Origin of the sequence: Streptomyces sp. P13-3-3 (assembly GCF_050571355.1) — a bacterium.
Lineage (GTDB): Bacteria > Actinomycetota > Actinomycetes > Streptomycetales > Streptomycetaceae > Streptomyces > Streptomyces althioticus.
On sequence record NZ_CP192228.1, the window covers coordinates 2833339 to 2890876 of the forward strand.

Here is a 57538-nt window from a genome sequence, read left to right on the forward strand (position 1 = left end):
TCCGGGGCGGGCGTCCCGTCCTCGGCGCCTCCCTCGACGACGCTCACCTCGCTCATTTCCTCAGCAGCCTTCCCGCGCGCTCACGCAGCACCTTGACGGCGTCGGTGGCGGCCTTCTCGGCCCGCACGCCCGCCTTGTCCGCCGTGCCGCCCGCCCAGGCCCCCGCATGCACGGCGACGGCCTTCTTCCGCACCGTGCGCTCCACGGCCAACGGCTGGAGCAGGAACCGGCCGGCGTCCCAGCGCAGCAGACCGAGACAAGCGGCGGACGAGGCCACGGCGTCCGCGGTCAGCGGCCCGGCGGCGGGCATCCGGCCGGTGTCGACGGCCAGACGCTCGCCGGCGACCCGGAAGGCGAGCCCTTCAGCCTCGTCCTCCACGGCGTACCCCTCGAGCAGCACCGGTACGGCGATCCGCGCCGGATGCCGGTCCACCGGCGTCACGGGGGCGGAGACGGCGGTCCGCATTGCCACCCGGGCGGTGGTGAAGAGCTCGGCGGGCTCGCCCTGCGTGGCGCGGGCGTCGTCCCAGATCAGGTCGCCCTCGGCAGTGACCGGCATGGCGTCGAGCTCCATGGCACGCCCCTCACTGACGGCGGCCAGCAGTGACATGTGCGGCCGCAGGAGCTGCCACAGCCCCGCGCCGACGACGGTGTCGGGCTTGGGCGCGGACACACCGGCCCGCACCAGGCGGGGCGTCCCGCCGTCCGCCGGCTCGAACACCGCGTGCACCTGAGCCTGCACCGCCGTCGCGTGCTCGTGCAGGTCGACGCCGAGCGGCAGCAGACGACCGGTGGCCTCTCCGACGGCCGTCGCCCGGTCCGCGCCAGGGAGTGTCAGCAGCATCGCCCGCGACCACAGGTCCGCCCACCGCCGTACCGGAATCCGCTCCAGCGTGGCGCCGGGGCAGGACGCGGCGAGCTCCGCGGCGAAGCCGTCGAGCAGCGTGGCGAGCCGCCGCAGTCCCGGCTCGGGCAGCATCGCGGTCACCACGGGGGCCGCGCCGCCGATCAGCTCGTGGTCGATCCCCTGCCAGCCGGCTCGCGCCAGGTCGCACAGCCAGCCGCGCACCGCCACCAGCAGGTTCACCGGACGCTCGGCGCCGTCGGCCGCGGCGGCCGGCCCCTCGGCGCGGGGCCGCCCGACCGCCTCCTCGACCCGCTCGACGAGCGCGTCGTGCACGGAACCCAGCAGCCCCGAGCGTGCGGCGGCCAGCGCCATGTAGTGGTCCTCGTCCGCGGCTCCCGCCGCGGTCTTCTCCGCCGCCTCGGCGACCCGCCCGGCCAGCGGCGACCCGGCGACGGCGTCCGCCAGCCCGGCCAGTCCGACCGCCTGCGCCGGCTGCGGACGCAGCAGCCCGCCCACGAGCACCTGGTCGAACCCGTCCACGGCGGCCAGCGCATCGTCCAGCCCTTCGACGGGGTCGGTCAGCAGATCCGCTCGCATCACGCCACCGCCCCGGTCGTCGGGAACCAGTGCATCTCCGGCACCGGCGCCGTCGTCGGCGCGAACTCCAGGTAGGCCAGATGGCGCAGGAACCGGCTGAACACCTGGGCCGCGGCCGACCTGTCCCCCTGGGCGGGATGCGTCGACGTCATGGCCGAAGTCAGGCCGAGCGCGTCCGCCTGCTCACCGAACACGTCCACCTTCAGGTAGCGGGCGACGCGCTCCGCGCCGTACTGGAGCACGGCCTCACCGATCAGCGCCCGTATGTGGTTGCAGAAGGCACCGTGCGCACCGCCGCACGGCCGGTTGTTGTTGGTGCTGCACGAGAACGCGTACGTCCCCGCCTCCACCGACGACACGTACACCCGGCCGATGTCGGAGCCGCTGGACACGACACCCTGCACACGCCCGTCCGCCAGCTCCACGAACGGCACCTTGGCGAGCTTCCGCGGCCGCGCGGACGGCACCACCCGCACCGTGCTCGACCTCTCCCAATCCGACAACGCACCTCTCCCATGCATACGAAAGGGGGATGTCCTCGCCGGACCGGCGGGACGCGAAAAAATCTATCGGCGGCCACTGACAACGGGGCTGGCCTGTGGACAACCCTGGGCGCGCGGCCATGGGCGTCACCTGATGGTGTGATGCGGCGCCCACACGGACACCGGAGCGGGTTGCCGCGCCTCGTGACTGACAGGCCGTCACGCCTTCTTGACGCACGTTCCCACAGGTCGATACTTGTCCAGCGTGCGTTAAGTGACTGTTCGTGACGCCGTCAGCACAAGGCGAGAAAGTGATGCATGTTCCCAACCGGGGCTTCGCTCCACGAGTGACGCGGGCAGGCTCGACGCGCGAGAGGGCGGTCAACGATGAAGAAGAGAAGACTCGGCGGGGCGGCGGTCGCCCTCGGTGTCGTCCTGGCGGTGACCGGCCTTCCGGCCCAGGCGTCCGCCGACGTCCGCACGACCGACACACGCGCCACCGGCACACGCACCACCGACGCCCGCGCGGCTCTCCCGCTGGGCGCGGCCGGCCTCGCCGAAACCCGCACCACACAGACGCTGCAGCCCGGACTCACCCTCACCCGCATCGTGCGCGGCACCGTGGACCCGGCACACCACTGGACGGTCGAGGCGACCATCCCCGGCGGCGACACCTCACCCGACCCCGACGCACCGCCGACCACCCTCAAGGACAAGGAGAGCGCCGAAGAACTCGCCGCCGATCTGCGCGGCGACGGCTTCGACGCGCGTGCCGAACAGGTGACGACACCGAGCACGGCGGACTACGCGGGCGGAACGCTCGGCTGGCGCGTCCGCATCGGCAGCTTCGCCTCCCAGTCCGCGGCGGCGACGGAACGCATCCGCGTGATCAACGCCGGCCACAGCGGCTCGGTCACCTACACCGGCTGGGACGGCGAGGTCACCGACCGCGGCCCCTGGCGCCTCGACGTCCTCACCATCGACCCGCGCACCTTCCGCGGCACCCTGGACGCCACCCACGGTCCCGACATCGAGAACCGCGAGACCGTCAGCGCCCTCGCCACCGACGCCGGTGCCGTCGCAGCGGTCAACGCCGGCTTCTTCGTCCTCGACCCGCGCTCCGGGGCACCCGGCGACCCGGCGGGCGTCGGCGTGTACGACGGGCGCCTGTTGAGCGAACCGGTCGAGGGACGCCCCGGCCTCGTCGTCCACGACGGCGGCCGCAGCGCCCAGGTCACCCGCCTCACCTGGGAAGGTCGTGTCACCGCGCGCGGCACCACCCTGACCCTCAACGGCGTCAACCGCGTGCCGGGCCTGATCCGCAACTGCGGCGGCAGCGAGGACGACAGCCCCACTTCGCTGCCCCTGCACGACGTGACGTGCACCAACCCCGACCAACTCGTCGCCTTCACGCAGGAGTACGGCGCGAGCACCCCGCAGGGCGAGGGCGCGGAAGCCGTCCTGGACAGCCGGGGCCGCGTGCTGGAGCTGCGCTCCGTGCGTGGCGGTCCGCTTCCGTCCGGCGGCAGCTCGATCCAGGCGACCGGCCGGCACGTGGCAGCGCTGACGGCTCTGGCCCGCCCGGGCGAGCGCCTGCGCGTCGAGACGACCCTCCGCGACGACCGGGGCCGCCGCGTGACGCCGTCGCCGGGGACCGACATCGTCAACGCGGGCCCCGAACTGGTCCGCGACGGACGCCTTCACGTCACCCCCGCCACCGACGGGATGGTGCACCCGGACGACCCCAGCTGGTACTACGGCTGGGTCCACAAGCGCAATCCCCGCACCCTCGCCGGCACGGACGCGGCCGGCCGCACCGTTCTGGTCACCGCCGACGGCCGCAGCACGGACGCCCTCGGGCTGAGCATCACCGAGAGCGCGAAGGTCGCCCGTGCCCTCGGCCTGCGGGACGCCGTCAACCTCGACGGCGGCGGATCGACGACGATGGTGGCGAACGGCCAGGTGATCAACGACCCGTCGGATGCGGCCGGTGAACGGCCGGTCGGGGACGCGCTGTTGCTACTGCCACGCAGGAACTGAGAAGAGCCCCAGGTTCACACCCGGCTCACTCCACGAGCGTCCACGCGGGCGATCCGGGCGCCGGGACGGGCCGCACCACGAACTCCTCGGTCGACCGGGCGACGGCTCGTTCACGCTCGCCGCGTACAGGCCGACCGTGGTCTGTCGCCGATCGCCTCATGTGGTGGATGCTGCCTCAGGGCACATCCACTGTTCGCCCCGCCCGCCCACCGCAGCGACGAACCGCACCGCAGGGAGCCGCCGTGACCACCGCCGTCACCTTCCGAGCACGTGTACGTCTCGTCCTCGCCGTCCTGATCCTCGCCCTCGTACCGACCGCACCGACGCTCGTCGCCCCGACCCCCGCGGATGCCGCCGATACGCGCTCGCCGCACGGTGAGACGGGGCGACGCGGCGCCGAGGTGGTGGCGGTCACGCAGGTCGCGGAGCGCCAGGTGGACCTGTCGGTCCGCTCGACGGCGCTCGGCGGCCGCACCGTCAAGGTCCGCCTGCTGACTCCCGACGGCTGGAACCCCGCCGACCGAAGCCGGCACTGGCCCACCTTCTGGCTGTTGCACGGCTGCTGCGGCGACTACACGTCCTGGACCGCCATGACCGACGTCGCCGAGACCGAAAGCCTGCGCGACGTGCTCGTCGTCATGCCGGAGGCGGGCTGGAACGGCTGGTACAGCGACTGGTGGAACTACGGCGAGGGCGGTGACCCCGCCTGGGAGACCTTCCACACGGTCGAACTACGTCACCTGCTCGAACGTGACTGGGGCGCCGGCCCCAACCGCGTCGTCGCCGGACTGTCCATGGGCGGACAGGGTGCCCTGCTGTACGCCGCCCGGCACCCCGGAATGTTCAAGGCGACCGCCGCGTACTCGGGTTCGGCACACCCACTGCTCAACGACGAGTCCGTCAACCGCATCCTGGGCCTGTTCGCCGGCCAGGGCAACGACCCCCTCCGGCAGTGGGGCGACCCGGTCGCGCAGCGCCGCATCTGGGAGGCCCACGACCCGTTCCACCTGGCCAAGCGCCTCAAGTACCTGCCCGTCTACCTGTCCTGCGGCGACGGCACGGCGGGCCCGCTGGACACCCCGGGCGCGTCGAGCGCTCTCGAGGCGGACTTCAACCGCCAGAACCACGCACTCGCGGCCGAGTTGAGGCGCGTGGGTGCCAAGCACCTCACCACCCACTTCTACGGCGCCGGCACGCACACCTGGCGCTACTGGGAACGGGAACTGCACGCCTCACTGCCGATGCTGCTGGGCGCGTTGGGTGTGAAGAGCTAACCAAGCCCCGGGGGGAGCGCTATGCGCGCTCACGCAGATAGGAGTCCAACGCGGCGGCCCCGTGGAGCATCGCCCGTCCGCGGTCGGACAGCCGGCCGTGCCAGTCACGCAGAGCACCTTCGAGGGGCTCGACGCCGCCGGCTGTCCGCACCTGGGTGATCAGCGGGGCGATCTGCTCGAGCAGGTAGCCGCCACGCCTGAGCTGATGCACCAGGTGCGCGTCCCGTACGTCGGCCGGGTCGTACACCCGATACCCGGTCAGGGGGTCGCGCCGCGGACGTACGAGTCCGGCGTCCTCCCACTTCCGCAACGTCGCCGGGCGGACGCCCAACTCCTGTGCCAGCGGACCGATGAACGTTCGCCTGAAGGAAGTCGAGTCGGCGGAGGCGGAGTCGGCGGTGAGCCCGTGCAGGGCGTCCTCCACGGCTCGCAGTGTGCGCCGGTCGTGCAGCAGCCGGACGTGACTCTCGTCGATGAGCTGGAGGGCCTCGTCGACGGCGTCACGGTTCACGGCCTGCATGACAGCCGTCGCCGTCGCATGCCCGTGCCCCGGCACGAGGGCGAGGAACGCGGCCAGCGCCCGCTCGTGCAGAGGGGTGTACACGCGATAGCCGGAGGACGTCCGGTGCGCTGTCGGCAGGATGCCGGCCTCTTCGTAGTTCCTCACCGCCTGGGTGGACAGACCGTGCCCACGCGCGAGGTCGACCGGCCTCAGCTTCCCACTCGTTTGGAGGTTCCGACCCACGTACCGGACCATACAGCGGACAAACCCTCAACCGTAAGTTCAACGATACCGTTGAAGGCATGGAAACCGGCATCAAGGACTTCGCCCGCCCTGTCGAAGCGTCGGCCGTCATGGAACTGCTGCCGACCCGCCCCCGCGTCCTCGCCCTCGGCGAACCCACGCACGGCGAGGACACTCTCCTCGACCTGCGTAACCGCCTCTTCCGGCAACTGGTGGAAGAGCAGGGCTATCGGACCATCGCGCTGGAGAGTGACTGCCTGAGGGCACTGACCGTGGACGCGTACGTCACCTCGGGTGAGGGGGCACTCGACGACGTGACGGAGCGCGGCTTCAGCCACGACTGGGGCGGCTCGCGCGCGAACCGGGAACTGGTCGGCTGGATGCGGGACTTCAATGCGGGCCGTCCTACGCACGACCACGTCAGGTTCGCGGGAATGGACGGCCCGCTGGAGATCACAGGCGCCGAGAGCCCGTGCCAGGCCCTCACCTCACTGCACGACTACCTAGCGGCCCACGTCGACGCGGAGCTGCTGCCCTGCACGGCCGACAGGCTCGACGACCTGCTCGGTCCCGACGCGCCCTGGACCGATCAGGCGGCTATGACGGACCCGTCCCAGTCGATCGGCCGCACACCGGAAGCACGTGAACTGCGACTGCTGGCGGACGACATGGTGACCCTGCTGGAGACGCAGGCACCGCACCTCGCAGCGGTGTCCTCGTTGGACGACCGCGAACGAGCGCATCTGTACGGCCGCACCGCCGTCGGCCTGCTGCGCTACCACTCCTGGATGGCGGACACGTCACCGTCCCGCATGGCCCGCCTGCTCGCCACCCGGGACGAGATGATGGCCGGCAACCTCCTCGCCCTCGCCGCCCGAGGCCCGGTGCTGGTCCACGCCCACAACAGCCACCTGCAGCGGGACAAGAGCGCGATGAGCATGTGGGGTCACCCGAAGGTGGAGTGGTGGAGCGCCGGAGCGTTGGTGAGCACGCGGCTGGGGGACCGGTACGCGCACCTGGCGATTGCTCTCGGCACGATGAAGCACCAGGGCCTGGACGCCCCGCCCCCGAACACGGTGGAGGGCATCCTGCACGCGCTGCCCGAGCCGCAGTATGTGATCGACGCGGCTCAACTCGACACCACAGTGCGGCACATGGCCGCTGTCCCCCGAGTGTCCCCGTACTTCGGCTATGCCCCGCTGGACCCGGCCCACCTGCCCCACATCGACGGGGTCGTGTACGTGAGCGACGTCCCCCACGGCTAGAGTCGGCGCGACGGCGAGCGCACGACGGTCTCGCCCCGTCCGGAGGGGAGGCGGCGCAACCGTTGCTCGCACTGTTGGGATTCGCGCTGTCCCTGGTCTGTGCCGTCGCGGTACTCATCTCCGCGGCACGGGCCGCCGCGGTGGCGCTCCCCGGCCGGCCTCAGCCTTGGCCCGACCACCTGCTGCGCCGGACGGCGGCAACGCTCGGCTGGGCCGCGGGCGCTGTGTACGCCCTGGGCCTGGCCGGTGTCGCGTGGTCGGAGGCGGAGGTCGGCGACGGCGCCGACTCGACTCCCGCGCCGGCCTGCCGCGAGGGCTTCGCCCCGGAGACGATCGAGGGCCTGACTCACCACCGCGCCTCCTACCTCCCCCTCCGCTTCGACTGTGTACGGGAGGACGGAAGCGTCTACGTCAGCGATCCGGACCTGGTGTCGATGAATTGGGCGTGGGCCGCACTCGCTCTGACAGCGGCCCTGCTCTTCCTCGGCATGCACTACCGGACGGAGGTGCGGGCGCGGAGGGCGGCGGTGCGTTGAATCCGGCGGGCGCGGGTGTTCCTGCGCCTCAGAAGCCCCAAGGGTCGGGATGCGGAACTGCCGTCGGATCCCCGGACCAGCACACACGCGCTTCGATCTGGTCCCCGGTGAATTCGACCAGCCGGTCGGCCGCCCAGCCGTTCCACTGCACAGCGCCGGGAAATTGTGGCAGGCGGAATGCCGGGAGGTGTGTGGGGAGGGCGTCCGCGCGGTACACCGCGTTCTTGACTTCGCCGTTCAGCTTCTTGGGTTTGGAGGACCTTCGCAGGTCCAGGCAGTCGACCACCTGCTCGACGAGGAGAAGGTGATACTCGTCCCCCTTCGCGTCCTCGATGTCGACAGGCAGCAGATTGCCGGCTGCTCGTAGCGCATCGGCTCCGAACTGGTCGATGAGGCGTCGGCTGAGGACGGGCGCTCCCGGATAGCCCGACGGGAAACCCCCTTTGGGCCCGTTCCGCTCTCCGGCCCATTCGGCTCGGAATCGGACGGGCCGGTCCTCTTCCGCTCCCAGTCGTTGCCAGCGCAGGAGCTGACGCAGGTCCCAGCTGTTCGGGGTGAGCTGCTGGTATTCCGCCAGCTTCGGCAGGAGCCGGTACACCGCCGGGCTCTTCTCCGGCGTCTCGGTCATTTCGCGTCACCATTCATGTTCGTCGTCGTGCCGGGAGCAGCCTGTTCCTCTACGCCGTCCACACCGCTCCGGATCCTGGCTGTCCTCCTCCCAGTTCCCGTTCGACCTGTTGCCCGATGGGGCCGGCGACCCACCATCCCGCAACCCCCGTTACGCGCGCATCATCAACACCCGTATGCACACGTGAACTTACACAGCACGACTGTGCGAGGAAAGTTCCTACGAGCCTTCCAGGTCCTCGAGTGGACGGCATCCCCGCAGCGTGGCGTCGGCGAAATTCAACACCTCGTCGAGGCTGAGCCCTCGCCGCTCTTTTTCAGCAACGCGCAGCACCCAACCCTGGTCCCAGGAGACCCGCCACACCTTCCCGGTGCGGTTCTCCCCTTCGACGAAACCGCCGGGGGTTCCCTCCAGATGAGGGATCTCCTGGCGCAGCATCCGGGGGTGGGCCAGTGCCCGCCCGGGGTTGGTGCTTCCGCCGCCCGTGCGCGGGTTGTCGAAGCGCATCTTCAGGAACGGCACCGCTTCCCGGTCGATCTCGGCGGGGCTCAGCATCTTGCGGTAGCGGGCCTGTGCCTCCTCCAGGGACTCCCGCCCGGACACCTCCGTGTCGAAGGCGGGGAACACGATGTACGTGACGGCGGTGAGGTCAGGGTTCTGCGTCCTGTGGTGGCCGTGGACCTCAGGCGCCGTGGCCGCCACCGCGTCGAAGTCGTAGCCGGCTGCTGAGAAGCCCCCTACCGCCGCGATGGGCCGGCCCTCTCCGAGCAGCGACCCCTCGTGCTGACGCGCGAACGCGAGCACAGCCCGTGCGAGCTCCTCGTCATGCCTGCCGCGCTGGTTCGTCTGCAGCAGCCGGCGTCCGTCGGCCGTCACCGCGCCCGCGAAGTGCAGGACCGGGCCTTGTGACCACGTCAATGCCCGCTCGAGGCCGGCGAGCGGGGCGACGTTCGGGAAGTGGGCGAGTGTGGTGAGTAGGTCCATGGTCCGTGTTCCTGTACCGGGGGCCAGTCGTGGGCGTGACCCTATCCCCGTCCCCGGCGTCCGAAGCGATGGGGACCGGCCCTCAGGGCCGGTCCCCACCAGCAGCTCACAGACACACTCAGGTGTACGGAATCACCACCACGGACTTGTCCGTCCCCGTCTGCAGCTTCGACGCTCCGTTGCCGATGGCGCTCCACACCTCCAGGCGCACCGTGCCGCCCCTGAGGTTGCTCAGGGAGCCCGTGGCGGACTTGAGGCCTCGGGCCTGGGTGTACTCCTCCCAGCCCGTCACCGGGTCGGTCGCGAAGTAGTGGTACGTCTCCGTCCGGTCGAACGTGCCGTCGCCCGTGAAGTCGTAGCTCACCCGCGCCTGCTGTCCGAGGCCGACCGACGTGCCCGCGTCGACCTGGAGGCGGAAGGAGGTCTGGCCGCCCGAGGTCAGGGTGCCGTTGACGCCGCGCACCTCGTAGACGAGGGGCTGGTACGGCGTGCCGTCGTGGTTGGCGCCGTTCGCCGACGGGACCGTGTCGCTGCCCGTCGTGCCGCCGGTCGCCGTCGTGAGGACGCCGCCGGCGCGCAGCTGGAAGGTGTTGCCGGTGGGCGGCTCGGGCTCCGGGTCGGGGTCCGGGTCCGTGGATCCGCTGCCCGTGCTCGTCGCCGTGGAACGGGCCGGCACCGACAGTGTCTTGCCGTCCGAGAAGGTCACCGTCCTGGCCGAGGAACCGTGGTTGTGGGCCACGTAGGTCCGGGTCGTGCCCTTGGTGAACACCGCCGAGGTCGGGATGTCACCCGTCACCGTGGCGTCCGGGGCGCCGACCGCGGCCAGCGTGTTGAGCCAGTGGTAGGTGTGCGCCTTCGACTCACCCTCCTCCGGGGTGTAGTTGCCGTTGCTCGCGTCCCACTTGGCCTTCGCCGAGGCCGGGTCGGCGAACGACTCGAACTCCCAGAGCAGGTCGCGCCATTCGACGGCCGGGCCGCCGTTCTCCCGTTCCATCTCGGCGAGGTTGCGCCGGATCGCCGCCTTCTCACCGCCGAGGTGCAGCGAACCGCCGGTCACCGGCAGGACGTTGATGCCGTGGATCTCCTCCGGGTTCGCCGTCCACCACGTGGAGTACGCGGCGCCGCTGCCCCACACCATGCCGGCCGTGTCGTGACCGAACGACGACGGGAAGACCTGCTCGTCCGCGTCGAACCAGTACTGGGCGATCGACTCCGACTCCGTGGTCAGCAGGAAGGCGCCCAGGTCGCGCAGCGAGGTGTCACCGGTCGCGGAGCCCCACAGGACGAGCGCCGCGCTGAGGTTGGTCGACTCCGACGACGACTCCTGGTTGTTGCCCGCGGCGAAGCCCTGGTGGCCGGAGGCCCAGCCGTGGCCGGCGTAGACGTCGAAGCCGCGCAGGAACGGGTACGCCGAGTCGGTACGGCTCGGGTTCGCGGTGTCCCGCACGAGGGTCTTCACCATGCCGCCCCACGCCGAGTCCGCGGCCCACGACGGGTCGTACTGCGCGATGACCGCCGCCGCGTAGACGTAGTAGCCGTAGTGGAAGTGGTGGTCGTTCAGCTCGGTGTCACTGCCGTACGAGGCGGGGTAGCCGGTGAGCGTCTTCCAGGCCTGGTCGTAGCTGAACTCGTTCGCGCCGCCCGCCGTGAACCAGTCCTGCAGCCTGCCCTTCATCAGGTTCAGCATCCGGTCGCGGATTCCGGTCTCGCCGATCTGGTCGGCCACGGGCACCAGTTGGGCGAGGCGGCCGAGCGCCTTGCCGGTCCAGTAGGTGTCGACCGCGCCGGAGAAGGGGTCGGAGGCGTTCACGACGTCGTTCAGGTAGCCGCGCAGTCGGGCCGTGTCCACGCCGCCCGACTTGGGCAGCGCGGGCAGGACCGCCGCGGACTTCTGGGTGGTCGAGAAGGACGCCGCCTCGCGCACCTTCATGGTGCCGCGCGGCGAGACGTACGTGTACGAGGTCAGCGCGTCCGTGGTGTGCAGCCACTGGTGGCGGTAGAGGGCCTGGAGCGTGCCGCGCTCGCTGCCCTCCTTCGCCTCCGTGGTGAGCGTGTACGTCGCCCGTACGGTGCCGCCGCTGTAGCTCCAGGTCACCTTGGAGTCGGTGACGAAGCTGTAGGCGTACTTCTTGAACGTCGCCAGCGCGCCCGTGGACGGCAGCACGGCGACGGAGAAGTAGTCCTTGCCACCGAGCCCCGCCGTGACGGTGGAACCGGAGACGTTCCAGTCGCTGCCGGTCGGGGCGAAGAGGGCGTAGTGGTGTCCGGCGACGGTGATGCCGAGGACGTTGCCCTGGTCGGCGAAGACGGTGGGCGCGCCCGCGGTGGTGATCTGGGCGTTGCCGCCGGAGCCCTTGGCGTAGACGAACGGCGAGCCGTGACCGATGGTGGTGCGGAGGGCCCGGGTTCCGTCGGACCAGTAGGGGGTGACCGTCCAGTCGGACCAGTCGTCGGCCTTGGTGTCGGGGGAGTTGAGGCCGGTCAGTCCGATGGTGAGGTCGCGCTTGTGGGCGAACTCGTACTGGCGGCCGTCACCGGTGATCACGGGGGTCGTCGGGTACCCGACGTCGAGTCCGCCGGCGGTGGCCTGGTAGGTGAGGGGGTGCCCGTACATGGGGGTCGAGTACGGGTTGTCGCCGTAGCGCTGGAACGCGAGGGAGGACCACCAGTCGTTGGTGGGCACCGGACGGTTCCGGGCGGCGGAGGTCACCTTGGGGGTGACCGGCGTGCCCGTGTTGGTCGTGGGGCCGGACGTTCCGGCAGGCCGGGTGTCGGAGTAACTGCCCGCTCCGACGGGGATGGTGGCGGCCGCCGCGGGCGCGGCCGCCGGGCCCAGGCCGACGACGGCGAGGGCCGACGCCAGCAGCAGAACGGTTGCCGGTCTGGTGCGTGGGGATGGCATGAGTCACCTCAAGTTGTGACTGGGGGAGGCTCTGAGAGCGCTCTCAGATGGCCGGAACGTAAAGCCGGTGTAATTCACGTGTCAATAGTTTGAACACGGATGGCCTGCACGGGACTTGGGAGTCGTCAGGACTTCGACACCGGTACGGGGCACGGGAACGGCGCTCCGGGTCACCCGGGAGTGGGGCGAGAGCGGTGGTCCTACGGCCGCGGCGGTGCGCCCGGTACGTCCGGGCCGCGCCGCCGCAGCCATATCCTCCGAGGCCTCAGAGCGTCCGTACGCCCGCGACCGCCCGGTCCCGCCAGAGGCAGTACACGGCGGCCGGGTCGTCGTAGTACCGCCAGGGGAGGGCGTTCACATAGCCGTCGACCAGCCGGAACTGCTGCAGCGCCTCCGCGCACCGGTTCTGCCGGGTCAGGAAGTAGGCCAGCAGATGACGTACGGCCGGGACGTCCGGGTGGTCCGGCGGCGCGGCGGACACGTCCGTCAGAGCGGCGTCGACCATGTCGAACACGTACGGCTCGCGGAAGTCGTCCCCCTTCGCCGCGCTGTCACGGTGCTCGTACCACGCGATCAGCGGCAGCGCGGCGAGCAGCCTGCCGGCAGGCGCCTTGGCGGCGGCCTCCCGGGCGAAGGACGCGGCCAGGTTCTCCGAACCGTGCCACTTGGCGCACCAGTACTGGAGGGCCGCCGAGTGCGCGCCGAAGTGGTGGGGGTCCCGGGCGGTGACCTCCTCCCAGATGCGGTGCATCCTCTCGTGCGGGTGGTTGAGGCCGAGCGCGGTCCAGATCTCGCTGATGTACGGGGAGGGGTCGCCGTCCGGGTTGACCTTCAGCGCGTGAGCGTTCAGCCGCGGTGCCTGGGTCAGCGTGCCGATGAACCCGGAGACCTGCTCACGGCTGGTGTCCTTGGCCCAGCCGCCGCCCCGCAGATGCCAGGCCAGGGACACCGTCGCCCGGGCCCGGACCAGCGCCGCGTCCGGATCGTCGGGGCCGGCCGACTTCTCCCAGTCGTCCAGCCAGCTGCCGGGCTGCGCGGCCCGGTGCGTGCCGAGCACGTTGGCGTAGTGGGAACGGCGTGCCCAGTCGCGCTGCTCCCTGGTCCGGGCCAGCAGACGGGCGGCCGGTTCCCAGCTTCCCCGGGCCGCGGCTGCCCTGGCCGCCTGCTCCAACTCGGCGTCGGACGCGGAATACAGCGTGTTCTGGGCGGACTGGGGCAGGAAGCCCAGGGCCTCGGCCCTGCGGGCAGATTTCCGGGGCGAGGAGGGTCCTCCCGCGACACGGCGGTAGTAGACGACGGACACGGCCACGACCAGTCCGACGACGATGAGGCGGGCGATCTCCACGGTCACGCACCGCCCTGGTGAGCTGTGACCGTCATGAGGAGCTGTGAACGAACGGATACACCCATGGGGGCGAGTACTCCTGAGCTGGGAAGGCAGCGGGGAACGGCGTGGTGGGAGGGGGAGTATGACCTGCCGTCATCACGCATCGCAAATGTGTTCACATGGCTCTCGGGGCGCGGCCGAGCCCGTGTGTTCCGTAGGGACGGCGGCTGCGGCGAGGTGTGGGGCGTGAGGGGAGGCAAGGTGGCGCGCAGCCGGACGGCGAAGGTGGCCGTGGCGGTACTCGTGATCGGCGGCGCGTTCGTCGCGGGCTGCGCCCAGCAGGGCGGGCCGCCTTCGGTGACGACGGGCGAGCCCCGCTCCACGGCGTCAGCAGTCCGGAATGACCGCCCCGCCATTGTCCCGCGCCTCGTCGTTCCCCCACCGCGACAAGTAGTACGCGGACACATACGCCCCGCGCCCGTTCTTGCCCGCGTACGTGACGTCGAGGTCGGTCTTCAGCCACCAGTGGTTGTACGTGCCGTTCGCGCCGCGGATCTCCTGGCCCCAGACCTTGCAGTACACGTAGTTGGTGCCCGCGTTGAGGACGCCCTGCGCGTCGGCGGTGTTCGGCTGGGCGTAGCCCGTGGCGTCGGCGAAGGTGTCCACCCAGTAACGGCCGCCTGAGCCGCAGCCGTTGTCGCTGGTGAGGTGGTAACCACCGTACGACCCGGGGTAGGCGAGGGCGGTGCCGTTGATGGTGATGCGCTGGCCGACGCCGTTGAGGAGCTGCTCGTAGTGGATGTGGGCGCCGGAGCTGTTGCCGGTGCTGCCCGTCGTGCCGATCTGCTGTCCCTGGCCGACGTAGGCGCCGTTGGCGACGGAGAAGGCGTTGATGTGGAAGTAGTAGGTCTTCCAGCCGCCGCCGTGGTCGATCACGACGTAGTTGCCGGCGCCGTTGGCCTCGTAGTGCCGGGTGGCGGTGCCGGCCGCGGAGGCGAGGACGGGCGCACCGCCGGTGGCGCCGCCGTCGCTGCGGACGAAGTCGAGCGCCTGCCGGACCTCGGCCGAGTGGTGGCTGTACGTCCACTTCTGGCCGCAGGCGAAGGGCGCCTTGAACACGGGCGCCGCCTGCGCGGGTGCCGCCACGAGCAGACTGCCCACCAGGGCCATGAGGCCGGCCAGGTCGATGCGTATCGAGCGCAAGGCTGTCTCCGAACTGCGACGTGCGTCGCGCGGCGATGTCAGCGGACACGGACGGCGACCAGCATGCCGTAGTTGATGAGTTCACGACAGACCGCGACCGCCGCGGCTCGCGAGCGCCCTTACCGTTCGTCGGCGACCTTCTCCGCGATGCGGCCGAGCATCGCCAGCTCCTCCGCATCGAGCCGGTCGACGAAGTGCCGTCGGACGGAGTCGAGATGGGTCGGAGCGGCCTCCCGCAGCGTGTCCCAGCCCGTCTCGGTCAGGACCAGCAGGCAGCCCCTGCCGTCCGTCGGGTCGGGTGCGCGGCGGATGAGGTCGCGCGCCTCCATGCGGGTCGCGTGCCGGGACAGGCGACTCCGTGACCAGCCCATCTTCGCGGCCTGCTCGTGCAGCGTCCTGGATCCGTCGGGGTGTTCGGACAGCGTGCTGAGCACTTCGTAGTCCGGCTCGGACAGGCCGTGGGCCGCGAGGTCCTGCACCGTACGGGTCTGCACCGCGATCACCATGCGGCGGTAGGCCCTCCAGGCGCGCTCCTCCTCGACCGTGAGCCAGCGGACCTCGTCTTGGCGCTCGTTCGTTGACATGGAACCAATCTAGCGGCTAATTTCATTTACATGACAACGAAAAGCCTCCGCGTCCTCGTCCTGACGTGCAGCACCCGGCCCGGCGCGCTCGGCCCCGCCGTCGGCGGATGGCTGACCGACACCCTCGCCCCGGTCACCAAGGAACTCGACGTGGACCTCGTGCCGCTGGCCGTCGGCGACCTGGACCTGCCCTTCCTCGACGAGGAGGAGCACCCGGCGACCGGCGTGCACCGGCACGAGCACACCCGCAGGTGGAGCCGGATCGTCGCCGAGGCGGACGGCTTCGTCTTCGTCACGCCGGAGTACAACTACGGCATGCCGGCCACCCTGAAGAACGCGCTCGACTACCTCGGCCCCGAATGGGCCTGGAAGCCCGCCGGTTTCGTCAGCTACGGCCACACCTCCGCCGGTACCCGCGCGGTCCAGCACGCCAAGCAGGTGGTGACCACCCTGCGTCTGATCCCGCTGGGCTCGACCGTCGCGATACGGATCACCGACGCGATGCGGGACGACCGCTTCACTCCTGACGCGCGTCACGCCGAGGCGGCCGAAGGACTGCTGGCGGAACTGGTACGGGTCGCCCACGCCCTCACCCCCATGCGCGAGCCCCGACACGCCGACGCGATGCCCGGCCCGCTCCCCGGTTCCTACGTCCGGCCTCTCGGTCCCGACGACGCCGCCGAGGTGACCGTGCTGCAGCGCTGCTGCTGGCTGGAGGAAGCGCTGGTCAACGACACCCTCGGCATCCCGGCGCTCCACGAGACCCTGGAAGACGTGCGCGCCTGGCTGGCGGAGTGGGACGTCATGGGGCTGTGGCGCGACGGGCGGCTGCTCGGCATGGTTCGCACCCGTCGGGACGGCGACGACCTGCACGTCGGACGTCTTGCCGTCGTACCCGACCTGCGCGGACTCGGCGTGGGCCGGTGGCTGCTCGCTCTCGCCGAGTCCGCCGCCGAAGGGTGCCGCCGTGTCCTCCTCACCACCGGGGCCGCCAGCCACCGTAACCTCGCCCTCTACCAGCGGCAGGGGTACGCCGTGCTGCCCGACCCGCGGGACGACGGGGCGGTGGACCTGGCCAAGGTGGTCACCCCCTGAACCTGAGCACCGTGACCGCGTGCCTGAGCCTCTCGGCCGCGGCCTGCTCACCTCACTTGATCGAGCACTGCTTCACGTCCAGCGGCTTGCTCACCCCCGCCGGCCTGCTGCACAGCACCTCCGCCTGCGACAGCCCCTGCGGTGTCCTGCGGACACGGGCGAGGACGATGCTGTGGCCGTGGCGCTCGCCGAACAGCGGCGCGTCCGTGAAGTCGATCGTGCCGGTGGCCATGCCCTCCAGCTTGACGACCCTGAGGTTGACCCAGGTCGCCGCGCGGCTCTGGCGCACGTCGCCGAGGCTCGCCGCCCAGTACAGCGCGCGTGTGGCGTCGTGAGAGAGGGCCGTCTGGCCGCTGGCGAAGCCGGGGGAGTCGTAGGTCGCCTCGCCCGGCCCGAGCCACGGGAGGTGCTGGGAGGCGTCCTGGTAGAAGGCGGTGCCGGACGCCGCCTCCCGCAGTTCGGCCAGCGCCGCGTGGTAGAGCGTGATACGCGGGGCCACGCCGTCCCGCCCGCCCACGCCGGAGAACTTGGCCTTGCTCAGGTCGTCCCCGGTGAGAATCGAGATCTCCCGGCTCGCGCACCCCGGTTCGACACCCAGTTGCGTCATCAGCGGACCGATGTCCTCGACGCGTCCCGCGAAGTAGATGACCGACGGGACGTCCTCACCCCGGCAGATGCTCTCCGCGTGCAGCCGGAGTTCGGGCTTGCCGTTCGCCACCTGGTAGGTCCGCGAGGGCAGCAGCCGGAAGCCCTTCTCACGCAGCATCTCCCCGCCGTAGTACGCCTGTTCACTGGTGTACCGGTCCTGCGACGCCTTGGTGTCGCGGGCCAGGACGAGCGCGTGCGGGGCCTCGCCGTTGCCGCGCAGCTGCTGCGCGACCAGGCCGAGCGCCTGCGCCTGGTGTTCGTCGGGGGCCGCGAGGCTGATCCAGTTGGAGAAGTCCTTCGGCAGATACGTCGCCGAGTTGGTGCCCGAGACCATGGGCAGGCCCGCCTCCTGGAGCCGTCGGGTCACGGCGGGGCTGCTCTGCAGGTCGCGGCCGAACCCGACGACACCGACGACCGTCGGATCGCGGTCGGCGTACCGGACGATCGCGTCGGCCGTGAAGCGCTGGTGACCCATGTCCGCGCCGCCGTTGGCGAGCAACACGCGTAGCTTGACGCGGTAGTTCTCGTTCACCACGCGCTGCGCGAGGTAGACGCCCGCCAGTTCCTCCGCGCCCTTGACCAGGGACGGGTCCACCGTGGCCGAGCTCAGCGGACCCGCGTAGACCACGGTGACGTAGGCGCGGGGATTCTCGCGCAGCACCTTGGCGTTCTCGGCGTGCACCAGCTTCTCCAGCTCGCGCAGCCGCCCGCCCTCCGAGTCGGATCCGCCCTTGAGGTGGGAGCCGAACCGCACGTCGCCCGTCGCTATGCCGACGCACTCCGTGCCGCCGCCCGGCGCGGGGCGCAGCTCGGTGTCGCGGTCGGCGGTCAGCAGACCCGCCGAGCAGTAGGTGCGGTGCAGGTCACGGGCGTGCACGACGCCGACGGTGGCGGCCAGCGCGAGGACCAGCGCCAGGCTGTACGCCGACCACACGATCCGCGCGACCGGCGGCCGGTTCCGGGCCCGCACGCACCGCCAGTCCGCCTGCCGCAGTTGGCTCAGTTCCTCGTGGGGGAGGGCTATGCGCAGGACCCAGGGCAGGGCGTTGGTCCGGCTCGGGGACTGGTCGGCGCGCAGGTTCCCGGCCCATTCGTCGTACCAGTGCCGCAGGCGTTGCTGGAGCCGGGCCGGGCGGGAGAGCAGCTGAGAACGGGAGTTGACGCCGTTCGGGGGTGTGCCGGTGTCGGTGCCCCGGTCGAGCAGCGGCGCGTCGTCCGCCGCCACGCCCGCGACGATCAGCAGGGGGTCCAGTTCGCTGCGCCGGCTGCGGACGTCGCTGACCGCCCTGATCAGCTCGATGCCGCCGTTCTCCCGGCTCACCTGACGCAGGATCAGCACGGGCGGACGGGTCCGCTTGAGGCCGCGCAGGTCCCAGCTGGCGCGTCGGTGGTTGTCCCGCAGATCTTCGAAGAGGGCCAGCACGTGCAGCTGGAGGGGGAAGACGCCACCCTCACGCATGGCCTCGGCGACATCGTAGGCGCGGGCCGCGATGGCGCGCCAGGAGCGGACCGGCCGTAACAGCCGCACGCTGGTCGACTGCCGGCGGGCGGCCGACTGGAGGAACGTCGTGGTCAGGAACCAGCGGCTTTCCCTGCGCAGCCACAGGAAGAGGGGTGCGCGCCCGGGCACGTGGTTCAGTGCGGCCAGCAGGATCATCAGACCGATGCCGGCGAGGACGGCGACGTACCACTCGGGGCGGGTCAGCAGGGAGGTGAGCGCGCCGAGGACGCCCGCGGGGAGGAACTGCTGCACGTCGTTGAGCAGCGCCTGCCGGTTGCGGCGCTCGGGCCGGCCGGGGCGCCAGCGCTGCCGGGCGAGGACGCGGAGCAGCTGCGTCTGGGCCTGCTCGCGCTGGGCGTTGCCGTCCGGCGTGCCCGCCGGGGCCGTCGGCCAGTGCTCGTCCATCTCCGGGTCGTCGGTGGCGTCCTGGAGGGCGCGGACCAGTCCCAGCCGGGGGAAGGAGTAGGGGCGGTAGGAGGCGGAACGGTCGCCCCACTTGCGGCTGTCGCCCAGATCGCGCAGAAGCCGTACGGCCTGGGCGGTGGGGTCCGGATCCGCGTCGTCCTGCGGCGGCTCGGTGGGGGCGACGGCCAGGCGCGTACCGTGACTCTGCTGCCCTTCGCGCAGCTCGTCGACCAGCTCGGTCACACGGTCGTCGTCGGCGGCTTCCTCCGCGTGCAGCACGATCACCGGCATCGGGGGATCGCCGGCGCGGAAGTCCTGGATCAGCGACTCCAGTTGCCGCTGGACGTCGACCCCCGCCCCCGTCGACATGCCTTGGTGCCCCCCAGGACAGTCCTGCGGGAACATCTGATCCCGGCCGAGCATGGACACCCCCCGTTGTCGTACGACACACGTGTCACAAGCGCCTTGCGAGGATAACGCTTGCCTGGGACAACGGGTGGGGCTGAGAGGGCGGAATTGGTGGCGCGAGCGGTTCGGCAGTCTGCGGTGTTACCGGTGGTCCCGGGTGGGTGTATCAGGTACGACAGCTGTCGCAATCCGCCCTTCACGGTCACGACGCCGATGCCCTGCAAACCCTAGCCATGCCGAGAAAGGCCCGTACCACATGTTCATCGAACAGACGTCCTGGGACGCCGCGGTCCGCCACCTTTACCGGGACGCGACCGCGTACATCGCCACGGGACCACGCCACCACGAGAACTGGACGCTCGACGTCCTCGCGCTGATGGCACGGGCCGTGCCTGACCCCAGGGGATGGGCTCGCATCGACGACGCGGAGAAGGCCCCCGAGCGGCGGGAGAATCCCACATGGCCCTTCGTCGCCCACCCTCCGAAGTACATGGCACCGCGCCTCCAGGAGATCGACCGGAACAGTGCCGAGAACCTGCTCCTGGCTCTCACCGAGGGTGGTTGCACCCTGGACAACCTCCAGTACTTCACCGAGACCCCGGACGAACTGCGGGCCATGGCCCGCACGGTTCTCGCGCGGTACGGGGACGCGGCCACGTACCACACCAACGTCAGCAGGCGAGGCAGCCTGCCCGGCACCCTCGACTTCACACAGGAGAGCACGGGCTACAACCCGATGACCGTCTTCACAGAGGATTGCGGTCTTGTCGTCGTCTCGGACGCAGAGGTCGGCATGGTCTGGAACTTCAATGACGTGTGACCGTGAGCCCATGTCATGTAGCACCGTGCTCGCCCGGGTCGTTTGAGGGAATGCCTCCGTCCCTCGACGCCCCGACCGGCATCCCCCATCCGGCGCGGGCTCTTCCCTGTCCGGACGCACCGCCCCTCGTCCGCTTGACTTCGAGAGCACTCCAATTCGTAGCGTTTCGGACATGAGTACTGGACAGCACAAGATCGGCTCCGGTTTCGGAGCGGCCAGCACCGCGGACGAGGTCCTGGCGGGCATCGATCTCACCGGGAAGCTCGCGATCGTCACGGGCGGCTACTCCGGGATCGGCCTGGAGACCACCCGCGCCCTCACCCGGGCCGGCGCCCACGTCGTCGTCCCCGCCCGCCGCCGGTCCACCGCCGACGAGGCGCTGGGCGGTCTGAGCGGTGTCGAGGTGGACGAGCTCGACCTGGCGGACCAGGACAGCGTCCGCGACTTCGCCGAACGGTTCCTGGCCGGCGGCCGGACCATCGACATCATGATCGACAGCGCCGGCATCATGGCCTGCCCGGAGACCCGGGTCGGACCCGGCTGGGAGGCCCAGTTCGCCACCAACCACCTGGGACACTTCGCCCTGGTCAACCGGCTGTGGCCGGCGATCGAGCCCGGTGGCGCCCGGGTGGTGTCGGTGTCCTCGCGCGCCCACCACTACTCCGGCATCCGCTGGGACGACGTCCAGTGGCGCCAGGGCTACGACAAGTGGCACGCCTACGGGCAGGCCAAGACCGCGAACGCCCTGTTCGCCGTCCACCTCGACCGGCTCGCGGCCGACCGCGGTGTCCGGGCCTTCTCGCTGCACCCCGGCGGCATCCTCACACCCCTCCAGCGCCATCTCCCCCGCGAGGAGATGATCGCCAACGGCTGGATCGACGAGGAGGGCAACGAGATCCCTCAGCCCGGTTTCAAAACGCCCGAGCAGGGCGCCGCGACCCAGGTGTGGGCGGCGACCTCCCCCCAGCTGGCGGGCCTGGGCGGCCTGTACCTGGAGGACTGCGACGTCGCCGAGCCGGCCCCGGCCGACGGCGAACGCGTCGGGGTGAAGGACTGGGCGACCGACCCCGAGCAGGCGGCCCGGCTGTGGGCCCTGTCGGCGGAGCTGACCGGCGTGGACGCCTTCGCCGGGTGACGGCGTTACTCGCACACCCGACTCGCCGTCGCGCGTTTAGGCGCTCAACCGCATGTACCCGAGCGTGATCGTGGCGTAGGCCCTCCGCAGCTGGGCCGCCAGTCGGCGGTCAGCGGGCGGTGTTACGTTCCGCCGCATGTCCGATCACGCGCTACGGCTTCTGCGGCAGGACCGCCGCCTGGCCGAACTGGCCGCCCACCCCTTCGACTTCGACCTCGACCGTGCCGCCCACGGCCATGTCGAGGAGGTCCGCCTCGCCTCGGGCGAACCACTGGAGGTGGTGGCCGGCGACGACACCGGCGGCACGTACTTCCTGTGCGCCGACGGCTCCGTGCTGTACGCCGACTCGGAGGGCACGGCGGGGATCATCGGCTCCAGCGCCGACGAGGCCCTGGAACTGGTGATCGGCCTGCCCGGCTGGCGCGACTACACCCAGCTGTCGCCGGACGACGGCGAGGAGAGGATCCTGGCGTGCGTCACGGAGACCGAGGACGAGATCCGCGAGTACTACGGAATCGACGAGGAGCGGGCCGAGCTCCGTGCGGCGCTGGGCTTCCCGGAACGCTCCCCGGTCGAGCTGGTGGGCAGACTGTGTGCCGCGCTGGCGCGCACCGAGCCGGACTTCGTCCTCCTCAACGCGGACGAGGGGTGCGCCTACGACCGGCTGGGCCCGGACGGTCCCCCGCTGTGGGAGACGGTGCTCGCGGCGGGCCGCGCAGATCTCACCTGCTTGCGGGAGGGCGACCGCAACGCATGGCGTGAAGTCGCCGAGGACCCGGTTCGGCGGCGGCTCACCCTGAGGGCCGCGCAGTTTGACCGGGCCGAGGGCGACTTGGAGCTGCTGCGGCATCTGCTGCGGCACGAGACGCGGTCTTCGATGACGGAGGAACTGCGGCTCGCAGCCGTGCTCGTGGGGTTGTATGGGGACACTGGGGATCTGCCGCTCCTGCTCGAGGTCCGGGAGACCGACTTCGACACGGCGTGCGGCCTGAGTGGTGTGCCGGAACCGGGTGCGAGCGCGGACGAGTTGCGACAGTGGGCGCGCGAACTCGACGAGTCGATGTTCGGAACGGACCCGGCGGACGAGCCGGTCTCCACCTGGACCGACCTGGCGCGGGACCAGGGGATGACCGAGCTCGCGCGGGTGACGCTGATCCGCGAACTCGACGACATCGTCATGGACCAAGGCAGACTCCGCCGCCCCGGGGCGCCCCGCACCCTGGCCACGGCTCCGCTGAGCGGGCTCGCCCAGGACTTCGAGGAACTCGGCGACCTTCCCCAGGCGCTGCGCGCCCAGCGCCTGTATGCCGCTCTTCAGGAGACGGCATGGGACCGTGCCTCGGCCTGGCGTACCCTCGCCCGCCTGGAGCGGGAAGCGGGCAGGCTGCCGCAGGCGGTGAACAGCTTGGCCGCCGTCCGCGAGGCCCTGGCCACCCTGGGCGACGACTCGCTGCGCCACTGGCGCCGGGTCAACCTCGGTCGCTTCATCGCCGAGGAGCACTACCGGCTCACCCTCGCCCTGGCCGACGCGGGCTGCCTTGACGAGGCCCGTGCTCTCCTCACCGCCGCCGATGCCGTACTGGGCGAGCTCTCGGACAACGCGGCCAAGGGCGTGCGTGAGCTGGCCGGATGGGCCGCGACGCGGGTGGGGGAGGGCGACTGAGGGCGTGCGCGGGCCCTCGCGGTGACTGAGATGTGTGCCGCCTGTGCTGCCGGGAAGCCAAGCGATCGGTGTCGGATGAGCTGTGCGGGCTCATCACACAGTGACGACGGTGACGCCGGGCCAAAGCTCTGGCACCACTCGCCCGGAGCCGTGGACCGGTGCCCACCCGGCGAGATGTTCGAGCCGTCGCCCCAGCGCTGTCCGGCGGATCATGACGATGGCAGAGTGTGTCCGTGAGTTACAGCATTTTCCTGCTCCGGTTCGTGGACGGCGAGGTCGTCGAGCTGGACTTCGAACGATTCCGGCATGTGACAGAGCCGTACGTGGTGGCCGGCGGTCCGGAGGAGGGCTTCTCCCAGCTTCGCGCAGAGGATGGGGGCGAGGCGGACCTGTATCACGAGCCTCGTGGTGCAAGTGGGATGCTGTGCGTGACAGCGACGCACTTCGCCCGTGGCGCGATGCTCGGTGTCCTCGTCCGGCTGGCGGAAGCCCTCGGGGCTTCGATCGTCCCCCAGGACAGTGGGGCACTGATCTTCTACGAGAGCGAGCGTCGTCACCTTCCTGCGGAACTACAGGGCAACGCGGTTGTCATAGCTCCCACCAAGGAGGCGTTGCAGGCAGCATTTGACGCGCACTGAGCGTTTTCGTCCCCAGTCCTGTCCCTCGGGTCACGGGCGCAGCCATAGGCAGATGGTTGCCGCGATGGCGGTTCCGTGGAAAACGTAGGCTCGTTCGTCGTAACACGTCGCGACTGCACGGGACAACCTCGTACCTCACGATCACGGCCACGCCGTCCTTGGCGAACGTGTGCCTGACACAAACTCCCGTGACCCGAACCCCCGTCCCACGTACGGCGAACGCCCGTTGCGCACAAAGGCCAGGACCCCTGCCCAAGGATCAATGAGGCATTCCGGGAGGTGACCCGTCCTGCGCAACGGTTGCACCGCCCGGCCGCTTTCCGCCCGTTCGGGCAGGCCGTGTCCGGCAGATCGCGGGACCGCGGGATCTGACCGTGATCAACCTCAGTCGCACTCACCAGGGGAAGGCGCCGGACCCCGGGAAGGAGACCATGAACCAGATCACCAGGGGCATGAGGACAAGGAAAACGAACGCTGCGAGGACCTTCGCCCACGCCGCTGACTTGCCGGGGCCTTGAGTCGGCATGATCGCTCCGGATGACCGTCTGGGCGTAGCCGATTGCCGACGCCTGCCAGATGGTAGCTCTCGCGGTTAAGGCGACGGGAGTCTCTGAGCACGCAAGAGGACTCGCTGCAACTGAGGCTTTTGCGATCATTGCTGAGCCTTCTTCAGCCGCCGCCGGCAGATGATGCCCCGCAGGCCAAGGAGACGAAGGCGTCGTGAAGTTCCGGGCGGCGTTCCCATCGCACGGCGAGGCGAGGCGAGGCGGGTGGTGGTGCGGGGCGAAAGCCTTCGAGCACGCCGGTGAGGTAGCGGTCGCCGGCGTCGATCCGTTCGCCAGGAGCGCCGCCGAGCACGGAGAACCAGCGCTGCTCAGTCGTCCGGCCGTTGCGCCTCGAACAAGCGGTACGACGCCCGGTTGCTCCCCTCCGGTGCGTCCAGGGCGGTGACCCCGCGCACCTCCAGGCCGTGTCTGGTGAGCAGGGACTTCCACAGGTTCGGGGCGAGCACCCACATGTGCAACGTGAGAGTGCCACCGCCCGCCAGGTGCAGGAGCTCGGGGCGTGGGGTGATCGTCGAACTGGGCTCGTGACTTTCGGAGTTGGTGTGCAGCACCGTGAAGTACAGACGGCCGCCGGGGGCCAACGAACCGGCCAGGGCCGGGAAAAGGCGGTGCGGGTCGAAGAAGTGGACCGCGCTGACGGAGTAGATCACGTCGTACGGCTCCGCCTGGCCCAGGTGATCGACCGCGTCCGCGTGGAAGAGGCGCAGACCCGGCACGTCGGGGTGGTGGGCCCGCGCCCGTTCGATCTGGCTGGGGGAGGCGTCAACGCCGTCGACCCGTGCGCCGTAGGCGCGGGCCAGATGCGCGGCGTGCCGCCCCGTACCGCAGCCCAGGTCGAGGACCCGCAGACCCGCCAGGTCGCCGAGGACCTCGTCCCCGGGACCGTCCACGCCGGGGCCCCACGTGATCCGGTCCAGGTCCGGCAAGGGTGTACCACGCTTCAAGTGGTGCCGCCCGTAGGCGTCCCACGCGGAACGCGTCTGCTGTTCGATATGCGTCACGGCTGCTCCTGTCCCGGAGGCGCCCGTAGGAGGCGCATCGTTCAGGGAAGTGATGACCCGGCACCGGGTTCAACGTGCCGGAACGCATGCCGAACACACGTGTTTCGGTCATATCGGTAGCCGTGAAGTGGGGCGTGCCGTAGCGGGTGGCTGGAGGTGGCGCCACCGCCAGAACTCGTAGCCTTCTGATCATGGCCGACCTCTACGAACTCCAGCTCACCCTCGACCTGCCCGGCTCGCTCCCGCCGCAGGACCTCGCGCTGCTCCGATGGCACCTGGGGGAGGAGGGAGGCCGGCAGGACGACGGCTACGCGTACCCCCTCTGGACGGACCGGGGGCCGGCGTTGCGGATCGGGGGCGCGCTGGTGGGAGAGCTGCGCTCCGACGGGCCGCAGTGGGCGCTGAGCGTGCGGCAGGAGACGCATCCCGACGAGTTCGACGACCTGCGCAGGATGGTGGTGTGGCTCGGCGCGCGGACCACGACCGTGGGTACCGTCGGGTACCTCCGCTTCTACGAGTCCCACGTGCCCGACGTGCTCGTCGCGGAGGCGGGGACCGTCCGTAGGGCGGTCCTGCGGGCGGAGAAGGTCCTCGAGTCGGCGACCGAGGTGATCCCCGACCCCTACGCGTGAACCAGAAGGTGCCGCCGCCCGCCGGGCCGCGTCGGCCTACTCCGGGGGCGTGGGGGTCTCGGCGGTGCGGTACATCGCCTGGACGTCCAGCTCCAGTTGCACGGTCGGACCGACCACCGCGATGCCGCGGGCCAGCATCGAACGCCAGTTGAGGGTGAAGTCCTCGCGGTGCAGCTCCGTCTTCGCCAGGGCCGCGCAGCGCAGCTCCTGTTCGTAACCGCCGTTCACCGTGCCGAGGTACGTCGTGTCCAGCCCCACGGAGCGGCTGGTGCCGTGCATGGTGAGCGTGCCGTGCAGCGTCCACTTCGATCCGCCCTGGTAGACGAAGCGGGTGCTGACGAAGTCGATGTAGGGGTAGTGCTCGACGTCGAGGAAGTCGGCGGAACGCAGGTGGTTGTCACGGGTCCTGTTGCCCGTGGTGATGCTGGCGGCGTCGATGCGCACCGACACCTGCGAGTCGCGCATGTCCGGCGCGACGCGGATACCGCCGGTGAAGCGGGTGAAGCGTCCGTGCACATGGGCCATGCCGACGTGCTTGGCGATGAAGCGGATCGCGGTGTGCGGCGGGTCGAACAGCCAGGTGCCGGGTGACGGCAGTTCCAGCTGGCGTGCGGGCAGCAGCGCGACGCGCGCCGGGGGGAGGGGCGTGTCGGCGGTTATGTCGATGTCGCTGCGGGCCGGGGTGAGGCCCTCGCCCGTGACCATCACGCTGTAGGAGCCGGGCGGAAGCACCGCCATGAACAGGCCGTACGGATCGGTGGTGCCCTGGGCGGCGACCCGGTGGCTGTCCGAGGCGGTCACCGTGACCTCGGCACCGCCCAAGGGCTGCCCCATGGGATCGACGACCTCGCAGCTGTACGCGCCGGCGCCGGCCGGCAGGGGCAGCGGCGTGCCCGGTGCGGCCTTGCGGCCGCTGCCCGAACGTCGGCGCCGGAGCAGTCCGAGGGCCATACGATTCACCTTTCCTCCTGCGTGCCACCGCGACGGGACGCGCACCGACCGGTGCGTCCGCGGTCGCCGGACACCATCAGGGATCAGTTGCAAGCGCGATGAAGTCAACTATTGAACGATCATAGATCAGGTAGGACGGCGCGTTCCGACATCGCGGTGGCGCGCGCCATGCCCCGTCCACGTGCCGCTGTCCGGCTGAATCCCCGTCATTCCGGCCGTCGACGGGGTGTGCCGCTCCTTCTGCCGTCTCGCTTTGCTGCGGTGCTGTGGTGAACGCCACGCGGCCGCGTGAAGAATTCACACGTGGCCTGCGGTCCCCTCACGCGGCCCACACAACGTGCGGGTCGTCCCTTCTCGCCGACGCGTGCGTCGCCCCCTCTCCGCCCTCAGTGACGGTCCGTCCCGGCCCGGCGCTAGCCCGGCCGAGTCACCCGCTCCACCCGGACGCGGCGGTGGCCGTGCGCGCCGTGCCCGTCGACCGCACGATGGGCCGTGCTGCCGGCCGGCCGCCCGAGCCGGTACCGGTCGGATGCTAAGGAGGCCCGCCATGGGTGAGCTGTACATCGACGGGGAATGGACGACCGCCACCGGCGGAGGGCGGCGCGAGGTGATCAATCCGTACGACGCCTCCGTGATCACCACCGTCGACGAGGCCGACGCCGCCGACGTGGACAAGGCGGTGCGGGCCGCCCGCCGCGCCTTCGACGAGGAGGACTGGGCGAACGCCCCCACCCGGCGCCGTGCCGACCTGCTGATGCGGGTGCACGACCTGCTGCTGCGGGACATCGACGAGATCGCCCGCACCGAGACCCTCGACACCGGCAAGACCCTGGCCGAGGGCCGCTTCGACGTCGAGGACGTCGCCAACGCCTTCCGCTACTTCGCCGAACTGGCCGGCAAGGACGGCGGACGCGTCGTGGACGTCGGCCCCGACGTGCTCAGCCGCGTCGTCTACCAGCCCGTCGGGGTGTGCGCGCTCATCGCCCCCTGGAACTACCCCTTGCTGCAGGCCTCGTGGAAGGTTGCGCCCGCGTTGGCGGCCGGCAACACCATCGTCCTCAAGCCCAGCGAGATCACCCCGCTCACCACGATCGCCCTGTTCCGGCTGATCGAGGAGGCCGGCGCCCCGCGCGGGGTCGCCAATCTCGTCCTCGGCTCCGGCGCGACCGTCGGCGCGGCCATGACCTCCCACCCCGAGGTCGACCTGGTGTCCTTCACCGGCGGCCTGGCCACCGGGCGCGCCATCATGGCCGCCGCGGCCGAGGGGCCGAAGAACATCGCCCTGGAACTCGGCGGCAAGAACCCCAACATCGTCTTCGCGGACGCCGACTTCGACGCCGCCGTCGACTACGCCCTCGACGCGTCCTTCCTGCACGCCGGGCAGGTCTGCTCCGCCGGATCACGCCTGCTGGTGGAGGACTCGATCCACGACCGGTTCGTCGAGGCGTTCGCCGAGCGCGCCCGCCAGATCCGGCTGGGCAACGGCCTGGAGGAGGGCACCGAGAGCGGGCCGCTCAGCTCCGCCCAGCACCGGGAGAAGGTCGAGAGCTACATCGCCCTCGGCAAGGAGGAGGGCGCCCGCCTCGTCACCGGCGGCACCCGGCCCGACGACCCCGCCCTGAGCAACGGCTACTTCCTGCTCCCGACCATCTTCGCCGACTGCGACCGCTCCATGCGCATCGTGCAGGAGGAGGTGTTCGGGCCGGTCGTCACCGTCGAACGGTTCCGCACCGAGGACGAGGCCGTGGAACTCGCCAACGACACCCGCTACGGACTCGCCGGCGGCGTCTGGACGTCCGAGGCGAGCCGCGCCCAGCGCGTCGCGCAGCGGCTGCGGCACGGCACCGTGTGGATCAACGACTTCCACCCCTATGTGCCGCAGGCCGAGTGGGGCGGCTTCGGACGCTCCGGCGTCGGGCGCGAACTCGGGCCGACGGGCCTGCGCGAGTACCAGGAGGCCAAGCACATCTACCAGAACCTCACCCCGGGACCCTCGGGCTGGTTCAAGGGCGACAGCGGAGGCAGCTGAGCGGCCCTCACCGCACCGGCCACCCAACCCCACGGTTCCGAAGAAAGGCAGCCCATGGCCTCCACCACCCCTCACGGCGCGGAGTCGGACTACGACTACGTCATCGTCGGCGGCGGCACCGCCGGCTGTGTGCTCGCCGCCCGCCTCAGCGAGGACCCCGACTGCCGCGTCTGCGTCATCGAGGGCGGACCCAGCGACGTCGGCGACGACCGCATCCTGCGCCTGCGCAACTGGATCAACCTGCTCGGCTCGGAGTTCGACTACGGCTACACCACCGTCGAACAGCCGCGCGGCAACTCCCACATTCTGCACTCGCGGGCCCGCGTCCTCGGCGGCTGCTCCTCCCACAACACCCTCATCAGCTTCCTGCCGCTCCCGCAGGACCTTGACGACTGGGTGGCCGCAGGCTGCACCGGCTGGGACCCGGGCACGATCCTGCCATACCGCGACCGGCTGCAGACCACCATCGTGCCGGTGGCGGAGGCGGACCGTAACCCCATCGCCAAGGACTTCGTCACCGCCGCCGCCCGCGCCACCGGCGTCCCCGTCGTCGACGACTTCAACGCCGAGCCCTTCGCCGACGGCACCGGGTTCTTCTCCCTCGCCTACGAGCCGGAGGGCAACAAGCGCTCCTCCGCCTCCGTCGCCTACCTGCACCCCGTGCTCGACCGCCCCAACCTCACGCTCAAACTGGAGACATGGGCGCACCGGCTGCTCACCGACGAGAAGGGACGGCTCACCCGGGTCGCGGTGCGCGGCGCCGACGGCGAACCCGCCACCGTACGCGCGAACCGTGAACTGCTGCTGTGCGCCGGGGCGATCGACACCCCGCGGCTGCTGATGCTGTCCGGCATCGGACCGGCCGACGACCTGCGCCGCCTCGGCATCGACGTCCACATCGACCTGCCCGGCGTCGGCGAGAACCTGCTGGACCACCCCGAGTCGGTGATCGTCTGGGAGACCCGCGGCCCGCTGCCGCCCAACTCCGCGATGGACTCCGACGCCGGTCTGTTCCTGCGCATGGACAGGAACCAGCCGCGGCCCGACCTTATGTTCCACTTCTACCAGGTGCCGTTCACCGTCAACACCGAACGGCTCGGCTACCCCGTCCCCGAGCACGGGGTGTGCATGACGCCGAACGTGCCCCGCGCCCGCTCCACCGGCCGCATGTGGCTGCGCAGCTCCGACCCGTCCGAGCACCCCGCCCTGGACTTCCGCTACTTCACCGACCCGGAGGGCCACGACGAACGCACCGTCGTCGAAGGGCTCAAGGTGGCCCGCGAGGTGGCAGCGACCGACCCGCTGAAGGACTGGCTGGTCCGCGAGGTGGCTCCGGGACCGGACGTCACCTCCGACGCCGACCTGTCGGAATACGGCCGCCGCGTCGCCCACACCGTCTACCACCCGGCGGGCACCTGCAAGATGGGCGCCGCCGACGACCCGACGGCCGTGTGCGACCCGGAGATGCGGCTGCGCGGCGCCGAGGGCGTACGCGTCGTCGACGCCTCGGTCTTTCCGACGATGCCCACCATCAACCCCATGGTGACGGTGCTGCTGGCCGCCGAACGCGCCGCCGACCTCATCACCGGGCGGTCGCGTCCGTCCGGCGGGCAGGCGACGCGGTGACCGGTCCGCGGTCCGCCGTGTGTGAAAACTTCCCCGGCGGTGGCGTCGTGGTGACGGCGGGACCGTTGGGTATATGCGCGTCGGTGGCCGGAAACCGTCCGGGCGCCCACGCCGCGGGCCGGACGGCCGGTGCGGCGGCCGGCAGCGGAGGCGGAGAAGGAGTACGACGTGTCGACCGTTGGTGAGAAGGGCCCCAGAACACCCGAAGAACAACCGCCCGAGGGTGAGACGAACGGCCAGGTGCGGATCAAGCCGGTCGTCTTCTTCGGGTCGGCGCTGTTCGTCCTCGCGATCTCCCTCTGGGCGATCATCACCCCGTCCGGAGCCGAGGACGCCATCGGTGTCGTCGTCGGCAAGATCTCCAGCTGGTTCGGCTGGTACTACTTCCTCGCGGCGACCCTGTACCTGCTGTTCGTCGTCTTCATCGCCGCCTCCAAGTACGGCACCATCAAGCTCGGCCCCAAGCACTCCAAACCCGACTACGGCCTCTTCACCTGGGGGTCGATGCTCTTCGCGGCGGGCATCGGCATCGACCTGATGTTCTTCTCGGTGTCGGGCCCGGTCAGCCACTACCTCGCGCCGCCCGAGGGTGACCCGGAGACGCTGGAGGCCGCCCGGGAGGCGGTCGTCTGGACGCTGTTCCACTACGGCATCACCGGCTGGGGCATGTACGCCCTTATGGGCATGGCGCTCGGCTACTTCTCCTTCCGGTACAAGCTGCCGCTCGCCATCCGTTCCGCGCTGTACCCCATCATCGGACGCCGCATCCACGGCCGGATCGGCGACACCGTCGACCTCGCCGCCATCATCGGCACCGTCTTCGGCATCGGCGTCACCCTCGGCATCGGCGTGGTGCAGCTCAACTACGGCCTCAAGGCGCTCTTCGGCATCCCCGAAGGACTGACCGCGCAGATCGCGCTCATCGTCATCGCCGTGGGCATGGCCACCGTCTCCGCGGTGTCCGGCGTCGACAAGGGCATCCGCCGGCTGTCGCAGCTCAACATCCTGCTCGCCGCCCTGCTGATGTTCTACATCCTCGTCGTCGGCGAGCCGTTCAGGCTGCTCAACGCCATCGTCCAGAACGTCGGCGACTACGTCAGCGGCTTCCCGTCCAAGACCCTGAACACCTTCGCCTACGACCAGCCCACCGAGTGGCTCGACGCGTGGACCCTGTTCTTCTGGGCCTGGTGGGTCGCCTGGGCGCCGTTCGTCGGGCTGTTCCTCGCGCGCATCTCCCGCGGGCGCACCCTGCGCGAGTTCGTCGCCGCGACGCTCGTCATCCCCTTCCTCTTCACGGGCCTCTTCCTGGCGATCTTCGGCAACAGCGCGCTGTTCCTGGTGCGCGACGGCAACGCGGAGTTCGGCGAGACCGCCATGAACGTGCCCGAACAAGGCTTCTACACGCTGCTCGAACAATTCCCCGGCTTCACGTTCAGCGCCGGCCTCGCCACCTTCGTCGGCCTGCTGCTGTACGTCACCTCCGCCGACTCCGGCGCCCTGGTGATGGGCAACCTCAGCGCCGACCTGCCCACGCCGATGACCGACGCGCCGACCTATCTGCGCATCTTCTGGGCGGTGGCGACCGGTCTGCTGACCCTCGCGATGCTCATCGTCGGCGGCGTGCAGGCGCTGACCAACGCCACCATCATCATGGGCCTGCCCTTCTCGTTCGTGATGTTCCTGATCATGGCGGGCCTCTATCTCGCCCTGAGAACCGAGAGAATGAAGGTCGAGGCGCGGGTCACCACGCTGCCCGGCTCGCTCTCGGGGCGCACGGTGCAGCAAGGTCTGCCCGGCGCGCCGAACTGGCGGCACCGGCTGGCGCGCGCGATGTCGTTCCCCGGTCGCAGGGCCGCGGCACGGTTCGTGGACCAGACCGCCCGGCCCGCCTTCGAGGAGGTGGCGCACGAACTGCGGCAGCAGGGCGCCGAGGCGGAGATGCTGGAGGGGACCGTCGAGGACAGCGGCCTCACCCACGTCGGCCTGCGCGTCCCCGTCGGCGAGGGTGACGTGTTCCTCTACGAGGTGTGGCCCGTCGAACGCCCCACTCCCGCCTTCGCCACCCGGGCGGTCGAGACGCGCGACACCTACGTGCGGTTCGAGGTCCGTCTCGCCGAGGGCAACCAGGACTACGACGTGATGGGCTACACCAAGGAGCAGCTCATCGCCGACGCCCTCGACCAGTACGAGCGGTACCTGGAGTTCCTGCGCGTGCGCCACGACGCGTCCACCCGCTCCAGCCTCCCCGACCACCGCCCGGACGCACCGGACGCGCATCTGCCGGAGGAGTGAGGGCCGAGGGAGGCGGCTCGCCCCCGATCTCTTCCGGCTTGCGTACTGCCGCCCGTCTCAGCCGGTGACGGGCGGCAGTTCCGCCTGCGGGGCGAGGCGGGCGAGGTCCGGGTCGCCGAACTCCTCGCGCAATGCCTGGAAGGCGGTCACCTTCTCCTCGCCGAAGCGGCGGACGTGCGCGGCATAGGCGTCGGGGGTGAGGAACCGGTCGGGGTGCGACTTGGAGTGGAACTTGTCCGCGTACATCACCAGCCGCTCCTCGGGCGTCTCCGCCAGATAGTCGGCGGGCGGGACGGGGAGGTTCTGGCGTACGACGTCCTGCCGGGTCAGTCCGACGCCGGTGTGGTGCGAGCAGAAACGGCAGAGGGCGGCGGAGTAGCCCTCGCTCTCCAGGAGCTCCTGGCCGAGCAGGCCGTGACGGATGTAGTTCTTGTGGTCCAGCCGCCCGTCCTCGCCGTACAGGCGGTAGACGCCGATGTCGTGCAGGAGGCAGCCGGCCCTGACCAGTTCGGCGTCGAGGTGGGCGAGGCGCGGCGACGTCAGCAGCTGCTCGGCGACGCCCCACACGAGCTCGCAGTGGCGGTGGACGGAGGCGAACGCCTCGGCCGTCGGCGCGTGCTTCTCGTGCAGCGCGCGGATCTCTTCTGGTCCCGGAATCCTCACTCGGGGAGCGTAACAACCGCAGGTGGGAGCGGGCGGGGGGAGCGCGAGGACAGGCAGGGGAGTTCCCGCCTCCGGTCTTTTCACGCGATCCGGTGATAACGCCCGAAGCGGGCACGCGGCGGTGGTGCGGGCCGTTCGACGGGGTGACGGGGGCGGTCGCCGCTCCCGTGAGGGACGACCGACGAGGCACCGACGACGGGGGAGACACCATGAGCCTGCAGTTCCGGCGGAACGAGGACGGCACGGTCACCGGACGCAACGAGAACAACGGCTTCACCGTGACGCACGCCGACGAGGAGGAGGTGAAGCGACAGCTCTACGAGGACGCGGGATGGGAGTACACGCCCCCGCCGCCCCCGCTCCCACCGGGACACCACCGCTTCCTGCTGGTACATGAGGACGACGGGGACTGCGGTTTCGGCGACGAGCGGTACGCGGGGCTGCGGGCGAGTCCGCCCGAGGGATGTGTGCCGGTCGACCGCGGCGGCTTCGCCCTGGAGTGCCGGCGCCCGGGAAGGACTCTGCTGGACGCCGTCGCCGGCACGGTCGCGGAGATCCGCCGCGCGCACGGGGTGGTGATGAACGCCGTGAGGACGGACGGGAGAGCGGGGGAGTGGCCCGACGTCGACGCCGAGAGAGCCGAGGGAGGGGACGCGGCCGAGGGCGTGGCACACCTGGTGCTGACGGCCGCGCACCGGTCGAGACGACTCGGATACGGGCGGAAGGACCTGGTGCGGCTACTGGACGCCACGGGGATCGAGTAGCGGCGTGTCCGCAGCGGAAGGGGTGGCGAGCGTCGGCCGGACGTCAGCTCGCGACCAGCTCGCGCCTCGCCCTGCGCTCGACCGTCACCGGAGCCGCCTGCGTCGCCCGGTGCGTGCGGAACAGCCACAGCACGTCCCGGCCGAACGACCACACCAGCAGGCCGAGGGCCAGCGCCACGACCCCGACGTTGACCGCATGCGGAAGGTACGCGGAGGCCGCCACCAGCAGCAGCACGCCCTGGAGCGCCGCGACCGTCTTGCGGGCCGTGCTCGGCGGGAGCGGCGCGGTCAGCCACGGCCACACCCGGGCGGCGGCGACGAACACGTACCGCATGGCGCCGATCAGCAGCACCCACGGGCCCATCGCCGTCGACACGTACACGCTGAGCACCAGGATCAGGAACGCGTCGACCTCCATGTCGAAGCGGGCGCCCAGCGCGGTGGAGGTGCCGGTCCTGCGGGCGACCTTGCCGTCGACGCCGTCGAGGATCAGGGCCACGGCCGTCAGGCCGACGAACAGGGAGACAGGAGGTGAGTCCTGGAACGAGTCCGCGACCAGAGCGGTCACCCCGCCGACGAGGGTGGCCCGGCCGAGGGTGACCCGGTTCGCCGGACCGAAGGTGCGCGACCCCGCCCGGTGCAGGGCCCGGGACAGCACCGCCCAGGTGGCGATCGCGAACACGAGGCCCGTGACCCAGCCCGCGGGGCCCATGCCGATCGCGGTACCGATCAGGGCCAGCAGCAGGATCTGCACGCCCGCCCCCACAGCGGTCTCCTGCTGGACGAGCCTCGCGTCGTACGTGTTGTTCAGGGCCACCGAACACCCTCCGGCCGTGTGACAGAGTCGATCAACGCCGCTACCTTGTGCGCGGCCTGTGCACCACTCGGTACGCGCGCAGGATCCCGATCGTTCAGGAGGACCTCGATGAACCGCGCCGCACGTGCGTTCTGGCTCGACTCACCTGGCCGGGGGGAGATCCGTGAGGTGGACCTGCCCGAGCCGGGCCCGGACGAGGTCGTGGTACGCGCCCTGTACTCGGGGATCAGCCGGGGCACGGAGACGCTCGTGTTCCGCGGCGGGGTGCCGGAGAGTCAGCACACCGTGATGCGGGCGCCGTTCCAGGAGGGCGACTTCCCCGGACCGGTGAAGTACGGCTACCTGAGTGTCGGCGTGGTGGAGGAGGGGCCCGAGTCGCTCACCGGACGCACGGTGTTCTGCCTGTACCCGCACCAGACGCGGTACGTGGTGCCGGCGGCGGCCGTGACGCCGGTGCCCGAGTCGGTGCCGGCCGGGAGGGCGGTCCTCGCCGGCACGGTGGAGACCGCCGTCAACGCCCTCTGGGACGCCGCGCCCCTCGTCGGCGACCGGATCGCCGTGGTCGGCGGCGGGATGGTCGGCTGCTCGGTGGCCGCGCTGCTCGCCCGCTTCCCCGGTGTGCGCGTCCAGCTCGTCGACGCCGACCCCGCGCGGGCCGAGACGGCGGAGGGCCTGGGCGTGGGCTTCGCCCTGCCCGCGGACGCCGACGGCGACTGCGACCTGGTGGTGCACGCCAGCGCCACCGAACAGGGACTCGCCCGCGCGCTGGAGCTGCTGCGGCCCGAGGGCACGGTCGTCGAACTCAGCTGGTACGGCGACCGGAAGGTGGGCGTGCCGCTCGGTGAGGCGTTCCACTCCCGGCGGCTCACCATCCGCGGCAGCCAGGTCGGCACCGTCTCCCCGGCCCGCGCGCACCGCGGTTACGGGGACCGTCTCGCCCTCGCCCTCGACCTGCTCGCCGACCCCGCCCTCGACGCCCTCGTCACCGGCGAGTCGCCCTTCGAGGAACTGCCCGCCGTCATGCCCCGCCTCGCCTCCGGAGACATCCCCGCCCTGTGCCACCGGGTGCGCTACGACGACCCCGCGGCGGGCACACACGCCTGACCTGAGAAAAGACACGGCAGACGCTGAACACGGGAAGGAAGTCAGCCGTACTACTCGACATCCCCGCCTCCCAGACCGGCGGGGAACAGACGCGCCGCACCTGGAGGGTCGTCCGTTGTTCAGCATCACCGTCCGCGATCACATCATGATCGCCCACAGCTTCCACGGCGAGGTCTTCGGACCGGCCCAGCGCCTGCACGGGGCCACGTTCCTCGTGGACGCCACCTTCCGGCGCGAACAGCTGGACGAGGACAACATCGTCGTCGACATCGGCCTGGCCACGCAGGAACTCGGGGCCGTCGTGGGAGAGCTGAACTACCGCAACCTCGACAACGAGCCCGACTTCGCCGGGGTGAACACGTCCACCGAGTACCTGGCCAAGGTCATCGCCGACCGGCTCGCCGAGCGCATCCACAAGGGCGCGCTCGGGGAGGGGGCCAAGGGCATCGCGAAGATCGGGGTCACCCTGCACGAGTCGCACATCGCCTGGGCGAGTTACGAGCGTGCGCTGTGACCGACACGACCATCGACATGACCGGGACGACGACCGACAGGACGCTCGACACGACCGCCAGGTCGGCAGGCCGCGGCTCCACCGGCCGCCTGGACTACGTGCCCGTGCAGGCGTCCTTCCGGAGGAACGGCGGGATCATCCCCATGTCTCTGCGCTCCGTGCACTTCGTGATGCCGGGCGGGGTCGACGACCGGTCCGCCCCGAGCGGCGGCAACGCGTACGACCGGCGCGTGTGCCTGGACCTGCCCGGCTTCGGCTGGCAGGCGCACCGGCACCCGGTCGCGGGTGACTGGCCCCGCCCCGACGCGGCCACCCGCGAGGAGCTCGCCCGCACCCTGCGCGAGCTGCCCGACGGCGCGGTCGTCCTGCTCGACGGGCTGGTCGCCTGCGGGGTGCCCGATGTCGTCGTGCCGGAGGCGGAGGAGGGGCGCCTGCACATGGTGGTGCTCGTCCATCTGCCGCTCGGCGACGAGACCGGCCTGGACACGGCCGTCGCCGCCGAGCTGGACGCCCGCGAACGCGAGGTGCTGCGCGCGGTGCCCGCCGTCGTCGCCACCAGCGAGTGGGCGGTCCGCCGGCTCGTCTCCCACCACGGGCTCGCCCCCGAGCGGGTCCATGTCGCCGCCCCCGGCGCCGACATCGCGCCGCTCGCCCCGGGCACCGACGGCGTCTCGCACCTGGTGTGCGTCGCCGCGGTCACCCCGCGCAAGGGCCAGCACCGGCTGGTGGAGGCGCTGGCGACGGTGACCGACCTGCCGTGGACCTGTTCCCTGGTCGGCGGCCTCGGACACGACCCCGAGTACGTCGACCACCTGCGCGGCCTCGTCCGCGAACACGGCCTGGAGGACCGGCTGGAGCTGACCGGCCCGAAGTCCGGCGCCGACCTCGACGCGGCGTACGCCGCCGCCGACCTGATGGTCCTCACCTCCTACGCCGAGACCTACGGCATGGCCGTCACCGAGGCGCTGGCGCGCGGCATCCCGGTGCTGGCGACCGACGTCGGCGGACTGCCCGAGGCCGTCGGCCGTGCGCCCGACGGCGGGGTGCCCGGCATCCTCGTGCCGCCGGAGAACCCGGCCGCGATCGCCGCCGAACTGCGCGGCTGGTTCGGCGAGGCCGACGTGCGGCGGCGGCTGAAGGCGGCCGCCCGCGGCCGGCGGGCCGCGCTCGGCGGGTGGGCCGGCACCGCACAGAGCCTCGCGGGAGTCCTGCGCCGGCTCCCCACCGCGTCCGGGAGGGCGGCATGACTCGACCGACCACCACCCAGCCCGCCGCCGCGATCCCGGCCCAGCCCGGACCCCGCGACGTCACCGGCGCGGCGCCCGCGACCCCAGGGGGCGACATGGCAGCCACCGGTTCCACGGACGGCGCTTCGGTCATTCCCGGCGCGGGACCCGCCGGGCCCCGACCCGGCGAGCGGGCCACCGTGCGGCTGCGGGACACCGGCGAGGACGAGCCGCCCCGCTACGCGCCCGAGTGGCTCCAGCTGCGCGAACCCGCCGACGCCGCCGCCCGCTCCTACGACCTGCTCGACCCGCTGCGGATCCGGCTCGCCAACCTGCCCGGCAGGTCCGGCAGCGGTCTCGTCGTGCACGACGTCGGCTGCGGCACCGGCTCCATGGGCCGCTGGCTGGCGCCCCGTCTGGACGGCACCCAGCACTGGGTGCTGCACGACCGCGACCCCTATCTCCTGCACTTCGCCGCCGTCGCCTCCCCGCGCTCCGCCGCCGACGGCAGTCATGTCACCGTGGAGACCCGGCGCGGCGACGTCGCCCGGCTCACCCCGGACGCGCTGGCCGGCGCCTCCCTCGTGACGGCGTCCGCCCTGCTCGACGTCCTCACCCGTGAGGAGATCGGCGCGCTGGCCGCCGCGTGCGCGGGAGCCGGCTGCCCCGCCCTGCTCACCCTGTCGGTGGCCGGACGCGTGGAGCTGACGGAGCCGCACCCGCTGGACGCGGAGATCACCGAGGCGTTCAACGCCCACCAGCGCCGCGGCGGACTCCTCGGCCCGGACGCGGTCACGGCCGCCGCCGAGGCGTTCACCGAGCACGGCGCGACCGTGCGGCTCAACCCCAGCCCGTGGCGGCTCGGTCCGGAGGAGGCCGCGCTCACCGAGCAGTGGCTGCGCGGCTGGGTGGGAGCGGCGGTGGAGGAGCGCCCGGAGCTGGCCGAGCGTGCCGGCGCCTATCTGGCCGAGCGGCTCGAAGCCTGCGCGGCGGGGAAGCTGCGGGTGGTGGTGCACCACACCGATCTGCTCGCCCTGTGCCGTCCGGTGGACGGCGGCGCATGAGCACGCTCACGGGGGAGACGGCGGCCGGGGCGGAGACGCCGGCCGCCGGGGGCGGCGCCCGAGGCCCGCTGCGCCGGCTCGGCAGCCCCGCCGTGCGTACCCGCCTCGGCACGCTCGCCGGTGTCGTCATCCTCGCCGTGCTGTTCTGGCGGCTCGGCACCGGAGCCTTCGTGGACGGGGTGCGGCGCATCGACGCGGCCACGCTGGCCGCCGCCCTCGGCATCGGGCTGGTGACCACGGTGTTCAGCGCCTGGCGCTGGGCGCTGGTGGCGCGCGGCATCGGCATCCGGCTGCCGTTCGGAGCGGCCGTCGCGGACTACTACCGCGCCCTGTTCCTCAACGCGGCGCTCCCCGGCGGTGTCCTCGGCGACGTGCACCGGGCCGTGCGGCACGGGCAGGACGCCGGCGACCTCGGGCGGGGCGTACGGGCGGTGGTGCTGGAGCGGACGGCCGGGCAGTTCGCGCTGTTCGCCGCCGGGGGAGTGGTCCTGCTGACCATGCCGTCCCCGGTCCGGGACCAGATGCGCGCGGCCGCCCCGCTCGCCGGGCTCGGACTGGTGGGCGCCTGCGCGGTGGTGCTGGCCCTGCGGATGAACCGGGTGCCGCCCGGGCGGAAGCCCCGCGCGGTGCGCGGGATGCTCGGCGAGGCCCGGCGGGCGCTGTTCTCGCGGACCACCGCGCCGGGCGTCCTGGTGTCGTCCGTGGTGGTGCTCGCCGGGTACGTGGCCATGTTCGTCCTCGCCGCGGACGTCGCCGGGGCCGGGGCGTCGGTGGCGGACCTGCTGCCGCTCGCCCTGCTGGCGCTGCTGGCGATGAGCCTGCCGCTGAACGTGGGCGGCTGGGGGCCGCGGGAGGGTGTCGCGGCCTGGGCGTTCGGAGCGGCGGGACTCGGCGCGGGGCGGGGCCTGACGGTCGCCGTGGTGTACGGGGTGCTCAGCCTGGCGGCCAGCCTGCCGGGAGCGGTGGTGCTGGTGGCCCGGTGGTACGCCGCCACCCGGAACCGCCGCGCGGCGGACCCGGAGCAACTCGCGCAGGAGGCGCGCCCCGTGGAGGCGGAGGAGGCGCGCCTCCTGGAAGAAGCGCGCCACCCGCTCGCCCCGCTCGCACCGGCCCCGGTCGTCCGGATTCCCGCTCAGCTGTCGGAGGTCAGAAGCGAGAAATACGCGCCGAAGGAATCCGCCAGGCTCGCGAGAAGTTCCCTGCCTTTTTCCGCGGTGCCCAGCGAAGGCCGGCCGATGACGCCGGAATCCGTATAGGCGGACATTCCGGTGGTGAGCAGATGACGCCGGTCGTCCGAAACGTGGTCGGACGTCTCGTAACCGGGACGCAGAACCTCGGGAGAAGTGTGCAGAAGAATGGACGTCTCGATTTCGCCCGCGTGCATGTCCGTCAGCAGCGACGTGACGACTCCGGCGTGTTCCCGCGCCGCCTCCCAGTCCTCCGGGGCCGGGAAGAGCGCCATCCGCTCACCGCGCGCGGACGCCTCCTGGACGACGTTGCCCAGCACGTAGTTGCCGCCGTGCCCGTTGACCAGCACGAGCGTGTCGACGCCCGAGCGGCGCAGCGAGTCGGCGATGTCCCGCACCACGGCGTGCAGGGTCACGGCGGAGATGGACACCGTGCCCGGCCAGGCCGCGTGCTCGTGCGAACAGGAGATGGTCACCGGAGGAAGGAGGTGCACGGGGTAGGAGCCGGCGACCGCCCGTGCGATCGCGCAGGCGACCAGGGTGTCCGTCGCCAGCGGCAGGAAGGGACCGTGCTGTTCATGACTCCCGACCGGAAGTACCGCGATCTGACGTGAGACGCCGGCTCCCCGCGTCCGTACATCCTCAGTAGTATCCGCCGGCAACAGACCGTGCACCGGGCCGTATGCCGCCGACCGCTCGTGTGAACCACCCATATCCGTCACGGCCTTTCGTCTCTGCTTAGGAACTCGAGAATCATGACAGAAAAAATAGGCGTACTCGGCAAGCAGCCTCAGCGGCGGACCGGTGTGGAACGCGTCGTGAATGCGCCGCTGCCCACCGTGTACGGGAAGTTCCAGGCGATCGGTTACCTGGACCACGACCGTGGTGACGAACAAGTGGCCCTCGTATACGGAGACCTGGGCGCGGACCGGGTGCTGACCCGGCTGCACTCGGAGTGCCTCACCGGCGACGCCTTCGGCTCCCAGCACTGCGAGTGCGGCGACCAGCTCGCGGCGGCGCTGCGCGCGGTCGTGGCCGAAGGGGCGGGCGTCGTCGTCTACTTGAGGGGTCACGAGGGCCGCGGCATCGGTCTGCTCGCCAAGCTGCGCGCCATGGCGCTCCAGGCGGAGGGCCTGGACACCGTGGAGGCGAACCTGGCGCTCGGGCTGCCGGTCGACGCCCGCGACTACGCCGTGGCCGCCGGGATGCTGAAGGACCTGGGCGTGCGGTCGGTGCGGCTGATGTCCAACAACCCCCGTAAGCGCGAGGCGTTGGTCCGGCACGGTGTGGAGGTCGACGAGCAGGTGCCGCTGCTCATCGAGCCGTGCGAGAGCAACATCACCTACCTGCGCACCAAGCGGGAGCGGCTCGACCATCACCTCCCGCACCTGGACGCGGTGGGGCACCTGTCCTGACGCCCGCCGGGCGGAGGAACCGTCGCCGTGCGGACGTCAGTCGGCGAGTGCCTCGTGCACCAGCCGTTTGAGGTCGCGGTAGACGGTGTGGGAGGACCTGGGCCGCACCTGCGTGTAGAACTGCACGGTCAGGTCGCGGCCGGGGTCGACCCAGAAGGTGGTGGTGGCCACCCCGCTCCAGCCGTAGGCGCCGAGGCCGGACGGCTCCCGGGTGCGCGACGGGTCGACGACCACGGAGACGCCGAGCCCGAACCCGACGCCCTCGTTGCCGGGGTCGTCGTGCGGGGGGACGCCGACGGCGCGCAGATCGGCGCCGCCGGGGAGGTGGTTGCGCGTCATCATGGCGACCGTCTCCGGGCGGAGCAGCCGCCTGCCGTCGAGTTCGCCGCGCCGGCGCAGCAGTTCCATGAAGCGGTGCATGTCGTGCGCGGACGCCACCATGCCGCCGCTGCCGGACAGGAAGCGGGGGCGGCCCCGCAGCGGCAGCCCGTCGATCGGCTCGATGCCCCCGTCGTCCGTCTCGCCGTACAGCTCGGCCAGCCGCTCCGCCTGCGTGTCGGTCACCTCGAACCCGGCGTCCTCCATGCCCAGCGGCCGGAACACGCGCTCGGCCAGGAAGACGTCGAGGGGACGCCCCGAGACGACCTCGACGATCCGGCCGAGCACGTTCGTGGCGACCGAGTAGTTCCAGCGTGTGCCCGGGTCGAACAGGAGCGGCAGGCTCGCGTACACGTCCGTCGTCCCGGCGAGGTCCGTGCCCGGCGCCACCGACGAGTCCAGCCCGGCCGCCCGGTACAGCGCGTCGACCGGGTGGGCGTGGTAGAAGGCGAACGTCAGTCCGGCGGTGTGCGTCATCAGGTGCCGTACCAGCAGCGGGCCGGCCGCCGGACGTGTCCGCACCTGGTCGCCCGCTCCGTCCACGTGGACGCGGGGCTCGGCGAACGCGGGGAGGTGGCGGCCCACCTCGTCGTCCAGGGACAGCAGCCCGTCCTCCACCAGCATCAGCGCGCCCACGGTGGTCACCGGCTTGGTCATGGAGTAGATCCGCCACAGGGTGTCGCCCTCCACGGGCAGACCGGCCGCCACGTCCCGCGCGCCGTACGCCGTCAGATGGGCGACACGGCCCGCGCGCGCGACGGCCACCAGGAACCCGGGCATCTCCCCGTCGTCGACGCGGCGGGCCAGCTCACGGTCGAGCCGCCCCAGCGCGTCCGGGTCCAGCCCCGCCTCGCCGGGGTCGGCCTCCTGCCGCAGCACCGTCATCGCACACCTCCGGGGAACGCCGGCCCCGTGCGGACCGTTGATCGAAGCATGACCCAGGACGCAGAACAGAACGCACTGCTCGCCCTGCTCTCCGAGGGGCACGGCGGAGTGCTCGTCACGATCAAGCACGACGGACGGCCCCAGCTGTCCAACGTCATGCACGCCTACTACCCCGACGAGCGGGTCGTCCGCGTCTCCCTCACCGACGACCGGGCGAAGACCCGCAACCTGCGGCGCGACCCCCGGGCGTCCTACCACGTGACCACCCCGGACCGCTGGGCCTACACCGTCGCGGAGGGCACCGCCGAGCTGACGCCCGTCGCCGGGCAGCCGTACGACGAGACGGTGGAGGAGCTGATCCGGCTCTACCGGGACATCAACGGCGAGCACGAGGACTGGGAGGAGTACCGGGCGGCGATGGTCCGTGACCGCCGGCTGGTGCTGCGCCTGCACGTCGACCGCGCGTACGGCATCCCGCGCCGGGGCGCCGGGGACTAGGACGAGAGCCCCGGCGCACCCGGTCCGCGGTCAGGCGCCCACGTACTGCGCGAGGTGCTCGCCGGTCAGGGTGGAGCGGGCGGCGACCAGCTCGGCCGGGGTCCCCTCGAAGACGACCCGCCCGCCGTCGTGGCCCGCTCCCGGACCCAGGTCGATGATCCAGTCGGCGTGCGCCATGACGGCCTGGTGGTGCTCGATGACGATCACCGACTTGCCGGAGTCGACCAGCCGGTCCAGCAGCCCGAGCAGCTGCTCGACGTCGGCGAGGTGCAGACCGGTGGTCGGCTCGTCCAGCACGTACACGCCGCCCTTGTCGCCCATGTGCGTGGCGAGCTTCAGCCGCTGCCGTTCACCGCCGGACAGGGTGGTGAGCGGTTGGCCGAGGGTGAGGTAGCCGAGCCCGACGTCCGCCATCCGCCGCACGATCTTGTGCGCGGCCGGCAGCCGCGCGTCGCCCTCCCGGAAGAACTCCTCCGCCTCGGTCACCGACATCCCGAGCACCTCGCTGATGTCGCGCCCGCCGAAGCGGTACTCGAGCACCGACCCGTCGAACCGCTTGCCGCCGCAGTCCTCGCAGGTGGTGGAGACGCCGGCCATCATCCCCAGATCGGTGAAGACGACCCCGGCGCCGTTGCAGGTGGGGCAGGCGCCCTCGGAGTTGGCGCTGAACAGCGCGGGCTTGACGCCGTTGGCCTTGGCGAACGCCTTGCGGATCGGCTCCAGCAGGCCGGTGTAGGTCGCCGGGTTGCTGCGCCGGGAGCCGCGGATGGGGGCCTGGTCGACCGAGACCACGCCCTGGTCGGCGGGGATCGAACCGTGCAGCAGGGAGCTCTTGCCGGAGCCGGCCACACCGGTGACGACGGTCAGCACGCCGAGCGGGATGTCGACGTCGACGTTCCGCAGGTTGTTCGCCGTGGCGCCGCGGATCTCCAGGGCGCCGGTGGGCTTGCGGACGGTGTCCTTGACCGAGGCGCGGTCGTCGAGGTGGCGGCCGGTGATCGTGCCGCTGGCCCGCAACCCCTCGACGGTGCCCTCGAAACAGACCGTGCCGCCCTCGGTGCCGGCGCCGGGGCCCAGGTCGACGACGTGGTCGGCGATGGCGATGGCCTCCGGCTTGTGCTCGACCACGAGCACCGTGTTGCCCTTGTCGCGCAGCCGCAGCAGCAGGTCGTTCATCCGCTGGATGTCGTGCGGGTGCAGCCCGATGGTGGGCTCGTCGAAGACGTACGTGACGTCGGTGAGGGAGGAGCCGAGGTGCCGGATCATCTTGACCCGCTGCGCCTCGCCCCCGGACAGCGTGCCGGACGGCCGGTCCAGGGAGAGGTAGCCGAGGCCGATCTCCACGAACGAGTCGAGGGTGTGCTGCAGCGCCGTGAGCAGCGGCGCCACGGACGGCTCGGCCACGCCCCGCGCCCACTCGGCGAGGTCCCTGATCTCCATGGCGCAGGCGTCGGCGATGCTGATGCCCTGGATCTTCGAGGAGCGGGCGCCCTCGGTGAGCCGGGTGCCGTCGCACTCGGGGCAGGTGGTGAAGGTGACCGCCCGGTCCACGAAGGCCCGGATGTGCGGCTGCATCGACTCCCGGTCCTTGCTGAGCATCGACTTCTGCAGCTTGGGGATCAGCCCCTCGTAGGTGAGGTTGGCGCCGCCGACCTTCACCTTGGTGGGCTCGCGGTACAGGAAGTCGTGGCGTTCCTTCTTGGTGTACTCGCGGATCGGCTTGTCCGGGTCGAAGAAGCCCGACTCGGCGATGACCCGCACCACCCAGCCGCCGCCGGTGTAGGTGGGGATGGTGAACGGGTCCTCGTTGAGCGACTTGGAGTCGTCGTAGAGCTGGGTGAGGTCGATGTCGGTGACGGTGCCGCGGCCCTCGCAGCGGGTGCACATGCCGCCGGTGCGGGAGAAGGTGACCTTCTCGGTCTTCGTCCTGTCGCCGCCGCGGTCGACGGTGAAGCCGCCGCTCGCCGTCACCGACGCCACGTTGAAGGAGAACGCGCCGGGCGGGCCGAAGTAGGGCTTGCCGAGACGGCTGAAGAGGATGCGCAGCATGGCGTTGGCGTCGGTGGCGGTGCCGACCGTGGAGCGCGGGTCGGAGCCCATCCGCTGCTGGTCGACGGTGATCGCCGTGGTCAGCCCCTCCAGCACGTCCACCTCGGGGCGGGCCAGCGTCGGCATGAAGCCCTGGAGGAAGGCGCTGTACGTCTCGTTGATCAGGCGCTGCGACTCGGCGGCGATGGTGTCGAAGACCAGCGAGCTCTTGCCCGAGCCGGACACGCCGGTGAACACGGTCAGGCGGCGCTTGGGCAGCTCGACGCTGACGTCCTTGAGGTTGTTCTCGCGCGCCCCGTGCACGCGGATCAGGTCGTGGCTGTCGGCGACGTGTCCGCCCGGCCGTTGCGGGTCCGTGCTCGTGACCATGGTCGTGGTTCTCCATCCGTCGGGCGGGTCCGCCTTCGCGGTCACCGCCGGCGTTCCCCGGCTCGGTCCGGCCGACGGCTGGGTGCGTCGGGCCGGTCCGTGGCGGCGCGCCCACGGCCGCGTCCCGGCCGGCCCGTACGGCGTCCCCCGCCCCGGGCGTCGCGCGCCACCGACAGCCTAGGCCGACGGCCCCCGCCGGTGCTTCTCCATTCCTGATCCGCCACTGACGCGCCCCCGACACGCCCCTGGAACGACGAGCGCCGCGTAGCGAGGCGCCGGGGTGCGGAGACGTCTCCGGTACGTGTGGCACCGGGATGCGGCTGACGCGTCTGCCGAGAGGTGCGGAACGCCTGGCACCCGGATACCGCTGACGGGCCCCGCCCACACGCCGCCGCAACGGCGAGGAGCGCGTCCCTTGGGGCCGGGGGGCGGAGGCGGCTTTCGTACGTCTGGCACCGGAATGCCGCTGACGCCCCGCGCACACCTCCGGTACCGCGAACGGCGCGTCCCTCCGGCCGCGAAGGCCGGCGGGACGCGCCGAAGCGAGGAGAAGGGCGGTCAGTCCTGGGCCGGCGCGGGCGGCCGGGTGTTCCACTCCGCGACCACCGGGGAGTCGTGCTCCAGGGACAGCCGGCTCAACGTGCCCGTCTCCAGCCGGAAGAGACGCCCGTGGGACGGGGGCAGACCCAGACGCCGAGCCGTGAGGACCCGCAGCAGGTGGCCGTGGGCCACCAGCATCACGTCCCCCTGCTCCAGCGCCCCGGCGATCCGGGCCAGCACACGGTCGGCGCGGGCGCCCACCTGCTCCGGGGACTCCCCGGGGAACGTCTCGCCCGGCGGCACCCCGTCGGTCCACAGGTCCCAGTCCGGCCGGGTGGTGTGGATGTCCGCGGTCGTCACGCCCTCGTACGCCCCGTAGTCCCACTCGCGCAGGTCCGGTTCCGGCTCGGCGCCGGCCAGGCCCGCCAGCTCGGCGGTGCGGCGGGCACGGGCCAGGGGGCTGGTGAGCACCAGGGCGAAGGCACGGCCCGCCAGCAGCGGGGCCAGCGACCTGGCCTGCGCCTCGCCGGCCGGCGTCAGCGGCACGTCGGTGCCGCCCGTGTGGCGGCCCGACCTGCTCCACTCCGTCTCCCCGTGCCGCGCGAGGTACAGCTCCCCCACGGTGCCTACGCCTTCTTCGTCTCGACGGCGTGCCCGCCGAACTGGTTGCGCAGCGCCGCGACCATCTTCATCTGCGGCGAGTCCTCCTGCCGCGAGGCGAACCGGGCGAACAGCGACGCGGTGATCGCGGGCAGCGGCACGGCGTTGTCGATGGCCGCCTCCACCGTCCAGCGCCCCTCGCCCGAGTCCTCCGCGTAACCGCGCAGCTTCCTCAGGTGCTCGTCGTCGTCGAGGGCGTTCACCGCCAGGTCCAGCAGCCAGGAGCGGATGACGGTGCCGTCCTGCCAGGAGCGGAACACCTCCCGCACGTTGTCCACCGAGTCGACCTTCTCCAGCAGCTCCCAGCCCTCGGCGTAGGCCTGCATCATGGCGTACTCGATGCCGTTGTGGACCATCTTCGCGAAGTGCCCGGCGCCGACCTTGCCCGCGTGGACGTACCCGTACGGGCCGTCCGGCTTGAGGGCGTCGAAGATCGGCTTGAGCCGCTCCACGTACTCCGCCTCGCCGCCGACCATGAGGGCGTAGCCGTGCTCCAGGCCCCAGACGCCGCCGGAGACGCCCGCGTCGACGAAGCCGATGCCCCGGGCGGCCAGCTCCTTGGCGTGCTTCTCGTCGTCGGTCCAGCGGGAGTTGCCGCCGTCCACCACGACGTCGTCGTGCTTGAGGAGGCTCGCCAGCCGGTCGATGACCTCCTGGGTGGGGCCGCCCGCGGGGACCATCACCCACACCGCGCGCGGCCCGTCGAGCTGGTCGACCAGGTCGGACAGGTGCGGCACGTCGGACACCGCGGGATTGGTGTCGAAGCCGATGACGGTGTGGCCCGCGCGGCGCAGCCGCTCGCGCATGTTGCCGCCCATCTTGCCGAGACCAACAAGACCGATCTGCATGTCAGTTCACTTCCTGCGTTCGCGGTAGGCGGCCACCAGCGCGGCCGTGGACGGGTCGAGGCCGGGGACGTCGGCGCCCTCGGTGAGGGCGGGCTCGACGCGCTTGGCGAGGACCTTGCCGAGTTCGACGCCCCACTGGTCGAAGGAGTCGATGTCCCAGACCGCGCCCTGCACGAACACCTTGTGCTCGTACAGCGCGACCAGCTGGCCCAGCACCGACGGGGTCAGCTCGGTGGCCAGGATCGTCGTGGTGGGGTGGTTGCCCTGGAAGGTCTTGTGCGGGACCAGCTCCTCGGGCACGCCCTCGGCGCGCACCTCGTCCGGCGTCTTGCCGAAGGCCAGCGCCTGTCCCTGCGCGAGGAGGTTGGCCATCAGCAGGTCGTGCTGCGCCTTCAGACGGTCGCTCAGCTCGGCGATCGGGCGGACGAAGCCGATCAGGTCGGCGGGGATGAGCTTGGTGCCCTGGTGGATCAACTGGTAGTAGGCGTGCTGCCCGTTGGTGCCCGGCGTGCCCCACACGACCGGTCCCGTCTGCCAGCTCACGGGCCTGCCTTGGCGGTCCACCGACTTGCCGTTGGACTCCATGTCGAGCTGCTGGAGGTAGGCGGTGAACTTCGACAGGTAGTGCGAGTACGGCAGCACCGCGTGCGACTGCGCGTCGTGGAAGTTGTTGTACCAGATCCCCAACAGGCCCATCAGCAGCGGCGCGTTGGCCTCCGGCGGGGCGGTGCGGAAGTGGTCGTCGACGATGCGGAACCCGTCCAGCATCTCCCGGAACCGGTCCGGGCCGATCGCGATCATCAGCGACAGCCCGATCGCCGAGTCGTAGGAGTACCGCCCGCCGACCCAGTCCCAGAACTCGAACATGTTCGCCGTGTCGATCCCGAAGTCCGACACCTTCTCCGCGTTCGTCGACAGGGCCACGAAGTGCCGCGCCACCGCCTTCTCGTCCCCGAGCGCGTCCAGCAGCCAGGCGCGCGCCGACGTGGCGTTGGTGATGGTCTCGATCGTGGTGAACGTCTTCGACGCCACGATGAACAGCGTCTCCGCCGGATCCAGGTCGTGGGTGGCCTCGTGGAGGTCGGCGCCGTCCACGTTGGACACGAACCGGAACGTCAACTCCCGCGCCGTGTAGGCCCGCAGCGCCTCGTAGGCCATCGCCGGGCCCAGGTCCGAGCCGCCGATGCCGATGTTGACGACGTTGCGGATGCGCCGGCCGGTGTGACCGGTCCACTCCCCGGAACGCACCCGGTCGGCGAAGTCGGCCATCCGGTCCAGGACCGCGTGCACGGCCGGGACGACGTTCTCCCCGTCGACCTCGACCACCGCGTCCCGCGGCGCCCGCAGCGCGGTGTGCAGCACCGCGCGGTCCTCGGTGGTGTTGATCCGCTCCCCGCGGAACATCGCGTCCCGCAGGCCGAACACGTCCGTGGCCGCGGCCAGTTCCCGCAGCAGCCGCAGCGTCTCGTCGGTGACCAGATGCTTGGAGTAGTCGATCCGCAGGTCGCCCACGTGCACGACGTACCGCTCGGCGCGGGACGGGTCGGTGTCGAACAGTTCGCGCAGGCCCGGGACCCCCTGGGCGCGGTGCTGCTCCAAGGCGGCCCACTCGGGGCGGCGGGTCGGTTCGGGGACGTCAGACATGGGCGGGGATCTCCTCGGTGGCCTCGCCGCGCAGGGCGACGGCGTACATCTCGTCCGCGTCGAGGCGCCTGAGCTCCTCGGCGATGAGTTCGGCGGTGGAGCGGACCTTCAGGGCCAGCCGGCGCGGGGGCTGGCCGGGCAGGGTGAGCGTGGCCAGGGGGCCCTCGGGGCGGTCGATGACGACCTCGCCGTCCTCGGTGCCCAGCCGGACCGCGGTGACTACGGGGCCCGCGGTCACCACCCGGTCGACGGCGACCCGCAGCCGGGCCTCCAGCCAGCGCGCCAGCAGTTCCGCGGCCGGGTTGTCCGCCTCGGCCTCGACGGTCGCCGAGGTGACGGCGGTCCGGGCCTGGTCGAGGGCGGCGGCCAGCATGGAGCGCCACAGGGTCAGCCGGGTCCAGGCCAGGTCGGTGTCACCGGGCGCGTAGGCGCGCTCGCGGGCGCGCAGGACCGCCATCGGGTCCTCCGCCGCGTACAGGTCGGTGATCCGGCGCTGGCCGAGCGCGCCGAGCGGGTCACCGGAGGGGTTCTCGGGCGCGTCGGCGGGCCACCACACCACCACCGGGGCGTCCGGCAGCAGCAGCGGCAGCACCACCGAGTCGGCGTGCTCGGACACCTCGCCGTAGGTGCGCAGCACCACCGTCTCGCCCGTGCCCGCCTCGGACCCCACCCGTACCTCGGCGTCCAGCCGGGACCGGGTGCGCTCGCGCGGGTTGCGGGCGTGCCGCTTGATGACGACCAGGGTGCGCGAGGGGTGCTCGTGCGAGGCCTCCTCGGCCGCCTTGATGGCGTCGTAGGCGTTCTCCTCGTCCGTGACGATCACCATCGTCAGGACCATGCCCACGGCAGGGGTGCCGATGGCGCGGCGGCCCCGGACGAGCGCCTTGTTGATGTTGCTTGCCGTGGTGTCGGTCAGGTCGATCTTCATGGCCTGCGCCAGCTCCGTCCGTCTCGTGCGAGCATCTCGTCGGCTTCCGCGGGCCCCCAGCTGCCCGATGTGTACTGCGCAGGCCTGCCGTGCGACGCCCAGTACTCCTCGATCGGGTCGAGGATCTTCCAGGACTCTTCCACTTCCTGGTGACGGGGGAACAGGTTGGCGTCCCCCAGGAGGACGTCCAGGATGAGCCGTTCGTAGGCCTCGGGGCTGGACTCGGTGAACGACTCGCCGTAGGCGAAGTCCATCGTCACGTCCCGCAGCTCCATGGAGGTCCCGGGGACCTTGGAGCCGAACCGCACCGTCATGCCCTCGTCCGGCTGGACGCGGATCACGATGGCGTTCTGGCCGAGCTCCTCGGTGGCGGAGGTGTCGAAGGGGGAGTGCGGCGCCCGCTGGAAGACCACCGCGATCTCGGTGACCCGGCGGCCGAGGCGCTTGCCGGTGCGCAGGTAGAAGGGGACGCCCGCCCAGCGGCGGTTGTCCACCCCGAGCTTGATCGCCGCGTAGGTGTCGGTGGCCGAGGACGGGTCGATGCCGTCCTCCTCGAGGTAGCCGCGCACCTTCGCGCCGCCCTGCCAGGCGGCCGCGTACTGGCCGCGCACCGTGTGCAGCCCCAGGTTCTCGGGGAGCCGCACGGCACGGAACACCTTCAGCTTCTCGGTGAGCAGGGACGCCGCGTCGAAGGAGGCCGGCTCCTCCATGGCGGTGAGCGCCATGAGCTGGAGAAGGTGGTTCTGGATGACGTCACGGGCCGCGCCGATGCCGTCGTAGTAGCCGGCCCGGCCGCCGATGCCGATGTCCTCGGCCATGGTGATCTGCACATGGTCCACGAACGACCGGTTCCAGATGGGTTCGAACATCTGGTTGGCGAAGCGCAGCGCCAGGATGTTCTGGACGGTCTCCTTGCCCAGGTAGTGGTCGATCCGGAAGACCTGCTCGGGGTCGAACACCTCGTGCACGATCCCGTTGAGCTCCTGAGCGGACCTGAGGTCGTGTCCGAACGGCTTCTCGATGACCGCGCGGCGCCAGGCCCCCTCGGGCGCGTCCGCGAGCCCGTGCTTCTTGAGCTGCTGCACCACCTTGGGGAAGAACTTCGGCGGCACGGAGAGGTAGAAGGCGTAGTTGCCGCTGGTGCCGCGGGAGGCGTCCAGCTCGTCGACGGCCTTGCGCAGCTGGTCGAAGGCGTGGTCGTCGTCGAAGTCGCCCGGCACGAACCGCATGCCCTCCGACAACTGCTGCCAGACCTCCTCGCGGAACGGGGTGCGCGCGTGCTCCTTGACCGCGTCGTGCACCACCTCGGCGAAGTCCTGGTCCTCCCAGTCGCGGCGGGCGAAGCCCACCAGGGAGAAGCCGGGCGGCAGCAGCCCCCGGTTGGCGAGGTCGTACACGGCCGGCATCAGCTTCCTGCGGGACAGGTCGCCGGTCACCCCGAAGATCACCAGACCGGACGGGCCCGCGATCCGGGGCAGCCGGCGGTCCCGGGGGTCGCGCAGCGGGTTGGCCCAGCCGGGCGGCGGCGCGGCGAGGGCGGGGCCGGCCTCCGCCGGCTCCTCCCGCGCCGCCTCGGGGGCGTCCACCGCCGGTTCGGTGGTCTCGTCGGTCATTCCGCGTCAACTCCCTCGCTGTCGGACGCCGTCGCCGCCGCCTGGTGCGGCCACGGCCCGGCGTCCACGAACCTCGCCCTGTCCGGGTTCCCCGGCTGCCGCGTCACCTCGCCGTACGCGTTCCGGGCCGCCGGGGAGCGGTCCTCCCCATACAGGGTGTCCTTGTCCGCGGGGTCCTTCACCCCGGTGCACTCGCGCGGGGGTGGCCGGACGCCGGCTCCGGACCCGCGGGGCATATCGAACACTTCTTCGCGCATGATGCGATTCACGTTGATCGTCTTCCTTCTCGCGCTCGCGTCAACCGCGCCCGGCGTCCGCCGATTCCCGTCGCCCGGCCGGGCGGTCCGCCGTGCGGATGCTCGTCTCCATGTGGTCCTCGATCCGGGCGTAAGGAACTCTGCAGCGCGTTCAAAAGTAAAAGTCTGACTTATTCACAACGAGGTTCCGGTGTGTCAGCCTGTGGTGAAAGTGGGACACGGGTGCCCCCGGTACGGGCTGCCCGCCAGGCACGTGACGGACATGGGAGACATGGCAGGCGGATTCCCCCAGGGGAGTGACGGCGGCGCCCGGACGGCGGACGGGGGCGACGGCGGCGGAATCAGAACCTTCCCCTTCCCGGTCGAACGGAGCGTCTGCGGGGTCGGCATGCAGATCGCCCCCATGGGCCCCGACCGCACCTGGCACGCCGACGCGCCCCTGGACCGGGTGCACCGCCTCGACTTCCACCTCGTGATGCTGCTCGACGCCGGACCGCTCCGGCACATGATCGACTTCACCGAGTACGAGGCCACGGCGGGCGACGTGCTGTGGATCCGCCCGGGGCAGGTCCACCGCTTCTCCCGCGACGCCGAGTACCGCGGAACCGTCCTCGCCATGCAGCCCGGCTTCCTGCCCCGCGCGACCGTCGAGGCCACCGGCCTCTACCGCTACGACCTGCCGCCGCTGATGCGCCCGGGCCCGGCCCGGCTCGCCGCGCTCCGCGCCGCCTCCGAGCAACTGCGCCGCGAGTACGAGGACACCGAGACCCTGCCGCTGAGCCTGCACACGGCCGTGCTGCGGCACGCGTTGACCGCGTTCCTGCTGCGGCTCGCCCATCTCGCCGCCGGCTCGGCGGGCGCGGCCCCGCCCGCCGAGGACAGTGCCTTCACCCTCTTCCGGGAGGCGGTGGAACGGGACTTCGCGACCAACCACAGCGTCACCGCGTACGCCGACGCCCTCGGCTACTCGCGGCGCACCCTGGCCCGCGTGGTGCGCGCCGCCACCGGCGAGACGCCGAAGGCCTTCGTCGACAGGCGGGTGGTGCTGGAGGCCAAGCGGCTCCTCGCGCACACCGATCTGCCCATAGGGCGGGTGGGGGCCGCCGTCGGGTTCGCGGACGCGGCGAACTTCTCCAAGTTCTTCCAGCAGCACACGAGCACCGGCCCGGCCGCGTTCCGCGCGGAGCATCGCTGAGCGACGGCGCCCCGGACGCGGACGGCCCCGGACGCGGACGAGGGCCCCGCGCGGGGTGCGCGGGGCCCTCGTCACCGGCCCGGGTGGCCGGGTGTGGGGGGTGGGGCCGGCGGTTCAGGAGGAGGTGAGCACCTGCACGTAGTCCACGAGCATCGCGTGACCGGGCTGGGTGCCCGCGTCGGGGCCGCCGCCGAACGCGTCGGGGAAGCCGCCGCCCATCGCCACGTTGAGGATGACGAAGAAGCCGTGGTCCGTGGCGTTCGACCAGGTGGCCGCGTCGACCTGGTCCTCCCGGACGGTGTGGAAGGTGGTGTCGTCGAGGGAGAAGCGGATCTCCTCCACGTCCGACGAGCGGTCCCACTCCATGCGGTAGGTGTGGAAGCCGGCCTGACAGGTCGTGCCCTGGCAGGTGGTCTCGCCCCCGAGGCCGCTGGTCTCGTTGCACGGGCCGCCCGGCGAGGTGCCGCAGTGCATCGTGGCGAACACCGTGTTCATGCCCTGGGTGTTCTCCATGATGTCCAGCTCGCCGACGGCGGGCCAGTTCCAGTAGTCGCCCCGGTAGGGGGCGCCGAGCATCCAGAACGCGGGCCAGTAGCCCTTGGCCGCGTCACCGGTTACGTCCGGGACCTGGATGCGCGCCTCGACCCGCAGCTTGCCGCCGGCCGGGGGCTGGAAGTCGTCGCGGTTGGTCTCGACGCGTCCCGACGTCCAGTTGCCGGCGTCGTCGCGCCGCGGGGTGATACGGAGGTTGCCGTTGCCGTCGAGGGAGACGTTCTCCGGGTTCGACGTCATCGTCTCGATCTCGCCGGTGCCCCAGTTGGAGGGGCCGCCGGGGTAGCCGGTGCCGGTGGCGTACCGCCAGTTGCCGGTGTCCACGCCGCTTCCCTCGGCGCCGTCGAAATCGTCGGCGAAGACCTGGGTCCAGCCCGACGGCGGGGGCGGCACGGAGGCGCTCGCGGCGGGGCCGTTGAGGGCCAGGGCGCCCGCGCCGAGCGCCAGCGCGCCCGTGAGGGCGACGAGCGTGCGCCTCAGCCGCCGCCGTTCGTGGAGGGTGTGGGGGGTGCCGGAGGTGGCTGTCATGGGGGGATGAACCTCTCGGTGCTGATCGTGTGGGGGTGGGCCACCGGAGAGCCCGGAACACGTATGAGAGCGCTCTCACGGTCCCGCCAATGTGCTCCGGGGTCCCTCCGGCGTCAAGAGGTGTAACCGTAAAAGTCCCTTCCCCGCACGGGAGTTCACCTCTCGAATGGGAGCGAACCGGGGAAACCGGGCCGGCCGGGACGCGCACGCGCGCGGCGCCCGGTGGCCGGAGCCCCGGGCGCCGCGGAACGGACCCTCACACTCCCGACGGGACCTTCTCCCGCGGCAGTTCGGGCTGTTCCTCCCGCAGGCCGAACCGGTCGTGGGCGCGGCGCAGCGGGCGCGGCGCCCACCAGGCGTGGCGGCCGAGCAGCGCCATCGTGGCCGGCACCAGCAACATCCGCACGACCGTCGCGTCGATCAGCACGGCCAGCGTCAGCCCCAGACCGATCTGCAGGATGGGGGAGAACCCACCCGTCATGAACGCCGCGAACACCACCGCCAGCAGCAGCGCCGCGCAGGTGACCACCTGGCCCGAGCGGCTCAGACCCGTCACCACGGCCTCCCGGTCGTCGCCGGAGCGCAGCCGTGCCTCCCGCATCCGCGCCAGGATGAACAGCTCGTAGTCCATGGCCAGCCCGAACGCGATCGCGACGATCAGCGGCGGCGCGGTGAGGCTCAGCGCCCCCAGGCCCTCCGCGCCCAGCAGCCCGGCGAGATGCCCGTCCTGGAAGACCCACACCACCACGCCCAGGGCGGCGGCCAGACTGAGCAGCGTGGTGACGACGGTGCGCAGCGGCAGCAGCACCGAACCGGTGAACGCGAACAGCAGCACCACGATGCCGGCCAGCACGGTCAGCGCCGCCCAGGGCGCCCGCTCCGCGAGCATCTCCCGGAAGTCGACCAGACGGGCCGCGGTGCCGGTCACCTCGACCGGCGCGTCGCCCCGGGCCTCCCGCACCCGCTCCACCAGGGCGGTCGCCTCCGCGCCGTCCGCGTCCCCGGGCGGCCGGATCTCGATCACCGCACCTCCGCCCGGCAGTTCACGCGTGGTGGCGCCCGGCTCCAGCGCCCGGATCCGGTCGGCGGTCGCGTCGTCCGTGCCCGGCCTGGCGACGACCACGACGGGGGAGACGCCGGTGCCCGGCGGGAAGTGGGCGGCGACGGTGTCCTGGAGCTGCCGCGCCTCGCTGTCCGCCGGGAGCTGGCGCGCGTCCCCGACGGCGATGCTCATCCCCGACACGGGCAGGGCCAGCACCAGCAGCACCGGCACCGCCACGGCGAGGACGGCCACCTTGCGCCGGGCAGCGAAGCGGGCGACGCGGGCGAAGAACCGGCCCTCCTCCTCGCCGTTCCTCGGCGTCTTCGCCGGCGGGATGCGCCCGCCGAACCGCACCAGCAGCGCCGGCAGCAGCGTCAGGGCGGCCAGCATGTCGATGACGACCACCGCCGCCACCGCGAGCCCCATGCTGCGCAGGAACACGCTGGGGAACACCAGCAGCCCGGTCAGGCTGACGGCGACGGTCAGCCCCGAGAACAGCACCGTCCGCCCGGCCGCCGCCACCGTGCGGTGCACCGCCTCGACGACGTCCTCCGTGGTCCGGCGCTCCTCACGGAACCGCACCAGCATCAACAGCGCGTAGTCCACGGCCAGTCCGAGGCCGAGCATCGTCGTCACCTGGATCGCGTAGACCGAGATGTCGGTGACCTCGCTGAACAGGAACAGGGCCAGGAACGCCCCCGCGATGCCGCTGACCGCGACGACCAGCGGCAGCAGCGCCGACCGCAGCCCGCCGAACACCACCAGCAGCAGCGCCAGCACCACCGGAAGAGAGATCAACTCGGCGTTCTTCACGTCCTGCTGGGCCCGCTCACCCATCTGCAGCCCCAGCAGCGGCCCTCCGCTCACGTGGACGTCGGGCGCGTCGATCTCCCGGATCCGCTCGGCCGCCGCGTCGAGCGTGCGCTCCTCCGCGTCGTCGTCGAGCCCGCCCTCCAGGGTGACGGGGACGATCAGCGCCCTGCCGTCCTCGGCGATCATCCCGGGCGTGGCGTAGGGGTCCGGCACGGCGGCGACCCCGGCCACCTCCCGCAGGTCGGCCACGGCCCGCTCGACCTCCGCGCGCAGCCCGGCGTCCGCGACGGGCGTGCCGGCCACCACGCCGGTGATCGAGGACCCCGCCGGGTCCGTCTCCTCGAGGTACCGCGCGGCCGACTCCGACTCGGTGCCGGGCACTTCGGGCACGTTGTCGGAGAGGCGCGCGAAGACGCCCGTCCCCAGGCCGAAGCCCAGCAGCAGGAAGAGCCCCCACAGGAGCATCACGGTCAGTGGACGGCGGGTGGCCGTCCGGGCGAGTGCGGTGAGCACGATCCCTCCCCGGCGTTGACGGTGCGTCGAACACCTTCAGCGTCGTGCCTCGGGGTGGTCCGGCGGATCGCCGGGAGGAGCGGTTCATGTCCCTCGCCCGTACGGGGGAGGGGGCCTGCGGGCTCACTCCTCGGAGGGATGTCCCGCGACCTCAGGGGGCTCCCGGGGTGACGAGCCCCGACTCGTACGCGCGGATCACCGCCTGCACCCGGTCCCTGAGGCCCAGTTTGGACAGCACGTTGCTCACATGCGTCTTGACCGTGTGCTCGCTGACGAACAGGGCGCGGGCGATCTCCGCGTTGGACAGGCCGCGGGCCAGCAGCCGGAGCGTCTCCACCTCGCGGGCGGTGAGCGCGTCCAGGCCGGGCGGGGGAGGACCGCCGGCGGCCGCCGGCTGCTCCCTCCGGCGTTTCACCAGGTCCGCGACCAGCCGCCTGGTCACCGTCGGGGCGAGCAGCGACTCGCCCGCCGCGACCACCCGCACCGCGTGCACCAGGTCGTCGCGGCGCACGTCCTTCAGCAGGAAGCCGCTGGCGCCCGCGTACAGCGCCTCGTACACGTACTCGTCCAGGTCGAACGTGGTCAGCATGACCACCTTGCAGGCCGACTCCGCGCACACCAGACGGGCCGCCTCCAGGCCGTCCATCA

46 protein-coding genes and 2 pseudogenes (2 of these 48 running past the window's edge) are annotated in these 57538 nt (G+C 71.6%); 22 read left to right on the forward strand and 26 right to left on the reverse strand.

What is annotated here, in order from left to right:
* The 3 genes in view from ACQZOG_RS12905 to ACQZOG_RS12915 are tightly spaced (each overlapping or abutting the next) and all read right to left on the reverse strand, a layout consistent with a single transcriptional unit that may run on beyond the window.
* On the reverse strand, positions 1 to 56 hold the 5' portion of the coding sequence (locus ACQZOG_RS12905) for a vWA domain-containing protein (protein ID WP_193467359.1). Its footprint begins 1387 nt before the window's first position; the window shows 56 of its 1443 coding nt (coding positions 1-56); the start codon lies at positions 54 to 56; its stop codon lies beyond the left edge, outside the window.
* Positions 53 to 1444, reverse strand: a complete 1392-nt coding sequence (locus tag ACQZOG_RS12910) for a hypothetical protein (RefSeq protein WP_359597608.1) — start codon at positions 1442 to 1444, stop codon at positions 53 to 55. Before ACQZOG_RS12910 ends, ACQZOG_RS12905 begins: the two co-directional genes overlap by 4 nt.
* On the reverse strand, positions 1444 to 1965 hold the full coding sequence (locus ACQZOG_RS12915) for a hypothetical protein (protein WP_193456610.1): 522 nt from the start codon (positions 1963 to 1965) through the stop codon (positions 1444 to 1446). Before ACQZOG_RS12915 ends, ACQZOG_RS12910 begins: the two co-directional genes overlap by 1 nt.
* 348 nt (positions 1966 to 2313) lie before the next feature.
* Here ACQZOG_RS12915 and ACQZOG_RS12920 point away from each other — a divergent pair, with 348 nt between their 5' ends.
* Together ACQZOG_RS12920 and ACQZOG_RS12925 are read left to right on the forward strand one after the other, a co-directional pair.
* Positions 2314 to 3966 carry a phosphodiester glycosidase family protein gene (locus tag ACQZOG_RS12920; RefSeq protein WP_037642688.1) on the forward strand — a complete coding sequence of 551 codons (1653 nt, stop codon included), beginning with the start codon at positions 2314 to 2316 and terminating at the stop codon, positions 3964 to 3966.
* A 242-nt stretch (positions 3967 to 4208) separates the two neighbouring features.
* A complete protein-coding gene (locus ACQZOG_RS12925) occupies positions 4209 to 5240 on the forward strand; it encodes an alpha/beta hydrolase (protein ID WP_193456611.1) in 1032 nt (343 codons plus the stop codon).
* Positions 5241 to 5259: 19 nt separating this feature from the next.
* Here the strand turns inward: ACQZOG_RS12925 and ACQZOG_RS12930 are convergent, their stop codons facing one another.
* On the reverse strand, positions 5260 to 5985 hold the full coding sequence (locus tag ACQZOG_RS12930) for a TioE family transcriptional regulator (protein WP_193456612.1): 726 nt from the start codon (positions 5983 to 5985) through the stop codon (positions 5260 to 5262).
* Positions 5986 to 6044: 59 nt separating this feature from the next.
* Between ACQZOG_RS12930 and ACQZOG_RS12935 the strand changes: the two genes are divergently transcribed.
* Positions 6045 to 7250: an erythromycin esterase family protein gene (locus tag ACQZOG_RS12935; protein ID WP_430741505.1), complete on the forward strand. Its 1206-nt coding sequence runs from the start codon at positions 6045 to 6047 to the stop codon at positions 7248 to 7250.
* A gap of 62 nt (positions 7251 to 7312) precedes the next feature.
* Complete coding sequence (locus ACQZOG_RS12940; protein WP_193456614.1) at positions 7313 to 7786, forward strand: hypothetical protein; 474 nt, start codon at positions 7313 to 7315, stop codon at positions 7784 to 7786.
* Positions 7787 to 7814: 28 nt separating this feature from the next.
* On the opposite strand, the gene ACQZOG_RS12945 is transcribed toward ACQZOG_RS12940, so the two are convergent.
* The 6 genes from ACQZOG_RS12945 to ACQZOG_RS12970 all read right to left on the reverse strand — a co-directional run bounded on the left by ACQZOG_RS12945 (position 7815) and on the right by ACQZOG_RS12970 (position 15414).
* On the reverse strand, positions 7815 to 8414 hold the full coding sequence (locus tag ACQZOG_RS12945) for a hypothetical protein (RefSeq protein WP_193456615.1): 600 nt from the start codon (positions 8412 to 8414) through the stop codon (positions 7815 to 7817).
* Positions 8415 to 8633: 219 nt separating this feature from the next.
* The gene (locus ACQZOG_RS12950; RefSeq protein ID WP_193467356.1) at positions 8634 to 9398 is read right to left on the reverse strand and encodes a hypothetical protein; all 765 of its coding nucleotides are present in this window, start codon (positions 9396 to 9398) and stop codon (positions 8634 to 8636) included.
* 118 nt (positions 9399 to 9516) lie between these two features.
* On the reverse strand, positions 9517 to 12300 hold the full coding sequence (locus tag ACQZOG_RS12955; RefSeq protein WP_399567313.1) for a glycosyl hydrolase: 2784 nt from the start codon (positions 12298 to 12300) through the stop codon (positions 9517 to 9519).
* A gap of 265 nt (positions 12301 to 12565) precedes the next feature.
* Complete coding sequence (locus ACQZOG_RS12960) at positions 12566 to 13651, reverse strand: hypothetical protein (protein WP_352377495.1); 1086 nt, start codon at positions 13649 to 13651, stop codon at positions 12566 to 12568.
* Positions 13652 to 14014: 363 nt separating this feature from the next.
* Positions 14015 to 14797, reverse strand: coding sequence for a M23 family metallopeptidase (locus ACQZOG_RS12965; protein ID WP_430741873.1), 783 nt, complete (start codon positions 14795 to 14797; stop codon positions 14015 to 14017).
* A 152-nt stretch (positions 14798 to 14949) separates the two neighbouring features.
* Positions 14950 to 15414: a MarR family winged helix-turn-helix transcriptional regulator gene (locus ACQZOG_RS12970; RefSeq protein ID WP_037642720.1), complete on the reverse strand. Its 465-nt coding sequence runs from the start codon at positions 15412 to 15414 to the stop codon at positions 14950 to 14952.
* 30 nt (positions 15415 to 15444) lie between these two features.
* Here ACQZOG_RS12970 and ACQZOG_RS12975 point away from each other — a divergent pair, with 30 nt between their 5' ends.
* On the forward strand, positions 15445 to 16509 hold the full coding sequence (locus tag ACQZOG_RS12975) for a GNAT family N-acetyltransferase (protein WP_430741506.1): 1065 nt from the start codon (positions 15445 to 15447) through the stop codon (positions 16507 to 16509).
* A gap of 52 nt (positions 16510 to 16561) precedes the next feature.
* Here the strand turns inward: ACQZOG_RS12975 and ACQZOG_RS12980 are convergent, their stop codons facing one another.
* Positions 16562 to 19432, reverse strand: a complete 2871-nt coding sequence (locus ACQZOG_RS12980) for an ABC transporter substrate-binding protein (RefSeq protein ID WP_033277786.1) — start codon at positions 19430 to 19432, stop codon at positions 16562 to 16564.
* Positions 19433 to 19727: 295 nt separating this feature from the next.
* Here ACQZOG_RS12980 and ACQZOG_RS12985 point away from each other — a divergent pair, with 295 nt between their 5' ends.
* From ACQZOG_RS12985 to ACQZOG_RS13000, 4 genes are all read left to right on the forward strand, one after another.
* Positions 19728 to 20291, forward strand: a complete 564-nt coding sequence (locus ACQZOG_RS12985) for a hypothetical protein (RefSeq protein WP_058917368.1) — start codon at positions 19728 to 19730, stop codon at positions 20289 to 20291.
* Between the two features lie 172 nt (positions 20292 to 20463).
* A complete protein-coding gene (locus ACQZOG_RS12990) occupies positions 20464 to 21426 on the forward strand; it encodes an SDR family NAD(P)-dependent oxidoreductase (RefSeq protein WP_430741507.1) in 963 nt (320 codons plus the stop codon).
* 136 nt (positions 21427 to 21562) lie between these two features.
* Positions 21563 to 23089, forward strand: a complete 1527-nt coding sequence (locus tag ACQZOG_RS12995) for a hypothetical protein (RefSeq protein ID WP_193467350.1) — start codon at positions 21563 to 21565, stop codon at positions 23087 to 23089.
* 233 nt (positions 23090 to 23322) lie between these two features.
* Positions 23323 to 23727, forward strand: a complete 405-nt coding sequence (locus ACQZOG_RS13000; RefSeq protein ID WP_193456620.1) for a hypothetical protein — start codon at positions 23323 to 23325, stop codon at positions 23725 to 23727.
* 874 nt (positions 23728 to 24601) lie between these two features.
* On the opposite strand, the gene ACQZOG_RS13005 is transcribed toward ACQZOG_RS13000, so the two are convergent.
* Positions 24602 to 25294, reverse strand: coding sequence for a class I SAM-dependent methyltransferase (locus tag ACQZOG_RS13005; RefSeq protein ID WP_033277791.1), 693 nt, complete (start codon positions 25292 to 25294; stop codon positions 24602 to 24604).
* Positions 25295 to 25485: 191 nt separating this feature from the next.
* On the opposite strand from ACQZOG_RS13005, the gene ACQZOG_RS13010 reads away from it, so the two are divergent.
* On the forward strand, positions 25486 to 25926 hold the full coding sequence (locus ACQZOG_RS13010) for a hypothetical protein (RefSeq protein ID WP_033277792.1): 441 nt from the start codon (positions 25486 to 25488) through the stop codon (positions 25924 to 25926).
* Between the two features lie 36 nt (positions 25927 to 25962).
* Here the strand turns inward: ACQZOG_RS13010 and ACQZOG_RS13015 are convergent, their stop codons facing one another.
* Entirely contained in the window at positions 25963 to 26877 is a 915-nt protein-coding gene (locus ACQZOG_RS13015; protein WP_078493069.1) for a YceI family protein, read from the reverse strand.
* Between the two features lie 547 nt (positions 26878 to 27424).
* On the opposite strand from ACQZOG_RS13015, the gene ACQZOG_RS13020 reads away from it, so the two are divergent.
* From ACQZOG_RS13020 to betT, 3 genes are all read left to right on the forward strand, one after another.
* Entirely contained in the window at positions 27425 to 28906 is a 1482-nt protein-coding gene (locus tag ACQZOG_RS13020) for an aldehyde dehydrogenase family protein (RefSeq protein ID WP_033277793.1), read from the forward strand.
* Positions 28907 to 28960: 54 nt separating this feature from the next.
* Positions 28961 to 30532 carry a GMC family oxidoreductase gene (locus tag ACQZOG_RS13025; RefSeq protein WP_037642732.1) on the forward strand — a complete coding sequence of 524 codons (1572 nt, stop codon included), beginning with the start codon at positions 28961 to 28963 and terminating at the stop codon, positions 30530 to 30532.
* Positions 30533 to 30700: 168 nt separating this feature from the next.
* Complete coding sequence (gene betT / locus ACQZOG_RS13030; RefSeq protein ID WP_397664107.1) at positions 30701 to 32824, forward strand: choline BCCT transporter BetT; 2124 nt, start codon at positions 30701 to 30703, stop codon at positions 32822 to 32824.
* A 57-nt stretch (positions 32825 to 32881) separates the two neighbouring features.
* On the opposite strand, the gene ACQZOG_RS13035 is transcribed toward betT, so the two are convergent.
* Entirely contained in the window at positions 32882 to 33487 is a 606-nt protein-coding gene (locus tag ACQZOG_RS13035) for an HD domain-containing protein (RefSeq protein WP_397664105.1), read from the reverse strand.
* A gap of 209 nt (positions 33488 to 33696) precedes the next feature.
* On the opposite strand from ACQZOG_RS13035, the gene ACQZOG_RS13040 reads away from it, so the two are divergent.
* Positions 33697 to 34251, forward strand: a complete 555-nt coding sequence (locus ACQZOG_RS13040) for a hypothetical protein (protein ID WP_351036891.1) — start codon at positions 33697 to 33699, stop codon at positions 34249 to 34251.
* A gap of 43 nt (positions 34252 to 34294) precedes the next feature.
* On the opposite strand, the gene ACQZOG_RS13045 is transcribed toward ACQZOG_RS13040, so the two are convergent.
* Positions 34295 to 35068 carry a CDP-alcohol phosphatidyltransferase family protein gene (locus tag ACQZOG_RS13045; RefSeq protein WP_193467347.1) on the reverse strand — a complete coding sequence of 258 codons (774 nt, stop codon included), beginning with the start codon at positions 35066 to 35068 and terminating at the stop codon, positions 34295 to 34297.
* 108 nt (positions 35069 to 35176) lie between these two features.
* Here ACQZOG_RS13045 and ACQZOG_RS13050 point away from each other — a divergent pair, with 108 nt between their 5' ends.
* From ACQZOG_RS13050 to ACQZOG_RS13070, 5 genes and pseudogenes are all read left to right on the forward strand, one after another.
* A complete protein-coding gene (locus ACQZOG_RS13050) occupies positions 35177 to 36172 on the forward strand; it encodes a zinc-dependent alcohol dehydrogenase (protein ID WP_033277798.1) in 996 nt (331 codons plus the stop codon).
* A 115-nt stretch (positions 36173 to 36287) separates the two neighbouring features.
* Entirely contained in the window at positions 36288 to 36686 is a 399-nt protein-coding gene (locus ACQZOG_RS13055; RefSeq protein WP_033277799.1) for a 6-pyruvoyl trahydropterin synthase family protein, read from the forward strand.
* A gap of 17 nt (positions 36687 to 36703) precedes the next feature.
* Positions 36704 to 37933 (forward strand): glycosyltransferase family 4 protein, encoded by a 1230-nt coding sequence (locus ACQZOG_RS13060; RefSeq protein ID WP_380825749.1) that lies wholly within the window; start codon positions 36704 to 36706, stop codon positions 37931 to 37933.
* Positions 37930 to 38976: a class I SAM-dependent methyltransferase gene (locus ACQZOG_RS13065; RefSeq protein WP_033277801.1), complete on the forward strand. Its 1047-nt coding sequence runs from the start codon at positions 37930 to 37932 to the stop codon at positions 38974 to 38976. The genes ACQZOG_RS13060 and ACQZOG_RS13065 overlap by 4 nt, the downstream gene beginning before the upstream one ends.
* Positions 38973 to 39869: pseudogene (locus ACQZOG_RS13070) on the forward strand (lysylphosphatidylglycerol synthase transmembrane domain-containing protein); the annotation flags it as partial. The gene ACQZOG_RS13065 and the pseudogene ACQZOG_RS13070, both read left to right, overlap by 4 nt.
* 239 nt (positions 39870 to 40108) lie before the next feature.
* Here ACQZOG_RS13070 and ACQZOG_RS13075 read toward each other — a convergent pair.
* Entirely contained in the window at positions 40109 to 40876 is a 768-nt protein-coding gene (locus ACQZOG_RS13075) for a creatininase family protein (protein WP_078504690.1), read from the reverse strand.
* 42 nt (positions 40877 to 40918) lie between these two features.
* On the opposite strand from ACQZOG_RS13075, the gene ribA reads away from it, so the two are divergent.
* Positions 40919 to 41578 carry a GTP cyclohydrolase II gene (gene ribA, locus ACQZOG_RS13080; protein WP_033277803.1) on the forward strand — a complete coding sequence of 220 codons (660 nt, stop codon included), beginning with the start codon at positions 40919 to 40921 and terminating at the stop codon, positions 41576 to 41578.
* Between the two features lie 36 nt (positions 41579 to 41614).
* Here the strand turns inward: ribA and ACQZOG_RS13085 are convergent, their stop codons facing one another.
* On the reverse strand, positions 41615 to 42841 hold the full coding sequence (locus tag ACQZOG_RS13085; protein ID WP_430741508.1) for a serine hydrolase domain-containing protein: 1227 nt from the start codon (positions 42839 to 42841) through the stop codon (positions 41615 to 41617).
* Positions 42842 to 42889: 48 nt separating this feature from the next.
* On the opposite strand from ACQZOG_RS13085, the gene ACQZOG_RS13090 reads away from it, so the two are divergent.
* Positions 42890 to 43339, forward strand: a complete 450-nt coding sequence (locus ACQZOG_RS13090; protein ID WP_037642748.1) for a PPOX class F420-dependent oxidoreductase — start codon at positions 42890 to 42892, stop codon at positions 43337 to 43339.
* A gap of 30 nt (positions 43340 to 43369) precedes the next feature.
* Here the strand turns inward: ACQZOG_RS13090 and ACQZOG_RS13095 are convergent, their stop codons facing one another.
* From ACQZOG_RS13095 to zwf, 6 genes are all read right to left on the reverse strand, one after another.
* Positions 43370 to 45757, reverse strand: coding sequence for an ATP-binding cassette domain-containing protein (locus ACQZOG_RS13095; protein WP_033277806.1), 2388 nt, complete (start codon positions 45755 to 45757; stop codon positions 43370 to 43372).
* Positions 45758 to 46315: 558 nt separating this feature from the next.
* On the reverse strand, positions 46316 to 46918 hold the full coding sequence (locus ACQZOG_RS13100) for a histidine phosphatase family protein (protein ID WP_193456623.1): 603 nt from the start codon (positions 46916 to 46918) through the stop codon (positions 46316 to 46318).
* A 5-nt stretch (positions 46919 to 46923) separates the two neighbouring features.
* Positions 46924 to 47805, reverse strand: a complete 882-nt coding sequence (gene gnd, locus ACQZOG_RS13105) for a phosphogluconate dehydrogenase (NAD(+)-dependent, decarboxylating) (protein ID WP_033277808.1) — start codon at positions 47803 to 47805, stop codon at positions 46924 to 46926.
* A gap of 6 nt (positions 47806 to 47811) precedes the next feature.
* Positions 47812 to 49449, reverse strand: a complete 1638-nt coding sequence (pgi, locus tag ACQZOG_RS13110; RefSeq protein WP_203549738.1) for a glucose-6-phosphate isomerase — start codon at positions 49447 to 49449, stop codon at positions 47812 to 47814.
* Entirely contained in the window at positions 49442 to 50377 is a 936-nt protein-coding gene (gene opcA / locus ACQZOG_RS13115) for a glucose-6-phosphate dehydrogenase assembly protein OpcA (protein ID WP_037642755.1), read from the reverse strand. The genes pgi and opcA overlap by 8 nt, the downstream gene beginning before the upstream one ends.
* Positions 50374 to 51990 (reverse strand): glucose-6-phosphate dehydrogenase, encoded by a 1617-nt coding sequence (zwf, locus tag ACQZOG_RS13120; protein ID WP_033277930.1) that lies wholly within the window; start codon positions 51988 to 51990, stop codon positions 50374 to 50376. The genes opcA and zwf overlap by 4 nt, the downstream gene beginning before the upstream one ends.
* A gap of 528 nt (positions 51991 to 52518) precedes the next feature.
* Here zwf and ACQZOG_RS13125 point away from each other — a divergent pair.
* Positions 52519 to 53442 carry a helix-turn-helix domain-containing protein gene (locus ACQZOG_RS13125; RefSeq protein ID WP_351035851.1) on the forward strand — a complete coding sequence of 308 codons (924 nt, stop codon included), beginning with the start codon at positions 52519 to 52521 and terminating at the stop codon, positions 53440 to 53442.
* A gap of 86 nt (positions 53443 to 53528) precedes the next feature.
* Here the strand turns inward: ACQZOG_RS13125 and ACQZOG_RS13130 are convergent.
* The 3 genes and pseudogenes from ACQZOG_RS13130 to ACQZOG_RS13140 form a co-directional block, all read right to left on the reverse strand.
* A pseudogene (locus ACQZOG_RS13130) lies at positions 53529 to 54522 on the reverse strand (glycoside hydrolase family 16 protein); the annotation flags it as partial.
* Positions 54523 to 54778: 256 nt separating this feature from the next.
* A complete protein-coding gene (locus tag ACQZOG_RS13135) occupies positions 54779 to 56890 on the reverse strand; it encodes an MMPL family transporter (RefSeq protein WP_430741509.1) in 2112 nt (703 codons plus the stop codon).
* A 151-nt stretch (positions 56891 to 57041) separates the two neighbouring features.
* On the reverse strand, positions 57042 to 57538 hold the 3' portion of the coding sequence (locus ACQZOG_RS13140) for a response regulator (RefSeq protein WP_033277935.1). It continues 178 nt past the right edge of the window; only the last 497 of its 675 coding nucleotides appear in the window; its start codon lies off the right edge, out of view — the gene reads right to left on this strand; its stop codon occupies positions 57042 to 57044.

What these genes read in the sequence shown, in the direction of transcription:
- ACQZOG_RS13015 (WP_078493069.1), bottom strand. Translation starts at nt 26,877, where the DNA reads ATGGCCCTCGGACTGCTCCGGCGCCGACGTTCGGGCAGCGGCCGCAAG.
- ACQZOG_RS12975 (WP_430741506.1), top strand. Translation starts at nt 15,445, where the DNA reads ATGACAACGAAAAGCCTCCGCGTCCTCGTCCTGACGTGCAGCACCCGG.
- ribA (WP_033277803.1), top strand. Translation starts at nt 40,919, where the DNA reads ATGACAGAAAAAATAGGCGTACTCGGCAAGCAGCCTCAGCGGCGGACC.
- pgi (WP_203549738.1), bottom strand. Translation starts at nt 49,449, where the DNA reads ATGTCTGACGTCCCCGAACCGACCCGCCGCCCCGAGTGGGCCGCCTTG.
- ACQZOG_RS13050 (WP_033277798.1), top strand. Translation starts at nt 35,177, where the DNA reads ATGAACCGCGCCGCACGTGCGTTCTGGCTCGACTCACCTGGCCGGGGG.
- ACQZOG_RS12970 (WP_037642720.1), bottom strand. Translation starts at nt 15,414, where the DNA reads ATGTCAACGAACGAGCGCCAAGACGAGGTCCGCTGGCTCACGGTCGAG.
- ACQZOG_RS13090 (WP_037642748.1), top strand. Translation starts at nt 42,890, where the DNA reads ATGACCCAGGACGCAGAACAGAACGCACTGCTCGCCCTGCTCTCCGAG.
- ACQZOG_RS12935 (WP_430741505.1), top strand. Translation starts at nt 6,045, where the DNA reads ATGGAAACCGGCATCAAGGACTTCGCCCGCCCTGTCGAAGCGTCGGCC.
- ACQZOG_RS12990 (WP_430741507.1), top strand. Translation starts at nt 20,464, where the DNA reads ATGAGTACTGGACAGCACAAGATCGGCTCCGGTTTCGGAGCGGCCAGC.
- ACQZOG_RS13025 (WP_037642732.1), top strand. Translation starts at nt 28,961, where the DNA reads ATGGCCTCCACCACCCCTCACGGCGCGGAGTCGGACTACGACTACGTC.
- ACQZOG_RS12950 (WP_193467356.1), bottom strand. Translation starts at nt 9,398, where the DNA reads ATGGACCTACTCACCACACTCGCCCACTTCCCGAACGTCGCCCCGCTC.
- ACQZOG_RS12945 (WP_193456615.1), bottom strand. Translation starts at nt 8,414, where the DNA reads ATGACCGAGACGCCGGAGAAGAGCCCGGCGGTGTACCGGCTCCTGCCG.
- ACQZOG_RS13085 (WP_430741508.1), bottom strand. Translation starts at nt 42,841, where the DNA reads ATGACGGTGCTGCGGCAGGAGGCCGACCCCGGCGAGGCGGGGCTGGAC.
- ACQZOG_RS13065 (WP_033277801.1), top strand. Translation starts at nt 37,930, where the DNA reads ATGACTCGACCGACCACCACCCAGCCCGCCGCCGCGATCCCGGCCCAG.
- ACQZOG_RS13020 (WP_033277793.1), top strand. Translation starts at nt 27,425, where the DNA reads ATGGGTGAGCTGTACATCGACGGGGAATGGACGACCGCCACCGGCGGA.
- ACQZOG_RS13095 (WP_033277806.1), bottom strand. Translation starts at nt 45,757, where the DNA reads ATGGTCACGAGCACGGACCCGCAACGGCCGGGCGGACACGTCGCCGAC.
- gnd (WP_033277808.1), bottom strand. Translation starts at nt 47,805, where the DNA reads ATGCAGATCGGTCTTGTTGGTCTCGGCAAGATGGGCGGCAACATGCGC.
- ACQZOG_RS12915 (WP_193456610.1), bottom strand. Translation starts at nt 1,965, where the DNA reads ATGCATGGGAGAGGTGCGTTGTCGGATTGGGAGAGGTCGAGCACGGTG.
- ACQZOG_RS12995 (WP_193467350.1), top strand. Translation starts at nt 21,563, where the DNA reads ATGTCCGATCACGCGCTACGGCTTCTGCGGCAGGACCGCCGCCTGGCC.
- opcA (WP_037642755.1), bottom strand. Translation starts at nt 50,377, where the DNA reads ATGAAGATCGACCTGACCGACACCACGGCAAGCAACATCAACAAGGCG.
- ACQZOG_RS12920 (WP_037642688.1), top strand. Translation starts at nt 2,314, where the DNA reads ATGAAGAAGAGAAGACTCGGCGGGGCGGCGGTCGCCCTCGGTGTCGTC.
- ACQZOG_RS12985 (WP_058917368.1), top strand. Translation starts at nt 19,728, where the DNA reads ATGTTCATCGAACAGACGTCCTGGGACGCCGCGGTCCGCCACCTTTAC.
- ACQZOG_RS13075 (WP_078504690.1), bottom strand. Translation starts at nt 40,876, where the DNA reads ATGGGTGGTTCACACGAGCGGTCGGCGGCATACGGCCCGGTGCACGGT.
- ACQZOG_RS13010 (WP_033277792.1), top strand. Translation starts at nt 25,486, where the DNA reads ATGGCCGACCTCTACGAACTCCAGCTCACCCTCGACCTGCCCGGCTCG.
- ACQZOG_RS13040 (WP_351036891.1), top strand. Translation starts at nt 33,697, where the DNA reads ATGAGCCTGCAGTTCCGGCGGAACGAGGACGGCACGGTCACCGGACGC.
- ACQZOG_RS12980 (WP_033277786.1), bottom strand. Translation starts at nt 19,432, where the DNA reads ATGTCGACGGGGGCGGGGGTCGACGTCCAGCGGCAACTGGAGTCGCTG.
- zwf (WP_033277930.1), bottom strand. Translation starts at nt 51,990, where the DNA reads ATGACCGACGAGACCACCGAACCGGCGGTGGACGCCCCCGAGGCGGCG.
- ACQZOG_RS12965 (WP_430741873.1), bottom strand. Translation starts at nt 14,797, where the DNA reads ATGGCCCTGGTGGGCAGTCTGCTCGTGGCGGCACCCGCGCAGGCGGCG.
- ACQZOG_RS12910 (WP_359597608.1), bottom strand. Translation starts at nt 1,444, where the DNA reads ATGCGAGCGGATCTGCTGACCGACCCCGTCGAAGGGCTGGACGATGCG.
- ACQZOG_RS13125 (WP_351035851.1), top strand. Translation starts at nt 52,519, where the DNA reads ATGGCAGGCGGATTCCCCCAGGGGAGTGACGGCGGCGCCCGGACGGCG.
- ACQZOG_RS13060 (WP_380825749.1), top strand. Translation starts at nt 36,704, where the DNA reads ATGACCGGGACGACGACCGACAGGACGCTCGACACGACCGCCAGGTCG.
- ACQZOG_RS12955 (WP_399567313.1), bottom strand. Translation starts at nt 12,300, where the DNA reads ATGCCATCCCCACGCACCAGACCGGCAACCGTTCTGCTGCTGGCGTCG.